The organism is Brevibacterium sp. AGC70, assembly GCF_057334195.1.
The window spans coordinates 420,116-477,786 of the sequence record NZ_JBHFIH010000001.1; the positions used below are offsets into that span (position 1 = coordinate 420,116).

Sequence of the window (57,671 nt, forward strand, 5' to 3'; positions counted from 1 at the left end):
CCCCCCCCCCCCCCCCCCCCCCACATCTCGTTCGGGGCAGGCTCTCGCCTGCGAAGGTCAGGAAGCCTCTTCGGCCATCTCCTGCTCCTTGCGCCAGCGGATTCCGGCTTCGATGAGGCCGTCAAGGTCACCGTCGAAGACGTTCGAGGGGTTGTTGACCTCGTAACCTGTGCGCAGGTCCTTGACCATCTGGTACGGGTGGGTGACGTAGGAGCGCATCTGGTCACCCCAGCTGGCCTTGATGTCACCGGCCAGTTCCTTCTTCTGCGCTGCTTCTTCCTTGCGCTTGAGGTCAAGGAGGCGTGACTGCAGCACGCGCATCGCGGCTTCGCGGTTCTGGATCTGGGACTTCTCATTCTGCATGCTCACGACAACACCGGTGGGCTCGTGCGTGATGCGCACGGCCGAGTCGGTCGTGTTCACGGACTGACCGCCGGGACCCGATGACCGGTAGACATCGATGCGCAGGTCGTTCTCATCGATTTCGACGTGGTCGGTGGATTCGATGAGCGGCACAACCTCGACAGCGGCGAAGGAAGTCTGGCGACGTCCCTGGTTGTCGAAGGGACTGATACGCACAAGACGGTGGGTGCCTGCCTCAACGGACAAGGTTCCATAAGCGTAGGGAGCATTGACCTGGATCGTGGCGGACTTGATGCCCGCGCCCTCAGCGTAGGAGGTGTCGAGCTGCTGCACGTTGTACCCGCGGTTCTCGCCCCAGCGGATGTACATGCGGATGAGCATCTGCGCCCAGTCGGTGGCGTCGTCGCCGCCGGCGCCGGAGCGCACAGTCACAACGGCCGAACGCTCGTCGTATTCGTGGTTGAGCAGCGTCGAGATCTCGAGCTCGGCCAACTGGTCGTGAAGCTTCTTGAGGTCACGCTCGGCTTCGACCTTCGAGTCCTCATCGCCCTCGTCCTCGGACATCTCGATGAGGAGCTCGGCATCGTCGATGCGTTCACCGAACTTCTCGAGCTTCTCCAGGGTTCCCTGCTTGTGCGAGAGCGTGGCCGAGATCTTCTGAGCCGAGTCCGGATCGTCCCAGAAGGACGGCGCCGATGCCTGCTCCGTCATCTCGGCGACCTCGGAGCGAAGGTTGTCCAGATCAGACACATCCAGGATCGCCTTGTAGGTCTGACGGAGGTTGGCGATTTCAGCAGAATAATCAATGGCCATAATGAGTCCAGCCTAGTGCATCGCGGCCCTCAGGCTTGAATCCTCACCCCTGCCCCTCGCCCCTGACCCCCACCGATGACCGGCGCCGAGGAGGTACGTCATGTCGCACCACCTCGGCGCGGGATCCGGTGGGCACCGACGCAATTCAGCACCACCGGCAGGAGATCAATGAGCGTCACCAGCAGGAGATCAAGTCATCCCGCCGGTGACGCGGTCCGTAGTGCGCGAGGCTTGAGCGGAAAGCCACTGCAACAGTGATGAGAATCTATACCGGATTACGGGAATGTGCAATGCGAATGCAGTGGCGAGTCGATTCGAAATCTTCGTGCTGAAACTACAGGTATGACATTTCCATGTCACGAAGAGAGTTATCCACAGATTCGGGGAATCACTGGATTCTTGATTCGACTACATATAGGTTAAAAACAAATCCAGCTGTTAGAAACATGATTCGTATTCTGGACGCCAGGGGTTCAATGTGGAAGCCACCGAGGTCATCAAGAGCGAAGTTCATAAGAGGATCAGAGACCTCGATGTGGACCCTCGCGCCGATATGCAACGCTCGCGAGAGGTCATTCGCACTGTCATCTCTGAGTACGACGAACGCAGCCTGGTCGCGGATCTTCCGCCCTTGGAAGACAAGGAAGCCACGTTTCGTTCGATCGACAACCAGCTTTCGGGCTTCGGTGCGCTGCAGGACTATTTCGATGATCCCCGGGTGGAAGAGATCTGGGTCAACTCCCCCAGTGAAGTCTTCATCGCCATCGACGGACTCCATCAGCTGACGACGACGAAACTGACCGCAGGTGAACTCGATGATCTCATCGAGAGAATGCTGCGCACCTCGGGTCGTAGGGTCGACTTGTCACAACCTTTCGTCGATGCAATGCTTCCCGACGGCTCCCGACTGCATGTCGTCCTGCCCGACATCACCCGTTCCTTTCCTGCGGTCAACATTCGGAAATTCATTCAGCGCCCGCGGAACCTCGCCGGCCTCGTCGCCCAGGGATCCCTGACACCGGCGGCCGCCAGATTCCTTGATGCGGCAGTGGCCAGCGGTGCGAATATCTTAGTCTCCGGAGCAACTCAGGCCGGCAAGACCACCATGCTCAATGCTCTGGCCGGTTCCATTCCCGCCCGAGAGCGCATCATCTCCTGTGAAGAGGTCTTCGAACTCAACCTGCCCAGCCGCGACTGGGTTCCGTTGCAGTGTCGCCAACCGTCTCTTGAGGGTACCGGCGAGGTCACCCTGCGCTCACTGGTCAAGGAAGCTCTGCGCATGCGACCGACCCGCATGATCGTCGGGGAGGTCCGTGAGGCCGAGAGCCTCGACCTGCTCGTGGCCTTGAACTCGGGGCTGCCCGGCATGGGAACGATCCACGCGAATTCTGCCCGCGCCGCGATCACGAAGATCTGCACTCTGCCGCTTCTCGCCGGGGCGAACATCTCCTCGTCTTTCGTCGTCCCCACCGTGGCAGTGAGCATCGACGTGGTCGTCCACCTGCGACGTGATGCGAATGGGACCCGTCTCGTCAGTGAGATCTGCGCCGTCCCCGGTGGCGTCGAAGGCGACGTCGTCGAACTCGACACGATCTTCCATTCGCCACAGGGACAACTGGTCCGCGGACAGGGGTTCGGCCACCTCGGCGAACGATTCTCCGCCATCGGCAAGGATCTCCATTCCATTCTGGAAGCCGCATGAGCTATTCCCAATTCAGCCTTCTCATCGGCGCGTGTTTCGGCGCCGGTCTCTTCCTGCTGTGGATATCGCTGTGGCAGCGACAGTCGAAAAGACGGGTGCAGCGACGATGGGTACGCGAACTCGACGACATGCTCACCGGGGCCGGCTTCCCACGGCTGCACCCGGGCCACCTGATCTTGATCTCGATCGCCGTCTTCATCATCATCAGCGTCGTCGCCACCGTCCTCACCGGTTCCTGGGCGATCGCTCTGTGCTTCGGCCTCTTCGCCTCATGGTTGCCGCACAGACTGCTCCAACATCGTGCTCGGAGCAAACAGGTGATGCGCCGCGAACTGTGGCCCGAGACCCTCGACCATCTCAATTCCGGTGTGCGCGCCGGCCTGTCGCTGCCCGAGGCCCTGAGTTCGCTGGCCCACCGCGGGCCCGAACCGCTGCGACCGCTGTTCGAGGTCTTCGCCGAGGAATATCGAGCCAGCGGTTCATTCGCTATCGCACTCGAACGCTTCCGCCAGGTCAGCGCCGACCCTGTGGCCGACCGGATCGTCGTCGCACTCAGCGTGACCAGGCAGGTCGGCGGAAGTGACCTCGGCACGATGCTGCGAGCACTCGCCCAATTCGTCCGCGACGACGCACGCACCCGCAATGAACTCTCCGCCCGGCAGCAGTGGACGGTCAACGGTGCCCGTCTGGCGGTGGCCGCTCCCTGGGTGGTGCTCGCGTTCCTGTCGACCCGGCCAGAGACAGCGGCTGCCTACAACTCCCAGACCGGTCTGCTTCTCCTCGCCTCCGGATTCGTCGTCTCGCTGCTGGCATATCAGGCGATGAAGCGCATCGGCAGGCTCCCGCAAGAGCCGCGTGTCATTGAAGGATCGTCCCTGTCCTCATCGTCGTTCCGCCGCTCGGCCGAGGGCAGTGAGGTGCTGTGAGCGCGCTGACCGATCCGCTCACAATCCTTGCCCTCGGGGCTTTCAACGGGCTCGCGCTCTGCGTCTTCGTCCTCTCCCTGCCGCCTCTGCGCCGACCAACGCTGTCATCTCGCATCGCACCGTATCTGCGTGATCAGGAATCATTGGTCGATATCTACGCTCCGCCGACTCCCCGCAAGGAGGGGCTGCTGGGACTGCTCAAGTCCGCCACGTTCGGCGCCACCATGTGGGTGACATCCCGGATCACCACCGACGCAACATTGAGCCTGCGGATCAACCGCCTCGGCGGGGGTGCGTCTCTGGAACGCTTCCGAATCAATCAGGTTCTGAGCATTCTGGCCGGAATGATCGCCGCCGGATGCGTGGCCGGACTGCTCTCGGCACACCGCGGCTTCTCCCCCGTTGTCACCCTCGTTCTCATCATCAGCGGTGGCATCGCCGGACACATCGCCAACGACTGGCGCCTGAGCCAAGCCACCGCCCGTCACGAGTCGCGCGTCCTCGCAGAGTTCCCCACCGTCGCCGAACTCCTTGCACTGTCCATCACCGCTGGTGAGGGAATCGTCGAAGCACTCGAACGGGTGTGCCGCACTTGTTCGGGAGACCTGGTCGATGAGCTGCGCACAGCCCTGGCGACGACGAGAACCGGGACACCGCTCGTCGATGCACTCGACTCGATGGCCACCAGGATCGCCATCCCCGAGATCGTTCAGTTCGTCGACGGACTGGCCGTGTCGATGACCCGCGGAACCCCGCTGGCGGAGGTCCTCCGTGCCCAAGCTGCCGATGTGCGGGAACAGTCGCGCCGTCGTCTGCTCGAGCTGTCGGGGAAGAAGGAGATCGGAATGTTAGTGCCTGTGGTCGTCTTCGTGCTCCCGGTGACCGTCATCTTCGCCGTCTTTCCCTCACTCACCGTCCTCGACCTGAGTCCATGATCTGAGCCCATAACCTGAGCCGACGCGCTCTCAGCCCGGTCCTGCCACCGTCTGATCGCCTCACCATCTGATCACCCCGCAAACCGATTGCACCACAGAAGGAGACACCATGTTCCACCACCTGATGAACCGATTCGCTGTGTTCGTCATCGGCCTCTCAACTGAAGACCCGGACCGCCGAGGCGAGCGCCGAGGTGACCGACCGGACCGCGGTGACGTTCCCGGCTGGGTCCTCATCACGTTGATGACAGCAGGTTTGGTCGTCGCCTTGTGGGCGTTGGCCGGCGAAGCCTTCACCTCGATGTTCCAGGACGCCATGAACAAGGTCAGGGGCGCCGGGTGAGTCACCAGGCGCGCGAGGCCCGGGCTGATTCCGGTTCCGCGATCGTCGAGTTCGCCCTCATCGGTTCGCTCCTGGCCCTTGTACTGGCCGGAACCCTGCAGATCGGTCTGGTCATCCACGTCCGCAACACCGTCATCGATTCGGCCATCGCTGGTGCCCGCCAAGCCAGCCTCGCCGATCAGTCAATGGCCGACGGCAAACGCCTGACTTCCGAGCTCATCACCGTGTCTGTCGGCGAGCGCTACGCTCAGTCGATCATCGTCACAACGGTCAAGCGCGGGCAGGTCGACGTCGTCAAGGTCAGGGTGCGAACGCCGTTGCCCGTCCTCGGCCTGTGGGGCCCCGCCGAGGTGTGGGATCTGAGCGGACGGTCCATCGCTGAGGACGTCGACAGTGACTGAGACTCACGCGCAGATGCCGGAGGAGCCCTCCGATGCGGGCACGGCCGTCATCGAATTCATCTTCGCCTCGATCGTGCTACTCATCCCCGTCGTCTATCTCATGCTCGCGATCTCCCAGCTCCAGGCCGCCAGCTATGCCACCACGTCGACAGCGATCTCGGCCTCCCGGATCGCCGCCCGCGATGCCGACCCCTCTGAACGCAGGGCCCACCAGGTTGCCGACATGCATTTCACCGATTTCGGACTCACCGGTGTTCCCATCACCATCGACTACTCATGCTCTGGACCCTGTGGACAGGCAGGTTCCCTCATCACCGCACGAGTCGAGACGAAGGTGTCTCTGCCCGGGTTCCCGCTCCTCTTCGGCACCAAGCATGCCCCGCACATCACTCTTCGTGCCACCCACACGGATGTCGTCGCCACCGCGGGTGAGGCCTGAGATGGCACAAAAGCAGCACCGGGTCCACGCCGATGAAGGGTCGATCACTCCACTGGCGATCGGCTTCGTCGTCATCGCCCTGCTTCTGGCCTTCCTCATCGCAGCGCTGACGGATCTGCACATGACCAGACGGGAACTGCAGAGCGTGGCGGATTCTGCGGCACTGGCCGCCTCCGACTCGTTCGAACCGGCTCCCGGCAGTGAGCCCGGGCTCGTGTTCTCACCCCCTGCGGCGAAACGGGCCGCCAGTCGCTATATCGCCGCCGTGCCGACCCCGCAGGGGCTGCACAATGTGGAGCTCAGCGCCGATGCGGACGGGCAGCATTCGGTCGTGATCCGCCTGCGAGCCGACTACACACCCGCACTGCTGTCACGTTTCGTCCCCGACCTCATCGAGCTGCAGGCCACCGCATACGCTCGTGGTTCGCTGCGCATTTCGTGATGATCCCATCCAACGACTCCGACGTGTTCTCCTGTTGATCTCTCCCCCACTTCTGCTCGAATAGCCTGTGGACACAGCCTCCTTGTCCACAGTCGTGAGAGACGCCCTTGCCCGGTGTGACACGGCTCGTGATCCTGAGAGCATGAACACGTTCGGCCTCATTCATCGCATCGACGCAAACGCGCACATTCGCACCGATGTGATCGAGGCAGATTCTGAGCTGCCCGTCCTTGAGGTATTTCGCACCGTCTTCGGTCCTATCCTGACCTCGGCCGATCTCGTCGCAGGCAACCGACTGCCGGAGGACTCCGGCGCACGAGAGAACCCTGAGACCATGGTGAAATCCATGGCTTGGGGGCGGTGGCAGTCGCTGAACCCTGTCACAGTCCTCGGAGTCTCTGCTCTCTGTCGCGGATCCGGATCTGCTTCCGTCTCGGTGCTCGCGGGACCCGATTCGGGATTCACGATCGGCATCGACCCCCGCTCCCCTCTGCTCAGCCGCATCAGCCATCCCGACTGTCTGACCATCGTCGACCCCTGCATGTCCCGCCAGCCGGCGCGACTGGAGCTCGGACCTGCCAGAGAACAGACGTTCTCATCGTTGGGCACCACGATCTTCTCACCGACCTCCCCTGCCAGAACCCGGCCCAGTGAAGCCCCCTCACGCCTACCACCTCCTCGAGACTCCACCAGCCCCGGGCGAGAGCCCACCCATGTGGCGCCCGCTCCCATCGACGAGCCTCGCCCCGCGAAACCTCCCCAATGGTGGGCCTTCCTCATCCCCATCGCCATCGGTGGAGTGCTCGCGCTCGTCACCGGAATGTGGTGGTTCCTCCTCTTCAGCGTCTCCGCACCGATCTCCGGATACGTCGCCTACGTCTTGGAGAAACGTCGGTACGTCCGCGATTGCGCTCAATGTGTCATCGACCGACGCGCAGCGGTCGATGCAGCACGGCAGAGGTTGGACTCTGCGGTCGCCGAACACAGACTCTGGCTGCAGACCGGTTCGGGTCTGTGCCTCGGCTTCGGATCTGCTCGCAGCCCCATCACGATTGCCGATGAACTTCGCGAGTGCACCAATCATTTCGATGGAGCGGTCATCATCGACGATGTGCCGCTGCGCATCGACCCGCGCACAACCTCGGTGACTGTCACAGGCGATCACGAACAGCTGCGTCGCATGGCCCTGTCCTGGCTGGCCGACTCCACCTACGACTGGCTCCCTTCCTCAGAACTGCTCCGACTGCCCGAGCTGCAGGGAACCTGCTTCGACCACGAGGACCAGAGCGAGTCGACGATCGGCGTGCACATGGCCGATCAGAATCCGACGACGCTGCAGCTGCACGCACCCGCGCCCACCGCATCGATCTCGCTGTCACTGGGCAGTCTGGCCCAGGCACACACCGACGACTCATCGGCAGCAGACGGCCCAGTGCCGGGCAGAACGCTCATCGCCGCACTCATGCCACCCGGCCGATTCCTCACCCTCGACCACCGACAGGCGAGCAGGACCGGAGCCGAGAGGTTGCCGAACCACGGCCTCGGCGACCTCTACGATGACGAGCGACAAGCCATTCGCCACCGCTGGGCACGTACTCCTCCCGGACCGGTGACGATCGGACGCGGACACGACGGGGACGTCACTCTCGACCTCTTCAACGACGGCCCCCACGCCCTCGTCGCGGGGACGACCGGCAGCGGAAAATCCATTCTGCTCCAGACCTGGCTGCTCGCAATGGCTCTGGAACATCCGCCTCGGCGGCTGACGTTCGTTCTCATCGATTTCAAGGGTGGGGCGACATTTGCCCCGTTGGAGCACCTTCCGCACACGGACAGCGTCCTCGACGATTTCGATTCGGCAGCGGCCTTCCGCGCATTGGTCTCCGTCCGTGCCGAGATCACCCGACGCGAGCGGCTCCTGGCCGACCAGGGATGCTCCGATGTCCTCGAACTCGATGATCCCCCGCCGAGGCTGGTCGTCGTCATCGACGAATTCCACGCACTCATGTCGACTCATCCGAAGGCAGCTGATCTGTTGGAGCACCTGACAGCGCTGGGCCGGTCCTTGGGAGTGCATCTGATACTCGCCACGCAGCGCCCGCTCGGCGTCGTCACCGGACAGATGAAAGCCAATATCAACATCAGGGTGTGCCTGCGCGTGCGCGATGACGCCGATTCCTTCGACGTCATCGGAGTCAACGATGCCGCACATCTGCCGCCGGACAGACCGGGAGCGGCGTGCCTCGACTCGGGTTCGTCGGTCGTTGAGTTCCGGGTTGCGATCCCCACCTCCACGTCTGCCAACGCCGAGGTGCGTCATCGGCCTCGTCTCCGACCATGGGAGCCCGGCCGAGGTCTTCCCATCCAACACAGCGTCAACGGAATCCGTGTCGGCAATCTCCAACAGGCCCATCGTGAGACCGGCGACCGATCACAGCTCTCGTCTCATCCACTTCGTGCTGTGGTTCTCCCACCACTGCCCGATCCCGAGAATGTCCCTGAGCTGCTCTCAACATGGTCTGGTGAGGGTGGCTCGGAAGACAACGTTCCGCGGGTGATGGGCACGACGGTGACCGGGATCGTGGACATCCCCAGCCACCAGAAGCAGAGCCCTTGGTCATATTCGCCTGCTGTCGATGGCTCGATCATCATCGTCGGCACCGATCCTGATGCCATCACCTCAGTCATGCGACGAATGGCTTCCAATGCCGCTGCGACTCACCGCATCGTGGCGCTGGGGCGCATCGCAGCCTCTATGGGCTGGGCCGAGGTCACCTGCGGAATGGACACCGGGTGGCGGTTCCACACGATCCTCGACCATCTGCACCGTACTCCTGCGGTAGAAGACCTGCCCACCGGCATAGAACGGCCGGCCACGATCGTTGTGTGCAGCAACTGGAATGAGTTCATCGACTCGATGGACCACCAGATGGCCGTCGAGACGGAACGGCTGCTCAAACACGGATCTGGGTTGGGGTTGACGTTCCTGTTGGCCGGGTGCCGCACGTCTGCGAGCACAAGCGCGGTCTTCACATCTCAGGTGATCTTCCCGCCCGGTGCGGGAGGTGATGGACTCAGCGTCGGACTGTCTCGGCAGCGGTTCGTCGGAACATGGCCCGAATACAGGGCAGTGCTCGTCGGCCCCAGTGCGCAGGAGGCCGGCGGTGACGGCGCCGATGTGCAGTTGGTGCCGCACCGGCAGAATATCGCCCACGGGGTCGACTGCGATGACAGGCACGGAAGCTTCGGACCACGATGGCGCGGACTCACGGCGACCCCGGGGCACGTGGCCGCGCGAATGGATCCGGCGAGCACGGGGATCCCGCTGGGAGTCGACCCCTTCGGGACGCTCGTAGTGTGGAATCCGGTCCGTGACGGAGAGGTTCTCAGCGTCCGTGGATCACCACAGTCTGGCAAGAGTGCGACCGCAGCCATGCTGCAGCAGACGTACTCCGCTGCAGCAACAGCCAGCAGTCGGGCGCTCACGGTCCATGACGATGCGCATCTGGAGACGAAACCGGACGCTTTCGATCTCCTCGACGGTGGCCTGCATGTCGTGACGATGCCGGTGCGCTTCACTCCCGGCTACGGTTCCGCTTTAGCCAAGGCACAAGGCCTGGGGCCGATGCTGATCCTCGGTGCCCATAGTAGGCAGGACCTCAGCAATCTGGGTCTGCTCAGGTTGCCGCCACTCGACGGGGATCCGGGGACAGCATGGTTCGTCACCGAGCAGCGAACCCAGGCAGTGAGGCTCTTCTCAGCAGAGAGAACCGCTGGTCGCAGTCCTAGCCAGGCAAACCTTCTGGACTCTCTCGCGACCTCGAATCAATCGTTCTAACCTCGATTATTCGGGAAGGTCCTACAAGCGCGAACCGGGTCACGGTGGAGTTCGCCTGACCCATCGCGATTCGAGCTGACGATCAGTCAGCACTCTCGTTGTGCGTGCCTGCGGGCAGCACTCTCGTTGTGCCTGCCTGCGGGCAGCGGCTCGGTGTGGTCGATGAGCTGGTAGGGCCGACGACCCCCACCCCGGACGAAGGCGGAGTAACACAGCCACAGGGCCCCGACCCAGAGAAGACCTACCCACAGTGCCGGACGGGAATCGGGCACGATTCCGACCATGACGATGACGAAGAGGATGAATGCCACCGTGGCCCAGGACCCCACGGGCCACAGCGGCATCGGGAACTCACTGCGCAATCGGTTCTCCTGCGCCAGCACCTGTTTCATCCGAAGATGAGCCGCGAGGATGATCAGCCACACCAATACTGTCGCAAACGTCGCCAATGCGCCGAGCAGGAACAGGGCCTGGTCGGGGTAGAGGTAGTTGAGGAGCACGCCGACCAGCAGGGCCACGATCATCGTGAACACTGTCATCACCGGCACTCCGTTGCGAGTGGTGCGGGCGAAGGATCGTGGTGCCTGCCCCTGTTCTGCCAGACCGTGGAGCATCCGACCGGCACCGAAGATATCGGCATTGATAGCCGAGAGAGCCGCTGTGATGAGCACAACCTGGAGGATGGCGGCTGCCGCGTTGAAGCCGACGGAGTCGAAGATCGCGACGAAGGGGCTGATATCCGAGGTGATCTGGTTCCAGGGCAGGATGCACATGATCACACCGAGGGTGAGCACGTAGAAGAGCAGGATGCGCACCGGCACCGAGTTGATGGCGGCCGGCAGCACCTTCTTCGGGTTCTGCGCCTCGCCGGCGGTGACTCCGATGATCTCGATGCCGCCGAAGGCGAACATCACGATCGTGAATGATGAGAGGAGACCCCAGAGTCCGTGCGGGAACACACCCCCGTTGTCGAACAGTGCACGCGGACCCATCTGATTGTGGTCGGCGATGCCGAAGCCGAAGATGATGATGGCCACGCCGGCCGCGATGAGGGCGATGATCGCGACGATTTTGATGAGCGCAAACCAGAACTCCAGCTCGCCGAAGACCTTGACGCCGATCATGTTGATGGCGGCGATGAAGGCCACGACGGCCAGCACCCAGGTCCAGCGCGGAACTCCAGGGAGCCAGAAGCCCATGTACACGCCGATGGCGGTAGCGTCGAAGACGGCGACAAGGATCATCTCGAAGACGAAGGTCCAGCCCACGAGAAAACCGGCGAATGGGTGGAGATAGTGCGACGCGAACTGGCCGAAGGATCCCGAGACGGGGTGGCGGACCAGCATTTCGCCCAGCGCACGCATCACCATGAAGACGGCGGCACCACCGATGATGTAGGCCACCAGCACGGACGGACCTGCAGCCTGGATCGACTCCGAGGACCCCATGAACAGCCCCGTGCCGATGGCCGAACCCAAAGTCATGAAGCGGATGTGCCGAGCGGTCAGTCCCCTGCGCAGACCCGCGTTCTCTGTGTGATTGCCATGGGTGGTCGACTCTCTGCTCCCACTGTCAGCAGAAGACACAGGTGTCCTACTTTCTCTCAGATTCTCCCGTCAGGCACCCCGAATTCCCCCTAAGGATCGGTGTGCCCCGCCTGCAACGTCGGCTCAGCGAGCGTCGGCGGGCGGTCCCGAGAGAGTTTCGTAGCGGTAAAGTTCCGTGGCCTGTCCCGCTTCGACGAGTCGGTCGGCCAACGCGGAGACCACCGGCATGCCGCTCGTGACTTCGAGGACGACGTCGGCATCGACGGAGAGCCGGGCAAGGAGGAGTTCGGCGTCGGCGATCGCTGCTGTGAACAGGTCGCTCATGGTGTCGGCGGCCTCCTCACGGGCTTCGAACATCGACCCGATGATGAGTTCGGTGGGAGGCTCCTCGTCATCGCCTGGTGCCGGCATCGCATCCGTGATCTCGACACCAGCCTGGTCGGCTTCGCGAGCGTAGGAGACGGCGAAGGCGCTGAGTCCGGAGTCTTCGGACGAGCCGGCTTCACCGTTGAGCAGTGCGGCACCATGGGCACCAGCGGCCTCCGACAGGAACGCGTTGTTGACCTGACCGATCGTCAGCGGACCAACCGCGTCGTCCTTGTTCACCGCGGTGTACCAAGCGAGGAAGGCCTTCGTGAGCTTGACTGATCCGGTGGCCACGATCTCGAGGTCTTCGGCACGTCCACCACCGCTGGGCGGCAGTGCACCGGCGGCGACCTTGATCACCCGTGTCGTCGTCAGCGGTGCGAAGCCGAGGGCCTGCGCGAAGCCGGCGCCTGGGCTGCCGGCCTGTACACGCGCGCGCAGATCAAGTCCTTCCAGGGCGGTCCCGACAGTCTCAGCACACACTGCTTCGAAGAGTTCTCGTCCCTGACCGTGGCCTTGTTCCTCGCTCGCGACCTCGACGTGGACCCACGCCCGGTAGGGGTGGAGTGGGGACTGCGCGATCGCGGCAGCACCGACGGGCACCTCGGGCACCACCTCGGCGATGACGGATCGCAGCAGGGGTGAATCCGAGGAGGGACGAAACAGGGACCTGGCCATATGAGCGGCCGGCGTATCGGCGTCGGCGAACACCTCGTTCAACCGCAGGTCGTCACCATCGGTCAGGTCTCTGATCGGCATTGTGTGCGCTCCTTGAACAGGTCGAGAACTTGATAATCTTGGCGTCATGACTGACTTAAGCGATCCTACCGCCGCCGCCCGCGCCGCGGCCACGACCATCAACGCCAAAGCCGGCATCGAGGCCCATGACATTGCTCTCGTTCTCGGTTCGGGATGGGGAGGCGCAGCGGAGCTCCTCGGCGAGACGATCAGCGAGATCTCGGCCGCGGACGTCCCCGGCTTCCACGCGCCCGCAGTTGAAGGCCACGGCGCCACCCTGCGCACGATTCGGATCGAAGCCAGCGGCAAGCACGCTCTCGTCCTCGGTTCCCGCACCCACTACTACGAGGGCAAGGGCGTGCGCGCCGTCGCCCACGGGGTCCGCACTGCCGCTGCCGCCGGATGCGAGAGCTTGGTGCTCACCAACGGCTGCGGAGGGCTCAATCGCAATTGGACCGCCGGCACACCGGTCCTCATCTCCGACCACCTCAACCTCACCGGCACCTCCCCCATCGAAGGTGCGAACTTCGTCGACCTCACCGACCTGTACTCCCCACGCATGCGTGCCATCGCCAAGGAGATCGACCCCAGCCTCGACGAAGGCGTCTACGCACAGTTCAGCGGGCCCCACTACGAAACTCCCGCCGAGGTGCGCATGGCCGGGGTCCTCGGCGCGGACCTCGTTGGAATGTCCACCTCGTTGGAGGCCATCGCCGCACGTCAGGCCGGTCTGGAACTCATGGGCATCTCTCTGGTGACGAACCTGGCAGCCGGCATCCAGGAGACCCCGCTCTCCCATGCCGAGGTCATCGAGGCCGGCGTCGCCGCCGCCCCGCGGATCTCGCGGCTGCTCGCCGACATCGTGTCGAAGCTCTGAGCGACGTCTGCCGCGCTGAGTGAACCGACCAGCACTCCCCCGACCTGACAGCACACCTGTCTCCACCCGCATTCCCCTCACCGACCGCACTGGACTAGGACAGACATGACTGAAGTAGCCGATCGCTTCACCAACGGCTTCGACGCCGACATCGTCGAGGCGTGGATTGCTGATGACCCCGATCAGAAGACAGCGAACACGTTGAAAAGCATCCTTGGTGCGGCGAAGGCCGGTGATGCGGCGGCGATAGCCGACCTCGAGGATCGTTTCGCAGGACCCCTGGCCTTCGGCACCGCAGGCCTGCGTGGAGAGATCGCGGCCGGACCCAACCGGATGAATCGTGCTGTCGTCATCCGGGCCGCAGCAGGTCTCTCCCGTTTCCTTCTGAACGCGGTGGGCGAGGGTTTCACTGTCGTCATCGGCTGCGATGCCCGCTACATGTCCTCAGACTTCGCGACCGACACAGCCGCCGTCGTCACGGCCGCCGGCGGAACGGCCATCCAACTGCCCGATCAGCTGCCGGCACCGCTGCTGGCGTTCGCGTTGTCTCACCTGCAGGCCGACGCCGGAGTCATGGTCACTGCCAGTCACAACCCGCCCGCGGACAACGGCTACAAGGTCTACCTCGGTCAGCGTCCGCTGCTCGCGATCGAGTCCGACGCCGGTGCTGCCGAGGCAGGTGCCGGCGCGCAGATCGTCAGACCCGCCGATGCTCTCATCGCCGAGCAGATCACTGCCGTCGAATCTGTGGCCTCGGTGCCTCGTGCCGAATCCGGGTGGGAACATCTCGATGAGACGATCGTCGAGACCTACCTGGCTCGCATCGGTGCCCTGGGCGTGCATTCGAGCGCCGACCTGACCATCGTGCACACCTCCTTGCACGGTGTCGGAGCCTCCGTCGCTGAGGCGGCCCTGGCCCGCACCGGTTTCACGAACGTGCATCCTGTTCCCTCGCAACAGGCACCCGACCCGGACTTCCCGACGGTCACGTTCCCGAACCCCGAAGAGGCTGGAGCCCTCGATGAATCGTATGCCTTGGCCAGAGAGGTCGGCGCAGAGCTCATCATCGCCAACGACCCCGATGCCGACAGGTTCTCTGCGGCCATCCCGGATACCTCGTTGGCAACCGGTTTCCGGCAACTCTCCGGCGACGAGGTGGGCCTCCTCCTCGGCGAGGACATCGCGACCCGCCTGGCCCTGGGCACTCATCATTCGATGCAGGCGGCGTCCTTGCACTCTGTCACGACCGAGGACGAAGAGGTCGCTGCAGACTCTGCCGGCACCGCGTCTCCGGTGTTCGCCAACTCGATCGTCTCCTCCCGGGGTCTGGCTGCCGCCGCCGAAAGTCATGGATTCACCGCGACCAACACCCTCACGGGTTTCAAGTGGATCTCTCGTGTCCCCGATCTGGTCTTCGGCTACGAGGAGGCCTTGGGCTACTGCGTCGACCCGGGTGCGGTCAGGGATAAGGATGGAATCTCTGCTGCCGTGACCTTTGCGGCCCTGGTCTCACGCCTCAAAGAGGCGGGTTCGAGCATCGATGCCGAACTCGATCGGATCCGCAGCCGCGACGGATACTTCGCAACGGCTCCGCTGAGCTTCCGCCTCGACGACGTCACCCTCATCGCAGCAGCCATGTCGAAGCTGCGGGATAACCCGCCGGCGACGTTGGCCGGCTCCCCAGTCACCGAGGTTCATGATCTGTCGCAGGGTTATGACGGTCTGCCTCCCACCGATGGCATTCTGCTGCTCTCCGCGGCGAACTCACGCGTGATCGTCCGTCCTTCGGGTACCGAACCGAAGCTCAAATGCTATCTCGAGGTCGTCGCGGATCCTGAAGGACTTGCAGCCGCTGCCGCCGCCGATCACCGCGCGGTCGCTGCTGCAGGGCTGAGGGTCACGACCGCCTCGGCGAGTGCGGCACTCCAGCCTGCGCTCAAGGAGCGGCTGACAAGCATCAGCACCGAACTCAAGACCTTCTTCGGGCTCTGATCGATGACTGGCCACGATTTTCCGGCCGATCCGGAGATCGACAGTATCCTGGCAGAGCTGCTCGGCGGCCTGGGTGCGAAGTCAACGGTCTTCGGTGCGGGAGGCTACGGTGCCAAGTGGTCCGCCAAGCGGCTGAAGACGGAGACTGCCCAGGAGGTGATCGAGGTTGCGCCGGCTGAACAGCGTCGTATTCTCGCTGAATTGGCAGCTGGCACCTCCAGCGCAGCGTGGTCCTTCGACCGACTCGATTCGCGCGACGATGCGGTGGTGACGCTTCGCGGCGTCGTCGGCTCAGGAGTCGGATCATTGAACCCGGCCTATGTGATCATCATCGTCGACGTCCTGACTTCGACGATCGGCATCGCCGCTCACGCCAAAGAAGGTCTGATCAAACAGCGAACAGCGCAGAAGGCCGTGGCCAAGGTACGCTCGTCGCTGGGGTTGCAACGAGATCAGCGCTGACGTCGATCAGCGCCAAGCTCAAGGACTTCTTTGAGCTCTGAGGATCTCGATGAACCGATCGGGTATCTCACCGTGCACATTGTGGCCCGACTCGACCCGGATCAGTTCGATGTTCTCATTCAGTGAGGTGATCTGCTGAGCGTCGACATCGTCGATGGCACCCTGCAGAATCCCGTCCGAACCGTACTCCCAGTCCGCATGGATCAGAGTGGTTGGTGCCGTGATACTGCGCAGCGTGTCCTCATGATCGAAGCCTTCATCCCAACTTCCGGTGAAGAAGGCGTCACCGAAACGCGGGTCGTATGTCAGCAATGATCGCTGCATGTCGTTCCAGCCGGAGGGCATGAAGAACATGGTGATCGGATGGTTCGGATGCTTCGCGTGCTGCCTCAGTCCCGAGCGGATGATTCGCTTTCTGCCCTCGCCGAAGAAGGTCCAGAGCCGTTGGTGGGCAAAACTGTAGGCAGCCCAGTCTGTCTCTTCGGACTCAAGGAAGTCATGGCAGGTCATCGCCAGGTCGACCCAGTTCCACGTCTGCTTCGCTCGTGGCAGCAGAGTGGTGAAGAGAGGCGGATCCTCCAACACCACGGCGCTGATGAGGTCGGGGCGATGACCCGCCAGCCAGGCCGCAAGCTGGCCTCCCGAGGAATGTCCAGAGACCACGACGGGTTGGCCGATCACCGACTCAATGAAGGTGGCGAGGTCATGTCCGATGGCCGCTGCAGAATACTTCTCCGGGGCTCGCGCGGAATCTCCATGCCCATGGACATCAACAGCGAAGACACTGAAATCGTGGACGAGAGCCGGCAGAACGGGGGCGTAGCTGCGCCAGTCGACTCCCTGACCGTGGATCAACAACAGCGGCGGCCCGGAACTCTTCGGCCCCGAGGCGTAGTTCAGTCCCGTCCCGTTGACGTCAACAGAGTTCTCGCGGAATCCTGCCGCCCGAGTTCGCCGTTGAGCCAGGACATGGGCTTTCAGGTTTCTGATCGCCCACATGCCGACGGTGGCTCCGGCGACCGCGAACACCCCGGCGACAGCAGCCGCCCCATATCCTATTCTGCGTTTGACGACGCTGCTTGTCGGCATCAACTCACCACTTCGGTCTGATGTGCTGTTGGAATCGTGGAGCCAGTGCTGCTGGGGCGTTCCCCTGCAAGTCTCAGTCGGTGAGCCCGTCGAGAATGACTTTCGATCCCGACAGTCCGAGACGCGAGGCTCCTGCAGCGATCATCTCTTCTGCAGCGTCGACGGTGCGGATTCCGCCTGAGGCTTTGACGCCGAGGCGATCGCCCACGGTTTCGCGCATCAGTGAGACCGCGTGCGCACTGGCTCCGCCTGCGGGATGGAAGCCTGTGGAGGTCTTGACGAAGCCTGCCCCTGCAGCCTCGGCGCGGCGACTGGCTTCGACGATCTGGTCGTCGCTGAGCGCTGCGGATTCGATGATGACCTTGACCAGGGCGCTGCCGCTGGCGTCGACGACTCCGCGGATATCGGCCTCCAGCGCGTCGAAGTCACCAGCAACGGCCTGACCGATGTTGATGACCATATCGACTTCGTCGGCACCATCGGAGACGGCCTGGGCAGCCTCGGCGGCCTTGATCTCGGGCTTGACCTGACCGCTGGGGAAACCGACGACCGTGGCGACTACCAGCTCGCCGGGATCGGTGACGGGAAGCATCGACGGGGACACGCAGATCGCGAGCACACCCAGTTCCTTCGCCTCGGTTACGAGTGCCTCCACATCGGCAGGGGTGGCTTCGGGCTTGAGTAGTGTGTGGTCGATGATCGCTGCGACTTCGGCTCTGCTGGTCATGGTTGTCCTCCAAGGTCGATGGTGCTGTGTGAGTTTGGGCTGCGTGAGTTGGTACTGCGGTGATGCAATGCGCGTGACGGCGACTCAGGTGATCTTCTCGAGCACGATCGTCTCGGAGACCGCGCTGAGGTCGCCTCCGATCTCGACAGCACCCTCGAGGGATTCGATCGAGCGGGCGAAGCGTTCGGGTGTGGCCGTGTGCAGGGTCATCAGCGGCTGGCCTTCGGCAACGGTGTCGCCGGGCTTGGCATGGAGTTTGATGCCGGCCACGTCCTGGACCGGGTCCTCCTTACGCGCCCGTCCGGCACCGAGGCGCCAGGAGGCGACTCCCACGGACAACGCGTCGAGTCGACTGAGGATGCCGGAGGCGGGAGCAGTGATGACTTCGGTGTTCTCGGCGACGGGCAGCGCGGCTTCGGGGTCACCGTTCTGGGACCGGATCATCTTCTTCCACACGTCCATGGCCCGACCGTCACCCAGGGCCGCACGCACATCGATGTCGGTCTTGCCTGCCAGACGCAGCATCTCCTCGGCCAGCGCCACGGTCAGGTCAACGACGTCCGAGGGACCGCCGCCGGCGAGGACCTCGACGGACTCGCGGACCTCGAGTGCGTTGCCGACTGTGAGCCCCAGCGGGGTGGACATGTCGGTCAGCAGCGCCGAGGTCTTGACCCCGGCCGACTGGCCCAGGTCGACCATGGTCCGCGCCAGCTTCTGCGCCGTGGGCAGGTCCTTCATGAAGGCCCCGGACCCCACCTTGACGTCGAGGACGAGACCCTGGGTGCCCTCCGCGATCTTCTTCGACATGATCGATGAGGCGATGAGCGGAATGCAGTCGACCGTCGAGGTGGTGTCGCGCAGTGCGTAGAGCTTCTTGTCCGCAGGAGCTAAGCCGGAGCCTGCGGCGCAGATGACCGCACCGAGGTCCTCGAGCTGGTCGAGGATGGCCTCATTGCTCAGACCCGCCTGCCAGCCGGGAATGGACTCGAGCTTGTCCAGTGTTCCCCCGGTATGGCCGAGGCCGCGACCCGAGAGCTGTGGGACGGCGACGTCGAAGACGGCGACGAGTGGGGCCAGAGGCAGGGTGATCTTGTCCCCGACTCCGCCTGTCGAATGCTTGTCCGAGGTCGGGCGTGACAGGGCTGAGAAGTCCATCCGCTCGCCCGAGGCGATCATCGCCTGCGTCCAGTCCGCGATCTCGCGAGGTTCCATGTCGTTGATGAAGATCGCCATGGCCAGTGCGGCCATCTGCTCATCGGCGACGACACCGCGAGTGTAGGCATCGATCACCCATTCGATCTGTTCTCTGCTCAGGGTGCGGCCATCGCGTTTGGCGGCGATGACGTCGACGGCATCGAATGCCTCTACGCTCACAGTGTCAGTCCTTCACTCTCGGGGTGGTCCGGTTCGCAGCATGCAGTCGTGCTCGGGAAGTGACCGCTGTGGCGGTCACCGGTGGTCACCATTGATCGCCGAGGTGGCGCTGGGATCGCGGGGCCACCTCGGCGATATCGGGGTCAGTGCTTGGCTGAGCCTGCGCCCGGTGCAGCGGCACTCAGATGATCTGGTCCGAAGGCATCGGGCAGCACCACTGACATGGGAGCCCTGCCGCTGGGCATGTTGAGCATCATCTCGGTGCCGCCGTGTTCGAACAGGAGCTGCCGGCAGCGTCCGCACGGGGCCAGGGTCGCTCCCGCACCATCGACGCAGTCGAATGCCACGATCCGGCCTCCGCCGGACATGAACAGATCGGAGACGAGTGAGCATTCTGCACACAGTGTCACCCCGAACGAGGCATTCTCAATATTGGCGCCGCTGACGATTCGACCATCATCGACGAGCGCGGCCGCGCCCACGGGATAGGACGAATACGGGACGTATGCGTAGCGCATCGCTCTCATCGCCTCATCTCGCAGCAGCGACCAGGTGTCCTCGCTCAGGTCGTCGACCGAAACGAGGGTGGGTTCCACGCTCCACACATGTTCAGAGGCTTCGACATCTGCAGAAGTCATAGGGGATACCTCTCTCTTCAGGGTTGGATTATTTCACGTACGGCACGCCTTCGGCCGCCGGTGGGCGAACCCGGCCGACGAAACCGGCGACGGCGAGGACCGTGACGATATAGGGAAGCATGAGTAGCAGCTCGTTGGCCACCGGAGTTCCGATGGACTGCAGAGTGTTGCCCAAGCTCTTGGAGAAGCCGAACAATAGGGCAGCAAGCAGGGCACCCTTCGGGTTCCATTTGCCCAGGATCATCGCCGCAAGGGCGATGTATCCCTGTCCGGCCGACATCTCTTTGCCGAATGCCAGACCCGATCCGACGGTGAAGAAGGCACCGCCGAGGCCTGCGATGGCACCGGCCATGAGGGTGTTGCGCACGCGGGTGAAGTTGACCTTGATGCCCACGGTGTCGGCTGCCTTCGGGTGTTCGCCCACGGCCCGCATCCGCAGCCCCCACTTCGAACGGAACACGAAGATCTGGAGGGCGATCACGACGACGTACATGATGTAGACGAGGATATTCTGGTCGAAGAGCACCCGTCCCAGGATGGGGATGTCAGACAGCAGCGGAACCGGCAGGTTGGGCAGCTGCTGTCGGGAGTTCCAGAGGCCAGGGTTCTGTGTGAGGACAGTCGAGTAGAGGAAGCTGGTGACACCGACGACGAGAACGTTGAGCACAACACCGATGATGATCTGGTTGACCCAGTACTTCACCGCGAAGAATGTGAGGACCACAGCCACCAGCGCGCCGGCGATCGGGGCCGCCAGCAGACCCGCGTACGGGTTCTTGGCCACCGAGGCGACGACTGCGGCAAGGAAGGCACCGGCCAGCAGCTGGCCTTCGATGGCGATGTTGATGATGCCCGAGCGTTCGCCGACGAGCCCGCACATGGCGCCGAAGATCAGCGGCACGGACAGTGCCAGGGCACCGGCCAGCAGTGTGGTCAGCGGGATCACGCCGCCGCTGCCGCCGCCAGCCCAGGCCAGGAAGGACACGACGAAGAGGATGCCGAAGACCATCGGGAACCATCCGGCCAGGGTGATCCGCTTCAGGGCGAGGTAGATCGAGGCCGCGGCCATGATCACGAGGATGAGCGAGAGGACCAGCCCGGCCACCGTCGAGGACACGACGACATCGGGAATGGCGAAGAGATCTCCGCCGGTTGCGATCCGGAACGTCGTCTCACCGTCACGGCCGATGAGCCCGAAGCAGATGAGCGAGACGAGGGCCAGGATCGAGTAGGTGATCGGGAACTTCCACGCGATCGGGGTCAGTGCCTTGGACTGTGCCGAGGACTTCGCTGCCGGTGTCGCAGCGGCGGTGTTCTGAGCGCTCATGTCAGGCCTCCTTCCGCTTGAGCACCGGTGTGGGCAACCGGAAGATCGACCTCACGAGTGGTGGGGCCGCGATGAGCAGGACGATGACGGACTGGACGACTAGGACGATGTCGATGGGCGTCCCGGTCTGGGACTGCATGAGGTAGCCGCCGGCTTTGAATGCGCCGAACAGGAGACCCGCGAAGAACGTCCCCAAGGGTTTGGACCGCCCCAGCAGGGCCACGGTGATGGCATCGAAGCCGATCGAACCGCTGATTCCGCCGGTGAGTTTGTATTCGGTGCCGAGCACCTGAGCCGCGCCGCCGAGTCCGGCGAGGGCACCGGCGACGATCATCACGAGGATCGTCACCTTCGACACGGAGATCCCTGCCGTGCGGGCCGCGTGCGGGTTGGCGCCGACGGCCTTGAACTCGAAGCCGATGGTTGACCGTTCGAGCAGCCACCACACGAAGATCGTGGCCAGGATGGCGATGATGAAGCCGAAGTGCAGACGGAAAGGTGAGGGCAGCAGCAGGAACATCTGTGCAGAGTCATCGAGTGTCCGTGACTGCGGGTTCGCCGAGTCGGTATGTGTGAACCAGCTCTGCTTGAGCAGGTAGCCCAACAGGTAGCCGGCGATGGAATTGAGCATGATCGTCACGATCACCTCGTTGGCGCCGGTGCGAGCCTTGAGTACACCGGCGATACCGGCCCAGATCGCGCCGCCGATGATGCCGCCGACGGCTGCGATGAGCATGTGCACGACGGGCGGAAGGTGGAGGGCGTACCCGAGGAAGCCCGCGATCGTGGCGCCGAGGATGACCTGGCCCTGACCGCCGATGTTGAACAGACCCGAACGGAAGGCAAGGGCGATGCCCAGGCCGGTGAGGATGAGCGGGGTGCCGCTGACCAGGGATTCGGTCAGGGGCCGGATGGCGCGCTCGGTGGTGCGGGCGTCCCAGTCGAAGATCGCACCGCGAAACAGCGCCGAATATGCTTCCCCGACGGTGGAGAACAGAGTCGAGAAGAAGACCCCGGGTGCCGCGAAGATGTTCATCGCCGCTTCGACGACTTCGGCGTTGGACACGGCGATGAGGACACCGCCGAGGAGAAGGGCGACGACGATGGCCAGCACCGAAACCAACCAGGAACCGGACAGGATGTCCTGCAGCAGATTCGGTTCTCTGTCCGACTCCGCTTCGGCGCTCGGAGGCGGCGTCGCCGACGGTGCCGCCGGGGAGATATCGGTTGTCATTTCGTCTCCTCCGCCGAGGTGGTGGCGCAGTTGTCATCGGGTGCCGCGGTGGCGGCGTCGCTCTTCTCGGGTGCCGCGGTGGCGGCGAGGGCTTCATCGGCAGGGACTCCGGCCATCATCAGGCCCAGGGCTTCACGTGAGGTGTCGGCACCGACGATGCCGACGATGCGGCCCGAGTACATGACCGCGATCCGGTCGGCGAGTCCGTAGACCTCGTCGAGTTCCGTCGAGACGATCAGGCAAGGTGTGCCGGCATCGCGTTCGGCGATGACACGTTTGTGGACGAATTCGATCGAGCCGACGTCGAGGCCGCGGGTGGGCTGGCTGGCGATGAAGAGGCGCAGGTCGCGTCCGAGCTCACGGGAGAGGACGACCTTCTGCTGGTTGCCTCCGGAGAGCGTCGCGATCGGGTCGACGACGCTGCCGAGGCGAATATCGAACTCCTCGACCTTCTTCTTCGCCTCGTCGTTGATGACCGCGGACTTGAGGTTGAGGCCCTTGGCATAGGGAGGACGGTCGTAGACGTCGAGGATCATGTTCTCGCGGATCGTGAACTCGGCGATGATGCCGTCGTTGGACCGATCCTCAGGAACGAAACCGATGCCAGAACCCAGACGGTCCTTGACGGACTTGCCGACGAGGTTCTTCCCATCGAGGGTGATCGAACCCAACCTGGGATCGGTCAACCCGATGATCGCTTCGGCCAACTCCGTCTGACCATTGCCCTGGACGCCGGCGACGGCGAGGATCTCACCACGGCGGACGTCGAAGCTGACATCGTCGACGACGACGTTCTCGGCCTTGTCGACGACGGTCAGACTGCGGACCTGGAAGGTGGCATCACCGGGATCGGCGTCATCCTTCTCTGTCGTCAGGGATACATGACGACCGACCATCTGGCTGGCCAGTTCCGCCTCGGTGGAATCAGGAGAGGCAACGCCTGTGATCTTGCCGCGGCGGATGACGGTGATGGAGTCCGCGATCGCTCTGACCTCACGCAGTTTGTGGGTGATGAACACGATCGAGGTGCCCTGTTCCTTGAGCTGGCGCATGATCGAGATGAGCTCGTCGGTCTCCTGCGGGGTGAGCACCGCGGTCGGCTCATCGAGGATGAGGATCTTCGCGTTGCGCGACAGGGCCTTGATGATCTCCACGCGCTGCTGGGCTCCGACCGGGAGGTCCTCGATGAGGGCGTCGGGGTCGATGTTGAAGTTGAAGCGGGCAGAGATCTCCCTGACCTTCTTCCGTGCCTCGGCGAGGTCGATGAGTCCCATGGACCTCGTCGGCTCATATCCCAACGCCACCGACTCGGCGACGGTGAACACGGGCACAAGCATGAAGTGCTGATGGACCATGCCGATCCCGGCAGCCACAGCATCACCCGGACCGGCGAAGGTCACAGGCTTGTCGTCGAGGAGGATCTCTCCCCCGTCGGCGTCGTAGAGTCCATAGAGGACGTTCATCATGGTGGATTTTCCGGCGCCGTTCTCACCCAACAGAGCGTGGATCTCGCCCGGTTCGATGGTGAGATCGATGTGGTCGTTGGCCACGAACGATCCGAACACCTTAGTCATCCCGCGAAGCTCGAGTTTCACTGCTTCCGGTACTCCTCACAAATTCGAAAACTGCAGGGCCGAAACCACTCGGCCCTGCAGTTTAACCTATTCGCTTATTTGGGCGTGCTCTCGGATTCCACGGTCAGCGATCCGTCGATGATCTGCTTCTTGAGCTCTTCGACCTTCTTCTTCACGTCCTCAGGAACCTTGTCATCGAAGTCGTGGTACGGAGCAAGTCCGACGCCTTCGTTCTCGAGAGTGCCGACGTAGGGCTCGGAGCTGAAACTGTCCTTCTGGGCTTCGGCGACGGTGTCCTCGACCGCGTTGGCGATCTGCTTGACCACCGAGGTGAGGATGATGTCACCGTATTCTGTGGACTCGTACCCGTCGGAGTCGACCCAGACGAGCTTGACGTCCTTGGCTTCCTTCGCGGCCGCGGCTGCACCCAGTCCGACAGGACCGGCGACGGGCATGACGACGTCGGCACCCTGAGAGATGAGCTGCTTGGTCAGCGCCTGGCCCTGACCCTGGTTCTCGAAGTCACCGGAGAACGATCCGTCCTGCTTCTCCTTGTTCCAGCCGAGGAGCTTGACGTCCTTCTTGTTCTCTTCGTTGAACTTCTTCACGCCGTCAGCGAACCCGTCCATGAAGATGGTCACCGAGGGGATCTGGATGCCGCCGAAGGTACCGACCTTGCCGGACTCGGAGGTAGCCGCAGCCACATAACCGGCGAGATAGGCGGCCTCGGCCGTGTTGAAGACGAGAGGTTTGGCGTTGTCCAGCGTCACCGGTTTGCCGTCAGCATCGGAGAAGGTGGAGTCGATGAGAGCGAAGTTGAGGTCCGTGTTGGCCTCAGCAGCCTCCTGGATCGCGTCCTCGAGCAGGAAGCCGACGCCGAAGGTGAGGTTGCATCCCTGCTGAATCATGTTGTCGACGTTGGGCTTGAAGTCCGCGTCACCCTGCGACTCGGCCAGCGACTCCTCTATACCGAGGTTCTTCTTCGCGTTCGTCAGGCCCTCACGGCCTGACTGGTTGAACGACTGGTCATCCCAGCCACCGGAGTCCGACACCATGCAGCCGAGGAAGTCTTCAGCTTTGGAGTCCCCGCTGTCTCCGGATCCGCAGGCGGAGAGAACGAGGGCAGATGCGGCGACAATCGACACCGCAGATACGAGCTTCTTCACGTTTACTCTTTTCTCAAGTTGCTCACGTCCAGCACTGGCGTCGATCGGGGCACAGAGTCCTCCGCCGAGGTTGTGAAACCACTGGATGATCACTCATATTTCAATGAATTTTCCGTCAGTCTAATTCACCTCATGCCCGTAACAGGGGCCTCTAGCATCTGAATCGTCGACACCGATATGAAAACGCAACATAACTTCATCTTCGCTCCAGCCCACCCCGACACTCGACCGCCCCGGGCATCGGCTCCCGCTCCTGTCCCCTGGCTGCCTGCCAGCTACCCGCGCATGCTGGTCCCAGACCTCTTGTGCACTAAACTGGAAGGCGATATGGCACATCTTCTCGGGGCTGAAGCCCTGCACCTCGAATACCCCACCCGCATCGTCTTCGACTCCGTCACGCTCGGCGTCGACGCCGGAGACATGATCGGCATCGTCGGCCGCAACGGCGACGGCAAGTCCAGCCTGCTGGGCATGCTCGCCGGCACCATCGAACCCGATTCCGGCCGCGTGACCTATCGCGGCGGAATGCGCCTGGGCATGCTCAGCCAACGCGACACCATGGACTCCGACGCGACCGTCGGCTATTCCGTCGTCGGCGACATGGACGACCACGAATGGGCCCGCGACGCCAAAGCCCGCGACATCATCGCCGGTCTCATCGCCGACCTGGACTGGAACGCCACAGTCGGCAGCCTCTCCGGAGGCCAGCGCCGCCGTGTGGCTCTGGCGGCTCTGCTCATCGAAGACTGGGACCTGCTCATCCTCGATGAGCCCACCAACCACCTCGATGTCGACGGCATCTCGTGGCTGGCCAAGCACATCAGGAACCGCTGGTCGAAGAACTCCGGGGCGCTGCTGCTGGTGACTCACGACCGGTGGTTCCTCGACGAGGTCTGCAACAAGACGTGGGAGGTCCACGACCAGATCGTCGAACCCTTCGAAGGCGGATACGCTGCCTATGTCCTCCAGCGCGTCGAACGCGACCGGATCGCTGCCGCAACCGAGCAGAAGCGCCAGAACCTCATGCGCAAGGAACTGGCATGGCTGCGCCGAGGTGCGCCCGCCCGAACGTCGAAGCCGAAGTTCCGGATCGAAGCGGCGAACCAGCTCATCGCCGATGTTCCGGAGGTGCGCAATCCGATCGAACTGAAGAAGATGGCGACGGCCCGACTCGGCAAGGACGTCGTCGACCTCCTCGATGTGTCACTGAGCTTCGGTGACCAACAGATCCTCGACAACGTCACCTGGCGCATCGGCCCCGGCGAGCGCACCGGAATCCTCGGCCCCAACGGTGCCGGCAAGTCGACCCTGCTCAGCCTCATCTCCGGTGAGCTCGAACCGGATGAAGGCAGAGTCAAGCGCGGGAAGACCGTGAAGGTCGGAGTCCTCGACCAGCAATTCAAGGAACTCGACGCCATCGCCGGACAGAAGGTCCGCGAGGTGCTGTCGGAGTCGAAGACGAGCTTCAACATCGAAGGCAAGGACTACACTCCGGCACAGCTGCTGGAGCGCCTCGGCTTTGCCAAAGAGCACCTCTCGGCCCGAGTCAAGGAACTCTCCGGAGGGCAGAAGCGCCGCCTGCAGCTGTTGCTGCTGCTCATGTCCGAGCCCAATGTCATCATTCTCGATGAGCCGACCAACGACGTCGACTCCGATATGTTGGCGGCGATGGAGGACCTCCTCGACTCCTGGCCGGCTACCCTGATCGTCGTCTCCCACGACAGGTACCTGCTCGAACGCGTCACCGATCAGCAGTACGCGATCCTCGATCACGGTCTGCGGCACGTGCCCGGCGGCGTCGACGAATATCTGAAGCTGCGTGCCGAGGACGCAAAATCCGGAGGTTCGAAGGGAACTGTCACCGGTCACGGTGCAGGGAACTCCGGCTCGGGCAATGCGAGTTCGTCTGCTGATTCGGGCGCAGACGCACTCTCCGGAGCCGAGGCCCGAGCGGCCAAGAAGGAGGTCTCCTCGATCGAGCGTCGCATGGACAAGCTGAGCAAGCGCATCGCCCGTGCCCACGATGAGATGGCCGACCACGACCAGACCGACTTCGAGGGACTCCAGAGACTCACCTCATCCCTGCAGGAGCTCAAGGACGAAATGACCGAGTTGGAGGAGCGCTGGCTCGAAGCCAACGAGGCTCTGGACGCCTGATGATGAACGGCGAGGATGGCTGATGGCCGATTCGGATCGGGTGCGGGAGCTCCTGCATGCAGAAGATGCCGCGACCAGGAGGCTCATCGCCACACTGTCCTCGGACATCAAGGATCTGTCGGCCGCCCGCGAGGGCGACAACAGCGACGACGAGCACGACCCCGAGGGATCGACTCTCGCCTTCGAACGATCACAGGCTGACACCTTGCTGCGTCAGTCCGAGGAGCGCCTGATCGCCATCGCCGAGGCGGAGCAGAGACTTGAGCGCGGCACCTTCGGAATCTGCACGCACTGTGGAAGCCCCATCCCTGAGGTGCGGTTGGAGATACGGCCCTACGCGCCGACCTGCGTCGCCTGCGCAAGCTGAAGATGCATGTGCTTCTGAGTTGAAGAGTCGAGAACTTTCAAGCTGAACACCCCCTGGATTCCGCCTTAGGGCGCGATGAGTTCTTTCTGCTTCGAGGCGCTGACGCGCTATCGTGGCGTGGTGCCCATACGAGATCACCGACTGGACCGCGCCAAAGGCATCCTCATCTTCACTGTCGTCCTCGGCCACCTGCTGGCCAGGACATCACCGTGGGAAGACGATGTCCTTCGTGCGCCGATGTACCTCATCTATTCGTTCCACATGCCGGCCTTCGTCTTCCTGGCCGGGATCACAGCGAAGTCGACGAGGCTGCCCGAACGTGTCCTGACCTTCCTAGTCCTGCTGTTCACTGTGCTGCCACTGATGTGGGGGTGGATGTGGGTCTTCGACCTCAATCCCGACTACAGTTTCCTCACCCCGTTCTGGTACACATGGTTCCTGCTGTCGATGGCGTGCTGGATCATCACCGTGCCGTTCATCGAACGATTCCCACGAACAATCCTCGTCGCCTCGGTGGTGGTGGGGCTCTTCGGTGGAATTCTGCCGATCCTCGACACGGAGCTCTCGGCGTCACGGTCCATGATCTTCTGGCCCTTCTTCGTCATCGGCAAGCTCTACGGCAAGCAGATTCTCAACTGGGCCGGGAGCCTGCGCATCTGGCAGAAGCTGTTCTTCACCGCGACTGCTTTGGGCGCGATCGGCTACTTCTACCTCGATGAGATCTACTACAAGTGGTTCTACGGCAGCCTCAACTTCGCCCACTTCGATGTCAGCATCCCCGAAGGCGTCGGCATCCGCCTCATCGTCGACATCGGCGCACTGCTCATGACATTGGCGCTGCTCATGTGGGTCAGCGACAAAGACACCATCATCGCGAAGATCGGCCGGAACAGCCTGGCTGTCTATGTCCTCCACGGGTTCGTCGTCCGCGGACTTCAGCCTCTGCTCGATGACGTCGAGGACATACTCAGCTCTCCACTGATCCTCGTCGTCTGTTTCCTCGTCGCTCTCCTCGCCACCTACGTGCTTTCGTGGGAACCATTCGAGAGAGCCCTGCGCTGGTATTCCTCCACCATGACCGGTCTGCTGCTCAAACCGTTTGCACCCTTGCGTCCGAAGCCCGGCAGACACTCGGATAGATCCTCCGGCAGAGGCTAGGAGAAGGCAGCTTCCCACGCTCTTCCCCTGACGGAACGAATCCTCTAGTCTGACGAGAACCTCGGAGTCGCTGAAAATGACTCCGACCGTCATATGACCGAATTGTGTCGATGTGACGTCGGCAACTCGTCCAAAGATGGTTATATGCGCAGAGTTCGGGCCTTCAGCCTGAGCGAGCTCAATCGCCTGTCCTCTACCTTCCGTACGGAGAGCACTCATGACTCAGTCCAACCCGTTGACCCAACGCCTCGATGCCGGACCAGTGATCTGCGCTGAGGGATTCCTGTTCGAACTCGAGAAGCGCGGCTACCTGTCGGCCGGAGAATTCGTGCCCGAGGTCGCGCTCGAATTCCCTGACGCCCTGCGCGCCCTGCACGTGGATTTCCAGCGCGCAGGCTCGGACATAGTGGAAGCCTTCACCTACAACGGCCACCGCGAGAAGATGCGGGTCATCGGCAAAGAGGATCTGCTGGAACCTCTCAACCGCTCGGCACTGCAGATCGCTCGCAGCGTTGCCGATGCCAAACCCGGCAACTTCATGGCCGGAAACATCTCGAACTCGAACATCTGGGATCCCGAGAATGCCGATCGCCAAGCCGAAGTCCGATCCATGTTCACCGAGATGGTGGGCTGGGCCGTGGACGAAGGCGCCGATCTCATCATCGGCGAGACCTTCTACTTCGCCGGCGAAGCCATTGCTGCAGCCGAAATCGCCAAGGCCAGCGGGCTTCCCGTCGTCCTCACCCTCGCTCCCATGGCCTTCCAGGAGATGGCCGATGGTGTCGGCATCGTCGAGACCGCGCAGAAGCTCGAACAGCTGGGCGTCGACGTCGTCGGCCTCAACTGCTTCCGCGGACCCGCGACGATGCTGCCGTGGCTGAAGGAGATCCGCGCGGCAGTGTCCTGTCACGTCGGCGCCCTGCCCATCCCCTATCGCACGACCCAGGATGAGCCCACCTTCTTCAACCTCTCCGACCCCCGCGCCGAGGTGGCTTCCCCGCACGGTCGCACCTTCCCCACAGCTCTCGACCCGCTGCAGACGAATCGCTACGAGATCGGCGCCTTCGCGAGGGAAGCCTACGACCTGGGCGTCAACTACATCGGCGTGTGCTGCGGTGCGACTCCGATGCACATCCGTGAGGTCGCCGAGGCGGTCGGACTGACCACCGATGCCAGCCGGTTCTCAGAGAACATGAAGAACCACTTCATGTACGGCGACAACGAACGCCTCGCCGAGAACGTCGTCGCGCTCGGCTCCACCGCCTGAGGCAAGCAATCAGCAGTACCGCCTGCACGAAGGCGTCTGCGTCTCAACGCACCACAAGTGCCATAACCACTCGCCGCAACGGGAGGTTATGGCACTGAGTGTATCCAGCGCAGCTACCGGTGCCGGCAGCGACCAGCGGGCGGTGTCAGCAACGGCCGGCGGGCGGCGTCAGCAGCGACCAGTGCCAGCAGCAGCCGGCGGGCGGCGTCAGCAACGTCCGGCCATCGCCTAACTGGACTGTGTCTCGAGATCTTCGAGGGAAACCGTGCCCTTGCGCACGGCGCGAAGCACACGATATGTCCGAACCACTCTGGGCAGAGTGATGAGCAGCAGCCCGCCGAGCATGTTGAACGGGATGACGATTCCAAACCATTTCAGCAGATCCAGCATCGTGATATCCGCCCCGGCCAACATGGCCGCGAAGATGACGATCGCGTTGAGGGCACCGTGGAGCATGCCGAGGCCGATGAGCAGCAGACCCGATGCCAGGCTGACGATGGAAAGAACGACGTCGTTCGAGGTGCCCTGTGACATCCGGGTGGACAATGTGACAGTAGCACCGGCCAAGAGCGACAGCGCGATCATCACCACCAAGGAGGGTTGGTCGAGATACTTCATAGCCGTGTCGATCATCGTCGAGTGGTAGTCAGGAAGCGACAGAACCATCAGCCCGGCAAAGGCGAGACCCCCGACGAGGTTGGTCACCAGAGTCACCGCCCACAGGCGGACTATCTGAAGAACATTGGCCTGACCCGCGATCACGGCATTGATAGGCAGCAGAAACTCTTCGGTGAACAGCTCTGAGTGGGCAAGCTTCAACGCCAGCAGACCAATGCCGAAGGCAAGACCGGCCAGCACGTCGGACCCCGTCGCCTGTTTGACCAGAATCATCGCCAGGATTCCCAGGCCCACGTCGACACCGCCGAAGAACCCGGTGACAACGAGCTCAGGCCACTTCCGGTTCAGGCGCTTTGCCCCTGTGATCACGGTCGCTGTTGCCTCATCGACCAACTCGTCTTCGAGGTCGAAGTCATTCGCCCCTAGTCGCTGACGCTGCTCTCTCTGAGTCATTGCCACAGTGTATTTGTGAGACCTGTGTGTTTGTGGGCCCGGTGCAACTGCGGGAGCCGTGTATCTACGGGACTCGCAGTTGCCAGAGATACCAACTTAGAGACACCGACTGATCCGCGATCGATTCAGTCCCGCTGCACAGCTGGAGCGATTCGCCCCTCACTGCACACCAGAAGCGCCAAAACACCCCGTTGCCACGAGATGTTTCAGCGCTCTTTGTGCGTGGTGCAGCCAAGTGGCCGCCTCAGAAAGACCACCAACGAGGCGAAACGCTATTTAGGTGTCTGCTTTGTGCAGCAGACTCCGCTCGTCCGCAGGGACTGTCTGAACTTGCTCAGCCTTTTTGAAGTCGTCCTGCCGCAGGACCAAAAGAGCTATCAGCGAAATTAGACCGGTCGCAACGAAGAAGTACCAAGGTGCGGTGATATCACCAGTGGTGGAGATGAACCATGCAGCAATCAGGGGAGCACTTCCGCCGAAGATGGCCACCGGCAAATTGTACGCAACAGCAATCCCTGTCGACCGGATCCTCGTTGGCAGCAACTCCGTCATTGTTGCGTAGGTGGACGACGCATAGAACCCGAATGAAAGAGCGCAGGCCATGAGCGGGAGGAAGAAGCTCACTGGCGTGGCTCCAGGAGCCGCCAAGAAGAACCACAACATCGACCCAGTAGCGGCGACTCCCGAAGTCAACAGGATCGGCTTCCGGCCCCACCGATCTGACATCATTCCGCCGATCGGCATGACGGCAGCAGACAGCAAACATGCACCGATCACGAACCAGAAGCGCACGGAATCCGAGAACTGCAGAATCTCGCTGATGAAGGTCGACGCATATGTGAGCACGAGGTAGAAGATCGACGCATGGACTGTGATGATGCAGAACACCAGCATGATTGCGCGCATCCAGGACAGCGTTTCGCGCAAAGGCGCCTTTGAGCTCTCCCCTGCGGCTACTATCGCTTGGAACTCTGGGCTATCTTCGAGTTTCAGCCGAATGTAGATCGCGACCAGTCCCAGCACACCTGCAAACAGGAACGGAAGCCTCCATCCCCACACGAGCATCGACTCCGTACCGATGATGGCTGATAGCCCATTCGCGACGAGGCTTCCCAGAAGGAGTCCCAGGACGGCTGTTGTCATGAGCCAACTTGTCGAATGCCCTCGTTTGCCCGGCCCGGCGTATTCGGCGATGAAGCTGGTCACAGTCCCGATCTCGCCTCCTGCGGAAAAACCTTGGATGCAACGGAGGAGAATCAGAAGGATCGGTGCTGCGACTCCGATAGTGCTGTAGGCCGGTAGGAGTCCGATACAACAGGTGGATCCGGCCATAAGTATCAGGACGATCAGCAGAGTCTGTTTCCGGCCAATCTTGTCCGCCATGGGCCCGAAGAATAACCCCCCAAGGGGTCGGATAAAGAAACTCAGTGCAAACACGGCAAAGCTGCTCAGCAGGGACACCGTCGGGTTCTCGGAGGCAAAGAATAACTGCCCCATGTACACGGCCAAGAACCCGTATATTCCGTAGTCGTACCACTCGATGACGTGCCCGGTCACGGCGCCTGCGAACGCTCTCTTTCGGCGTTGGCCGCTGACTTCCTGTATCTCGATTTCGCGCATAGTTCTACCTTTCTCAGACGCGTCGCTGCGTCGACGAGGTACGTCATGACATTGGGCCATAACGCGGAATTGCTGCAATCATCCGCTGGGGCGAGTCGAAGCCGAGTTCGGCTCGACAAACCAGTGAACCTCAGGACTCGGAGACGCCGATCTTGAACCGGCGGATCTTCCCCACGCTTGTGCGCGGGAGTTCATCAATAATGTGCCATTTCCGAGGACGAGCCGAAGGCGCTAGATTCTTCTCAGCCCAGGACGACAAGCTGTCGATGTCGAGTTCGTTCGCACCACTCCGCGCGACAACGTAAGCGTGCGGAACGATATCTCGTATGGGATCCGGAGCGGCGATGACAGCGGCCTCCAAGACCCCTGGCGCCTGAGCAATCACAGCTTCCACTTCGGTCAGGCTCACGTTCTCCCCCGAAACTTTGACGACGTCGTCGACCCTGCCGACGAATGACAGATCCCCGATCTCGTCCGATTTCGCCAGATCACCCGTCAACAGCCATTCGACGCCTGAGTCGTCAGTCAGAAAGCTCCGAGAGGTCGTGACCGTATCGTCAAGGTATTCGAGAAACAGGTCCTTGCCGCGGGTACCTGCCACAGCAATCATCCCGGGCACGTCCCCTGTGACCTCGTCTCGAGTTACAGGGTCGAGCAACTTCACAGCTCGACCTGGCAGAGGACGACCGATCCGGTCTGGCCGGGGAGGCTGCGAACGATCGTATGAGACTATCGCGATCGTCTCTGTCATGCCATATAGCTGTCTGGGCAGCACCCCCGCCAGCTGACTGAATTCCTGATGATGAGCAGGCGCAAGATTCTGCGCGTACCAGACGTGTTCGAGCTTGAGAGGCTCTGTGGCGCCTGGCGTGCGTGCCAGAATCATCCGAATCGGAGCAGCAAACAGACTGGCATGAGTGACACCAAGCTCTCTGGCCTGCTCAACCCAACGACTTGCCGAAAAGCTCGCCGTCATGGCGACCGATGCCCCCACTCTGATCGCCGAGGCGAAACAGTAGTACTGCGCATTCGCATGGAAGAGCGGCAGGGTCACGAACCACCGGTGATACGGGTCCAACGCAGCAGCCTCGGCCATTTCCGTCGCGACCTTGAGATAGTTTCCTTGGGTCAGCACCACACCTTTGGGCTGTGAAGTCGTGCCTGAGGTGAACATGACTGCCAAGCGGTCTGTGGGATCGTGTGTCAGTTCTAGCGCCGAGGCCGAGGTGTTGCCCATCAGTGCTCCCCCTGCGGAAACATCTGCCGAGGACTCTCCAAGTTCGACAATTGGCATCGTAATAACCTGCGATTGCGCGCCGGCTCGATAGTCTGCGCCTCTTTCACTGCCGCAAATGCCAAGGGCTGGCGTGACGCGACCGATCTGCGATGCGATGTCTCGAGACGATGCAGCTGGGTCGGACGGAACCATCCACGCACCGATCTTTGCGATAGCCAACCAGAGTGCGACGAACGCTGGACAGTTCTTCAGACACAGATGCACCGAATCTCCAGCATGAACGCCGTGTTCATCGAGTCTGCCTGCGACCTTGTCGACGATGCTGGAGAATTCGCCATAAGTCCATTCGGAAATAGCTCCGTCGTCGTCACGGAACCTGAGGAACAGCCGTGCACTGTGCTGCGCCACGGTGTTGTCCCAGAGCAGTGAGAAGGTGTCTGCGGAAAGGGACGGGCGCTTCGAAATCACGGTCATGCTGTGGCTCCACTGTCATCGTTGACGTCTTGCGAACTTGTTGATCGTCACAATCATTGCAGGTTCGCAATTGAGCTGATAGGTCGAAGTCTCCGAATTTTCACGGTCACAGTTAGAGAAATCTCTATAAATCATTCATTTGGAGTCCGGGTTCTTAGCGAATCCACTGTCGTATGCCTCCAACGCCCACCGCAATCCGAAGAGCTCATCGATTCCGTGCTCGAAGCCTCCAGTCAGATCGCTGAACTTCTGCAGACGGTATCGGACAGTGTTCTCATGCACGTTCAGTTCTTTCGAAGTCTGCCTCACAGAGAACGATGCTCTCAGCCATGTACGAAGTGTTTCCAGAATGTCGCGGCCAGCGGCAGTGGCCGGACTGAGAGGACTTATGTACCGGTGGATCAGATACTCATTGATGTCCGTGGAATCCGGCACAGCCAGCTTCCAGGCATACGATTCCATACTGTGAACCCCTGACTGTTCTTTGCGTGCCAGCTTCCAGACCTGCTCACAGACTCGCGCCGACCTGACAAGGTGCATCAGTGGTGCGAATGGGCCGATCGCTAAGGGCACTTCCGATACTGTGACGGTCGGGGTTCGAGCAACGATGGCGACAACTCGAAGGTCGATCTGCGCAACCAGAGCCTGCGCTCGAGCTGTCGAGCCCGACGACTTCACATCACGGATGATCTTCTCGACGTCATTGCCAGAGGCCGGGATGGCCGCAACAGCATAGACTCCATCAATGTCCATACCGTGCTTCTTCGCCCGCTGCCTAGTGTCCTCGTCAATGACGGAATCTGTCGTCAACTTGCGCACCAATGAACCGATTTCGAATGACTGCTTCATCGCTTCAGTGCCCGCTCGGTAGCGGTACTCTGCCGCAGCTCCAGCGGTGAACCAATCACCAAGACGCCACAGCAGTGTGGCCCCGTCCAGCGTGTTCTGGGGATCAAGACCGGCAACTGTAGCCTTTGAGATAAACGACTCGTGCGTGGCGCTCAAGCTGATTCGGTAGGCCCGTATTATGTCCTCAATGGGCACGTTCTCGTCAATCCGAGCACGGGTAGTCGCCCTGTGCTCGGCGTTCTCTGAAACCGCGGGAATCTGCCGAGAGATCAAGACGTCCACAGCGCGCCGGGCATTTGTCCTCACTGAAGCAAGCAGTTCATCTCGGGGTACCCCCACGTAGGTTGCCAGCTCCCCATAAATCCGAGAGGCTGCAAGTTCAGCAATGCTGTCTTCATCCTCTCGGATCCTGAGGGCGACTTCCGGCAGCGCCGAGCTCACGTCAGCTCTTTAGATTTCACCACGACAGTCCTGCGCGGTCGGTGTTCCATCACGACTGCGACGTCACGCCGATCGAGTCGAGTGCGGTTTCAAGGCGGGAGATCGAGCCGTCGATGTCGCCGAGCTTGTCGAGGCCGAACAGGCCGATTCGGAAGGTGGAGAAGTCTTCGGGCTCGTCGCAATGCAGGGGCACGCCGGCAGCGATCTGAACGCCGGCTTCCTTGAACTGAGCACCGGTGGCCAGCTGCGGGTTGTCCGTGTGGACGACGACCACGCTGGGCGAAGCGAATTCCGGTGCCGCAACCGAAGGCAGTCCGCGATCGGAAAAGACCTTGCGGACCCGGTCGCCGAGTTCGAACTGTGCAGCGGCAAGCTTGTCGAAGCCGCGTTCCTTCGTCTCGAGCATGATGGCGGCATTGTGCGCGAGCGAGTCAGTGGGCATGGTCGCGTGGTACGGCGCCCGGCCTGCTTCGTATTCGTCGGCGATGAACAGCCACTTCTTCAGGTCCATGGCGAAGCTCGTCGAGGTGGACTCATCGACGGCGGCGCGGCCGGCTTCGCTGAGCATGACGTAGCCGGCGCAGGGCGAACCGCTCCAGCCTTTCTGCGGCGCGCTGATGAGGACGTCGACGCCCAGCTTCTCCTGTGAGGCCCAGACTGCACCCGAGGCGATGCAGTCGAGGACGAAGACACCACCCACGCTGTGGACCGCGTCGCTGACCTGGCGCACGTAGTCGTCTGGCAGAAGCATGCCTGAGGCGGTTTCGATGTGAGGAGCGAACACGACGGCCGGGCGCTCGCGCTCGATGGCGGCGACCACCTCGGCGATGGGGGCAGGAGCCCAGGCCGACTGGTGCTCATCACTGAGAGGCGACGCCTTGAGCACGGTCGTCTCGCTGGCGATGGATCCTGCGTCGAGGATCTGTGACCAGCGGAAGGAGAACAGGCCGTTGCGAACCACAAGGCACTTCTTGCCCGTCGCGATCTGCCTGGCCACCGATTCCATGGCATAGCTGCCACCACCGGGGACGATGGCGACGCTGTGCGCGTCGTAGGCCTCGCGCAGGATGCGATTGATGTCCTGCATGACGGACACGAACCGACCCGACATGTGGTTGAGTGATCGGTCGGTGAAGACCACCGAGTATTCGAGCAGGCCGTCTGGATCGATATCTTCATGTGGCAGAGTCATGTCACCAACATTGCCACGTTCGGCGATTTTGGGCCACTGCCGCTCAGCTGCAGAGACATCGCCGCGGACGAGACGTTCCAGGCGCGGCGACCTCGGTGATCACAGCTGCACCTCGCTGCGATCACCCGACCACAGTGTATGGAAGGTTCCGGCGCGATCTGTGCGCCCGTAGGTGTGGGACCCGAAGAAGTCCCGCTGGCCCTGCACCAGCGCCGCCGAGGCTCTGGAAGTGCGGATGCCGTCGAAATACGACAGCGCCGAGGCCAGGGCTGGAATCGGCACGCCAGAGGAGGCGGCATCGGCGACCGTATCCCGGAGAGCCTGTTGTCCGGAGTTGAGCGAATCCCGGAAATACGCGGCGCCAAGCAGCGAGCTCAGATTCGGATCGGCCTCGAAGGCTTCCGTGATCCGGTCGAGGAATCTGGCCCGGATGATGCAGCCCGCCCTCCAGATCCTGGCAACCTCACCGAGCTGCGTCTTCCAGCCGTGCTCCTGCGCTCCCGCGGCGATCTCGTGGAAGCCCTGCACGTAGGCGAGGATCTTTCCCGTGAACAGCGCTTGCCGCACGGTCTCAATGACCGTGTCACGGTCGACCACCGCCGAGATTGAGGCATCGTCGAGCGCTGAATCGCGGGCTTCCTCGAGCGCCGAGGTGACCGTCGAAGGACCGTCCAACGCCGTCCCGGAGGAACGCAGCACGGAGGCCGCGGACAGCGATCTGGCCGAGACCGCCTCGGCGATGGTGGCGACAGGCACGCCGAGGTCGAGGCCGGTCTTCACCGTCCAGCCGCCGGTCCCCTTGGCTCCGGCAGAATCAGCGATGATGTCGACGAACGGCTCACCTGTGGCTGCATCGGTGTGGTCGAGGACCTCGGCGGTGATTTCAATGAGGTATGACTCGAGGTCTCCTCGGTTCCATTCTCTGAAGACCTCTGCGATCTCAGGAGGGGTGAGTCCGAGCCTGCTCCTCAGCAGTGCGAAGGCTTCGGCGATGAGCTGCATATCTGCGTACTCGATCCCATTGTGGATCATCTTGACGAAGTGGCCGGCCCCATCGGTGCCCACATGAGCGATGCACGATTCCGGGTCCGCCTGTGCGCTTCGCCCGTCGCCGGGTTCGGCACGAGCCGAGGTGGATTCGGCACAAGCCGCGTTGGATTCGGCACGCGCGGCGATGGGTTCGAGAATGGGCCGCAGTCTTGACCACGCAAATTCGGTGCCGCCGACCATCATCGATGGCCCCTCAAGCGCACCGACCTCTCCCCCGGAGATGCCGACCCCGACGAATTCGATGCCGGTCTTGGCCGCGGTCTCACCGCGGGCGATCGTGTCCGTAAACAGCGAGTTTCCGCCGTCGACGATGATGTCTCCGGGTTCGAACACCTGCAGCAGGTCGCTGATCGCCGAGTCCGTGGCCGGGCCGGCGTTGACCATGAGGATCGCCACGCGCGGACCCGACAGCTTGCTGGCCAGATCCGCCGGCGATGAGGCGACGAGGAAGTCCGCTTCGTGATGCTCGGCCGCCAGTGCTCGAGCTCGGTCGACGTCGCGGTCGTAGATGGCGACTCGCGCTCCGGTCCGGCCGGTCAGATTCCGTGCGAGGTTTCGTGCGAGGTTCGAGCCCATCACTCCGGTGCCGATCACGCCCACTTCCGCGGTCATACCCAATCCTCTTCCTCGTGGCTGATGGTCATGGCTGCCAGTTACGGCGAAATGTCCAGTGACGGGTTCTCGCAGCGGTTGACAGTTTCACCAGTCTCATTTAGATTTCTATAAATCTGATTTAATGAGTGCAGTTTAGCAATGTCATCATATTTTTACGAGAGGCCAACTGAGATGGATCTTCCCCCGCTTGTCATCATGGGGGTGTCCGGCACGGGGAAGACACTGATCGGCCGCCGCTTGGCTGCGGAGCTCGGAGCCGCGTTCGTCGACGCCGACGATCTCCACAGCCAAGACAACAAGTCCAAGATGCGTGCTGGAGTCCCCCTCGACGATGAGGACCGGTGGCCGTGGCTGAAGTCCGTGGCCAGTGAACTGACCTCGACTCCACCTCCCATCGTCGCCTGTTCCGCGTTGCGACGCAGCTATCGGGATTACCTGAGGGCACAGGCGCCAGCAACCTTCTTCGTCCATCTCACCGGGAACCGCGAGATCATCGTCGAGCATCTCGCGCGGCGTTCACACGAATTCATGTCACCGACCCTTGTCGACTCGCAGCTGGAGACGCTGGAACCGCTCACTGTCGAGGAAGCACATTTCCTCGCGCCCATCGATCTGTCTCCCGCCGAGGTGAGTCGATACATCATCGAGCGTCTGCCCCACACCACCTGACCACTGTCCATCACCACCTGACCACTGACGAACCTCAAGGAAGAGGCAATTGTGACCGAGATCGAACTCAACTGGACGCTGTCGGCCCCGGCCCTGCTCGGCATCGCCGCAGCAGCCATCGCGGTGCTGCTCATCCTCATCATCCGCTTCAGGCTTCACGCCTTCATCGCGCTCGTCGTGGTCAGTGTGGTCACCGCCCTGGCCGCGGGAATCGCTCCCGGCGATCTGGTGCCCGTCATGTACGAGGGCTTCGGGTCCACCCTTGCCAGCGTCGCACTCCTCGTGGGGCTCGGGGCCATGCTCGGGAGGATGCTTGAACTCTCGGGTGGAGCTCAGGTGCTCACGGATGCGCTCATCAAGGCTTTCGGAGAGAAGCGCGCGCCCCTGGCCTTGGGCCTGACCTCGCTGCTGTTCGGCTTCCCGATCTTCTTCGATGCCGGTCTCGTCGTCATGCTGCCGATCATCTTCACGGTGGCCAAACGCCTCGGCGGATCTCTGCTTCTCTACGCCATGCCATCGGCGATCGCGTTCTCGGCCATGCACATCTTCGTCCCTCCACATCCCGGGCCCGTGGCCGCATCCGGACTTCTGGGCGCGAACGTCGGACTCGTCCTCATCTGCGGCCTGATCATCGCCGTGCCGGCCTGGTATCTGTGCGGGTATCTGTTCGGGCTCTTCATCGGCAAGCGAATCGAAGTCTCGGTTCCCTCGCTCCTGGCCCACGATCCGGCCGAGGAGTTCGCCGACTTCAGGTCCTCACCCAAACTCTCAACGGTTCTCGTCCTGCTTGCCCTTCCGCTTGTGCTCATCTTCCTCAACACCGGCCTCGACTTCGCCGGTGAGGCCGGCTGGGTCGACGCCGAGTCCACTCTGGTCACTTCGCTGCGGATGCTCGGTGAGACCCCGATCGCCCTGCTCATCACGGTATTGGCGGCCATGTGGCTGCTGGGGTGGCGGAAGAAGAAGGGCAGAAGCATGGTCGAGAACATCGTCGACTCGGCTCTGGGCCCAGTCTGCTCGATCATCCTCATCACCGGAGCCGGCGGCATGTTCGGCGGTGTGCTGCGAACCAGCGGGATCGGTGATTCCATCGCCGATTCCCTGGCGACCCTGGGTCTGCCGGTCATCGTGGCCGGATTCGTCATCGCCGCGATCGTGCGCGTCGCGCAAGGTTCAGCCACGGTCGCGCTCACAACTGCGGCGGCACTCATGCAGCCGGTCGTCGTCGGCAATCCGGACTTCTCGAGCCTGCAGGTCGTGGCCATCGTGCTGTCCTTGGCCGCTGGCTCCGTGGTCGCCAGCCACGTCAACGATTCGGGATTCTGGCTGGTCTCCCGGTTCTTCGGCATGGACACGAAGACCACTCTGAAGACCTGGACCGTGGCTCAGACCATCCTCGGTCTGGTCGGCTTCGCCCTCAGCCTCGCCCTCTACGGTGTCGTCAGCGCGTTCTGACCAGCCTGCCTGAGGGTCGTCAGCCTGCCTGAGGGGCGTCAGCCTGTCCGGCGGGTCGTCGGCCCAGCCTGTCTGAGGGTCGTCGGTCCAGCCTGTCCGGAGGGTCGTCAGTCCGCTCTGAGGCGCGGCTGGCCCGCCCAGGCATCTTCCATCTCGGCGAAGGCTCGATCCATTATCTTCGTCATCGCAGCATGAGCTCGATCGGGGTCCCCGTTGCCGATGGCATCGGCGACGTCGAAGTGCCATTGCAGCGCCTCTGGATGGGGAAACTTCGGCATCAGCCCGGCGTGCGTTCGACCGCGCAGGATCTCGGCGACGACCGAGTCGAAGGAAGCGAAGAGTTCGTTGCCGCCGGCTCTCAGGACTGCCCGATGATAGGCGATATCGACCTCCAGCACCGCCTCAACATCGCCCTTGCGTCCGCTGGTGCGCATTCTGGCGGCCAATCCCATGATCTCCTCGGCCGCATCGGCTGAGGCATGGACGGCGGCCAAGTGTGCTGCCTGAGGTTCGATGGCGACTCTCAGCTCGGTCAGGGAACGCAGTTGGAGTGCCGGGGTTGCGGCCATTCTCCACCGCACCACCAGAGGGTCGAGTATGGTCCATTCCCGCATGGACAGAATCACCAGCCCCAAGCGACGGATCGGCTTGACCATCCCCAGGGACTCCAGAACACGCACCACTTCGCGCACCACCGAGAGCGAGACTTCGTACCTCACACGCAGCTCCTCGGCCCGGACGACCGTTCCCGCTTCCAGGTGACCGGTGACGATGTCAGTGCCGATCGAATTGAGAAGACTTTCGTGGAGGTTGCCGCCCGATGTCCGACTGCTCGTTCGTTCGTCAGCTGCAGAGCCCGGACCAGGATCCTTCGCCTCGGCCATCAGTGCTCGATGATGTGGGCGCCGGGGGCAGGTCCCGTGGTCCGCAGCGCTTCCTTGACTCCGCGCGTGGCCTGGAGCAGGACAGCGAGGTCAAGAGCGTGATGGGCGTCGCGGGCGAGGAAGCCGATCGTGGGGCCCGAGCCGCTGAGCAGGGGCAGGAGGGCACCGGCTGCACGTCCGGCCTCCATCACCTCGGCGAGTTCGGGCATGGCCGATATCGCGGCATCGGTGAGGTCGTTGGCGGCCGCGCTGGCAAGGGTGTCCGGGTCGCCGGCGGCGAGCGCCGTGAGCACCTCGGCGGGCACGACCGCTGGTTCGGGGTTCGGGGTGAGTTCGTCGAATCGTGAGTACATCGCCGGTGTCGACAGTTGCCTCGCCGAGGTGGCCATGACCCAGTGGAATGATCCGCGGGTGAGGACGGGGGTGAGTTTCTCCCCGCGTCCGTGGCCGATGGCCGTTCCTCCGTGGAGGAGGAAGGCGACGTCGGCCCCGACTCCGACCGCGCAGTCGTGGAGGATCGACTCATCGACTCCCCCGACGAGGTGGGCGGCACCGCACAGTGCTGCGGCCGCATCGGCCGATCCCCCGCCCATGCCGCCGGCGACGGGGACCTGTTTGTCGATGACGATGTCGAGCTCACGCAGGACGTCGACGTCGCGTTCGTCTTCGAGGGCTGCGATGAGGAGGTTGATGGCCTTGCGGGCGAAGTTGGACTCGTCCTGGGGCACCTCGTCGTCTCCGTAGCGACCGCCGACGACGATCGAGGAGCTCCCGCCGGGGACGAGGGTCACGGTCTCGTTGAGGTTGAGGGCCTGGAACACCGTCGCGAGTTCGTGGTATCCGTCATCGCCGGCCCCACCGACGCCGAGGTGGACGTTGATCTTGCCCGGCGCCTGCACCTTCACCGGCGTCAGGGTCTTCGGGCACGAGTGCAGCTGTGCGCTCATGATCGTGCGCTTCCCGTCGTGGAAGTGCCACCCTGTGCGGCGCCGGCTGCGGCGAGTCGCTCGAAGTCTGCGACGCCGAGGGCTTCGCCGCGCGTCTTGGGGTCGATGTCTGCAGCACGCAGCAGCTCTTCTGCTCGCTGTGCGCTGCCGGCCCACGTCGCCAGGGCAGCGCGCAGGGTCTTACGACGTTGGGCGAAAGCCGCGTCGACGACGCCGAACAGGCGACGCCGCTGCTCCGGATCACGGTGGGTGCGGGTGACATCGATGTGGACGAGTCCGGAGTCGATGTTCGGGGCCGGCCAGAACACGTTCTTGCCGATGCGTCCGGCCAGCGTCACGTCGCCGTACCACTGGGCCTTGACACTGGGCACACCGTAGGTGCGTGATCCGGGGCCGGCAGCGAGTCGTTCTGCGACTTCGAGCTGGACCATGACGAGCACGGACTCCAGGCTCGGGAAGATCTCGAGGAAGTGCAGCAGCACCGGGACCGCAACGTTATAGGGCAGGTTCGCGACCAGCGCGTCGGGGGCCGTGGGCAATTCGGTGACTCTGAGCGCATCAGCATTGACGAGTTCGAAGTTCGCGGCTTCGTCGGCAGCGGCCGTGCTCTGCCCGTGCTCCTCTGCTCTCTTCCCGTACTTCTCAACCGTCGCAGGCAGGCGGGCGGCCAGGACCTCGTCGATCTCAACGGCGGTGACATGGTGCCCGGCTTCCAGCAGACCCAGCGTCAGCGATCCCAGGCCGGGACCGATCTCGACGACGCTGCTGTAGTCCTGAAGCTTCGCGGACGTCACGATCGAGCGCACGGTATTGGGGTCGATGACGAAGTTCTGCCCCTTCTGCTTAGTCGGGCGCAGACCGATGTCGGCGGCGATTTCGCGAATGTCGCGTGCGGTCAATAACGTCACAGCCAACAACTTACAGCACTCATTCCCAGGCACAATCACCGAGCACTCCTGACGCCATTTCCTTATGCTCCTGCAACATCGCAGTCAGACGGCCGACGCCAGGACGATAGGGTGAACGGTATGGATCCGCAGACACTCACCGAACTCCTCGACGTCTCCGTCCTCGACCGGCTCGACCGGATCGAGGACCTGCCTGCCGATGAGCTCGCCCGATCATCGGCGCTGCGCAAGGAAGGCTATTCCGCCGAGGTAACCGCAGGCCTGCTCACACAGGCCCAGCTGCGCAAGGACGCCGTGAAGAAGCTCGGCCCGTTCGCCGAGGACATGCTGTTCACTCGTGACGGTCTGGCCCAAGCCACACGACTGCCGGTGGCCGCCCATCACGCCCGCCGCCTCCTCGGCGAGGGCAAGGACACCGGTGGCGACGAGGGTACCGAGGGCAGTGCTGGTGCGGCAGATTCCACACCCACGATCGCAGATCTGGGCTGTGGGATCGGCGCCGACTCCTTCGCCTTCGCTGGGATGGGCGCCCAGGTCACCGCCGTCGACGCAGACGAGGTCACGGCCGCCATCGCCAGCTTCAACCTCCGCCACCTGGCAAATGCCAGCGTCGAGCACGCCCGCGCCGAAGACATCGACACCTCCGCCTTCGACGCCCTGTGGTTCGACCCGGCCCGCCGCACAGTCGGGAAGGGGACCAAGAGCGGCTCCACCGCACGCATCTTCGATCCCGAAGACTTCTCCCCTTCCCTGTCCTGGGTCATCGACAAGGCGCTCGCGGCGAAGGCCGCAGGTGTCAAACTCGGGCCGGCACTCGACCACAGCCTCATTCCCGATGAGGCCGAGGCACAATGGGTCTCCCACCTCGGCGAAGTCGTCGAGGTCTGCCTCTATTTCGGTGAGGCCAGGCAGCGTCCCGGGCGCAGCGCCCTCGTCATGGGCGAGCGCACACTCCTCGTCCACGAAGATGATCTTCCCGCCGACGATGAGGACGGCGTCGGCGAGCTCGGTCAGTACCTCCTCGAACCCGACGGCGCGATCGTGCGCGCCGGACTCGTCACCGCCCTGTGCGGACCCTTGCAGGCTCGCCGCGTCCACTCGAAGATCGCCTATCTGACCACAGACGTCGAACCGACCGGACCTGCCTCGGCCGGGGTCACCACCTATGAGGTCACCGATGTGCTGCCGGCGAAGATCCCGAGCCTGCGCAAGGCCCTCATCAGCCGCGGCATCGGCTCGGTCGTGATCAAGAAGCGCGGAGCTGATATTGTTCCTGACCAGGTCAGGCGTCAACTCAAGTTGCCGGCCGGAGACAAGGCCACACTGGTCTTCACCCGCCTGGGCGATCGTCATGTCGTCCTCCTGACTCAACCCTGCTGAACCGTCCCAACCCTGCCGAACCGTCCCAACCCTGCCGAACCGTCCCAACTCTGCTGAAATCCCTTCGCCCCACCTCACTAGGAGAATCCCCCATGAACCGCTCCGACGTTCTCATCACCGCCGACGAGCTCCTCGCTCGCCTCTCCGACGACGGATCCACGCCGAGGCTGCTCGACGTCCGCTGGACACTGCAGAAGCCTGATGGCCGCGAAGACTTCACCGCCGGGCACATTCCCGGAGCCATCTACGTCGACTTGGACACCGAACTCGCCGCGCACTCCGAGACTGACCCCACAGCCGGACGACACCCGCTGCCGTCTGCAGAGGCATTCCAGGACCAGGTCCGGGCCTGGGGCATCGATCAGCTCACCGACGTCGTCGTCTATGACGACAATTCGGGCCAGGGCGCCGCGCGCGCCTGGTGGCTGCTGAAGTGGGCGGGAATGAAGGCACGTGTCCTCGACGGCGGCCTGAGGGCTTTCGTTGCCGCCGGAGGCGAATTGGCCGCCGGAGCCGGTGACCCCGTACAGCCGAGCACCGTGACGATCTCCCCCGATTCGATGCCCGTCATCGACGCCGACGCGGCAGCAGCATGGACAGGGGTCCTCCTCGATGCTCGCGCCGGCGAACGTTTCCGCGGAGAGACCGAGCCGCTCGACTCACAGGCCGGCCACATTCCCGGTGCCACGAGCGCGCCCGCCAGCGACAACACCGCAGATGGACGGTTCCTCGACGAGGAGTCTCTGCGGTCGCGCTTCTCGGCCCTCGGCGCTCTCGACCAGCCCGTCGGCGTCTACTGCGGTTCAGGCGTCAGCGCCTGCCACAACGCCTTGGCGCTGGCGACCCTCGGTGTTGAGACGAGCCTCTATCCAGCCAGCTGGTCGGGATGGTCATCCGACGCTGCCCGCCCGGTCGCAACTGGAGCCTGAGGACCCACCGGGCTCACCCGCTTCACGTGCCTCACCTACCTCACGTGCTTCACACGCCGAGCGCCTAGCGTTTAGCACGTGCCGACTCCACCTGCGAACGCCGGCTCCAACACCAACGGGCCGGCTCCAATACCAACGGTTGGTAAGTTCATTTCGATCTCCGCAACAATTTCGAAGTGAACTTACCAACCGTTCGACATTCGAAGCGCGACACGGTCAGCGCGACACAGCACGGCCTAGTCACCGCAGCGCACCAACCAGACACAGTCACCACAGTCAGTCGCCAGCATGGCCGTGACGAGCGGACTCCGCCGATATCGTCGAGTTCGAGTCGGCATTCTTCGTCGCAGAAATGTCATTTTCGGGCTGTTACATAGGCCGATTTGTTACATACAGGCAGGGAAGATGACGAGAGATAGGTCATATCACCACCCGACAGCACCAGGCAAACGGGCAACTGTTACAGAAACTTCAGCGCGGAATAAGCTTCTGACCTGCACTGTTACACACGTCCGCGAAGACTTCTCACCCAATGTAACGAAAACGTGACATTAGGTCACTGATTGGTTACAGTTGTGAAGGTCGGTCTCGAGAGTGCCGACTTCACAGCGAGAACCGCACGCCACGCTCGATGTGAAATCACTAAGGACCGAAAGTGGCGGTTGGGATTCTTTCCAATAGGTGACGAGAGGAAAACGTGGCAAATAAGCAGCATGGCCGCCGAGCCGCAGAAGCCAAGGTCAAGACTCCCTTGACCGAACTGACCGATATCCTGAACGCCAACTCCGCCGTCTTCGGACGCCGTGCAGCCGTTGTCGCTGCCAGCGGTGGCCTGCTCACCGCAGCAGTCCTTCCGGCAGCAGGACAAGGGGCCGATGACAAGGCCGCAGTATCTGCGGAGTCAGAAGCTCAGACGCAGGTCGAGTTCAAGAACCAGTCGGCGACCGTCGCTGCGGACGAAGGCTCGTCTTCTCAGAGCAAGGACAAGAAGCACAGCGCCTCCATCGGTGTCGATGTCGAGAACATCACTGCTGAGGCCGCTCCCAAGCCAAAGCCGAAGCCGAAGCCAGAACCCGTCGAGACCACCGAAGACGAACCAGCCGACGAGCCCGCTCCGGCTCCGGAACCCGCAGAGGACGACTCGGACGACTCCGCCAACACCGGTTCTTCGGACTCCGGCGATGAGGACAAGGGCGAGAGCAAGGACTCCGGTTCCGATGCAGGCTCAATGGACGGCTCGAAGGCGGAGCAGGTCATGAGCTGGGCAGAGAAGGGAACCGGCACGCCTTACGTCTACGGCGGAACCTCCCAGAGCGGTTGGGACTGCTCCGGTTACACCAAGTGGGTCTACGGCAAGGTCGGTGTCGATCTGCCTCGCAACTCGGGGGCACAGAAGGCCGCTGGCCAGGTCGTCTCTCAGTCGGAAGCCAAGCCTGGTGACCTCATCTGGCACCCAGGTCACATCGGCATCTACGCCGGTGACGGACAGATGTATGATGCCGGCTCACCAGGGTCTGGCACCTCGAAGCGCAGCTACAGCTGGATGGGTGACGTCACCTTCATCCGCGTTCTCTGATCCAGTACTACGAAGAAACCCCTCGTCCGCCTTGATGGTCCCAGCCGGACGAGGGGTTTTTCGTGCCCTGCCGCGATGCTGCGGTCTGGGGCGCTGCCTCAGCTGCAGTCTGGGGCCTTGTCGCTTCCGTCGTAGTCGACGGGCAGCTTGCCCGAGGCTCTGAGATCGCCCTTGAGCCATTTCGCCACGGCCTTCAGCGCATTGGGATTGCTGTCATAGGCCGTCACAGCCGACTGTGCCGAGGTATTGCGCATCGTCCACGGTGCAGCGGTGCCGACCGCCACCTCGGCGGAGGCGTCCGGGCTCAGGCTCACGCTCGTCCCACCGGAGTCGACTGTGAGGCCCGCGGCCTTGGCCGCCTGGTTCAATTCGCTCTTCTCCTTCTCGCTGCCGCCGACGATGGAGATCGAGTCGGTGCCCTCGAATGCGCACTCCCCCTTGAGGACCGTCAGGGATTTCTCGGCCACATCGGTGAGGACCTTCTGCGGATCCTCGGATCTGGCTGGCCCGGAGCTGCCCTCTGACTCGGAGTCGTCCCCACCGGAATCGTCGGTCATCGCCTTCTGAGTCTCGGCAGTGGCCAGCTGCATCGCCACCACGCGCTCTGCCTTCTTCTGCAGATCGGACTTCTTCAGGTCTCCGTCCTTCATGGCCTTGGCCACCGCCTTCTGTGCGGCGGCAGAATCCGGTGGCATCAGTGCGAGATCCGCGCCGGCGGACAGCGCCTTGACGGTCTCTTTGCCGCTCTGGCTCTGGTCCACGGCCTTCATGTTGAGGGCGTCGGTGATGATGACTCCGTCGAAGTCAAGCATGTCTCGCAGTGACTGATAGGCCTTCTCATTCAGCGTCGCCGGCGTCGTCTTCGCATCCGGCAGGCCGATGTGTCCCATCATCACCATCGGGATGCCGGCCTTCACGGCGGACTTGAACGGCAGCAGGTCCGTGTCCTCGAGTTCCTTGATGCTCTTCTTCGACACCGGCAGGCTCTCGTGCGAGTCGACGTGAAGTCGACCGTGGCCGGGGAAGTGCTTCGCGGAACTGGCGACACCGCCGAGGTGGTATCCAGTCGTGGCTTGCGCGACCACCTCGGCGGCTGCCTTGTGATCGTCACCGGCCGAACGCACGTTGATGGCTACGTCCTTCTCACCGGTTGTGACATCGGCGTCAGGGGCGAAATCGATGGTGAAGCCCAGGTCGGTGAGGTTCTGGCCCTGCACCTTGGTCGCGGTCTGCGTCAGGTCGGGATCCTGGGTGGCAGAGAGCGCCATCAGCGGTGGGAACGGCAGCGCGCCGGTTCCCAGCCGCGAGACCGGACCGCCCTCCTGATCGACGCCGATCGACACGGGCTGTCCCTTCGAACGCGACGCGTTGACTGCTTCGGTGACACTCTTGACCTGGTCAGGAGTCGGATTCTCGGGCAGATTGTCGGCCATGACGATGACCCCGCCGAGGTTGTTGTTCTTCAGCAGATTGACCCCGGTCTGGGTGTCAGTGCCCGACCAGGTGCCGATGATGAGGGACCCTGCCAGCTCATCGTCGGAGAACGATTCGACGATCTCCTTCGCCTCGTCGGCGAAGTCATCGGGGTCGATGTCTGCGGGTTCGGCGGCCTTTTCAGGTTCGGCCTTCTGTGCCGATTGCGGGGCTCCGGCTTCCCCGGTCTTCTCCGATTGCGGGCCGGGCGTTCCGCCGGAGCAACCGGTCAGGGCGAGCACGGCGGTTGCGGCGATGATGCCAAGTCTGGGGCGCATAGCACCATGCTAATCGTCGAAGATGAACCAACGGTCGAACGCGGACCAGGCGTGCCACCGCTGCTTCGGACGTCGGCGCTGCCTCAGAGCCCCTCTCCGGCGGCGAGTCGTCGGACGGTCTCCTTAGCACCTCGTTCGTGCAGGGAATGCAGAGCCGCCAGGTAGTGCTCGGTGAAGCGGGACTCGTCAGCCAAAGCACCGAAGAACTGCTCCTGCCGGACGAAGGCGAGGATGTCCTCGGCCTGTGACGACGCGACCTGCTGCAGCTCATCGGCATAGCGATCGACGATGGTGAACGCCGCCCCCTGCTCATCGCTGCCTTCGGCGTAGCGAGCCCACGATGCGCAGATCGCGGCCGAGACTTCGACCGGTGCACCTGAGGCAAGATTGTCACAGATGACGGGGACCAGCCATTTGGGAATGCGGTCGGAGGACTCGGCACCGAGGCGAGCCAAGGTGTCGCGTATCTCGGGATTGCTGAAGCGTTCGATGAGAGAGTCCTTGTACCCGTCGAGGTCGATGCCCGGCAGCGGTTCAAGGCTCGGAGTGCCCTCCTCGTCCATGTATCTGCGCAGGTAGACCGCGATATCCGGGTTCTCCATCGCCTCGTGGGCATAGGTGTAGCCGGCGAGGAGACCGAAGTAGGCCAGCCCCTGATGCCCGGAGTTGAGCAGACGCAGCTTCATATGCTCGTAGGGTCTGACATCGTCGACGACCTGGACACCGGCCAGTTCGTACGGGGGCCGGCCGGAGGTGAACCTCTCCTCGAGCACCCACTGGAAGAAGGGTTCGGCGACCACAGGCCAGGCGTCCTCGATCCCGACTTCATCACGCAGATCGGCCCGGTCGTCATCGGTGGTGGCCGGGGTGATGCGATCGACCATCGCGTTCGGGAAGGCCACATGGACGTCGATCCAGTCGGCGAGCTCGGGGTCGACGAGCCGGGCGAAGGCACCGAACATCTTCTTCGCCACATGGCCGTTCTCCGAGATGTTGTCACACGACTGCACGGTGAATGGGGGCACACCAGCATCCCGGCGGCGGCGCAGAGCCTCGATCACATATCCGAAGACCGTGCCCGGCAGCGCCCCCGCGGCCAATGCGGCCACATCGGCGACGATCATCGGCTCCTCGGAGATGAACTCCCCGGTCACCGGGTTGACGTTGTACCCGCCCTCGGTGACGGTGAGCGAAACGATGCGGATCCTCGGGTCGCCGAGGAGGTCGATGAGTCCCTGCGGATCGTCGGGGCCGTAGCGGTAGTCGATGATCGATCCGATCACACGTCGTTCGCGGGTGCCGTCTGGGTGTTTGAGTGTCAGCGAGTAGAGGTGATCCTGTCCGGCCAGTGCGTCTCGCATGCGCACATCGTGAGGCAGGACGCCGGCACCCACGATTCCCCAGTCCGCGGCTCGTCCCGCGCTCATGAGGTCATCGACGACCATGGCCATATGGGCCCGGTGGAAGCCGCCGACGCCGAAGTGCACGATGCCCGGAGTCACTGCGCTCCGGTCGTAGTCGGGGACCGTGACTCCGCGGGCCGCAATCCTGTCAAGGTTCGATCCGTGCAGAGGCAGCACGTCCGCGGCTAAGCGGGCACGGTCAGCGTGTGCAGAATCCGGGGAATTCGACATCACTTCACTGCACCCATCGACAGGCCCTGGACGAGTTTGTCCTGGGCGGCGATGCCGGCGACGAGCACAGGCACCGAAATGATCAGCGAGGCCGCGCACACCTGGGACAGGAACAGTCCCTGCGAGGTGACGAAGCTGGTGAGGAACACGGGCGCCGTCGATGCCGCCGTCGAGGTCAGGACATTGGCGAAGAGCAGTTCGTTCCACGAGAAGATGAAGCAGATGAGGGCCGTGGCTGCCAGGCCCGGAGCGGTCAGGGGCAGCAGAATCTGCATGAAGACACGGGGAAGCCGGGCACCGTCGAGCTCAGCGGCCTCGAGCACCTCAATCGGCACCTCGGTGAGGAATGACCGCATCATCCACACTGCGATGGGCATGTTCATCGCCGAGTAGATGATGATGAGCAGGAGCCAGGTGTCGAGGATGCCGAATGCCTGCGCGACCAGATAGACGGGCAGCAGTCCCGCGACCATCGGCAGCATCTTGGTCGAGAGCAGGAAGAAGAGCACGTCCGACCAGCGTTGGATCCGACGAATGGCCAGCGAGTACGCGGCCATGGTCGACAGAACCAAGACGATGAGGGTGGACACGATTGCCGCGACCGCCGAATTGATGAGAGCAGGCCAGGGGCTGACGCCGCTGCCGCCGCCGAAGAAGTTGGAATAGGACTCCAGCGTCAGCGGCGCGAAGAAGCTGGGCGGGTTCGTCGAGGCATCGGTCTCGGCATGCAGGCTGGTCAGCAGCATCCACAGCAGCGGGGACACGAAGAGGAGGCCGACCAACCAGGCCAAGAGACCGAGCAGGACCTTGCCGATTCGGCGCTGACCCGGGCGTCGCTGCGCGCTCGCCTTCTTCCGGGAACGATTGGCTCCTGGCGAGGCCGTGATGTCTGGGATGCTCATGAGTTCTCCTCCTTGAGCAGAGTGGACGCGGTTCGCAGCGCGAAGGTCGCGATGACAAGTGAGGCGATGACGACGATGACGCCGACGGCGGAGGCGACTCCATAGTCTTGGGCCACGAAGAATTCCTGGTAGATGACATAGGGCAGATTCGCGGTTCCGAGTCCGCCCGAGGTCATCGTGAAGACGGTGTCGAAGTTCTGCACGATGTAGATGGTGCCGAGCAGCGCCGCGAGTTCGATATAGCGTCGCAGGTGCGGCAATGTGATGAATCGGAAGGTCTGACCCGGTCCGGCGCCGTCGACCAGTGCCGCCTCGTAGACATCCATGGGGCGCGACTGCAGACCCGCCAGCATGATCAGCATCATGAATGGGGTCCACTGCCAGACGAGGACGATGCCGATTCCCAACAGCGGATAGGTGCTCATCAGATCCGGCTGCGGGGCGTTCTCACCGAAGACGCTGGTCAGCAGTCCGTTGACCAATCCGTAGGACGGGTTGAAGATCGCATGCTTGAACAGCAGCGCCGCTGCCACGGGCACGATCAGGAACGGGGTGATCATCAGCGTGCGCACGAACCCGCGGCCGATGAACTTCCGGTCAAGGAGAAGCGCGATGGCCAGACCCAGCACCGCCGAGACCAGCACGACCGAGACGGTGAGCCCGATGGTGACGAACACCGCGCGCAGCAGATCCGCATTCGTGAAGACGGTGATGTAGTTCTGCAGGGTGCCGAAGCTGATGTCATCGGGATAGGCGGCGTTCCACTTCATGAACGAGATGACGATCGTGATCGCGAAGGGAATCTGCGTGACGAGGATGACGAAGATCAGCGCCGGCAGCATGGGGACTCGCCGCGACCACCGCTCTCGAGTGCTCGAGGATGCGGGTCTGGGCGATGTGGGCGCGGGCGCCGCCTGAATGCGGCGATCTTGCGCAGGAGCTGACATGGACAACCTCCGGTGATGAGTGGCAGTGGGACCGGGTGCCTGGGCGGAGACGCGAACGCCTCCGCCCAGTGCGTCTTCTACTTCTTGTACTTGTCTCCGACCTTCTCTGCTTGCTTCTGCCCCTTCTCAAGCGCCTTGTCCACCGTGGTGCGTCCGGCTATCGCCGAACTGACGTCCTCGGAGATGCCCGTGGCCAGGTCGGCGAATTCGGGAATGGTCACGAACTGCACTCCGAGAGTCGGGCGCGGCTGCACACCGGGGTTCTTCGGATCTGCCGAGTTGATGGCGTCCTCGGTCTGCTTGTAGAACGGCTCCGCGGCTTTCTGGTAGTCCGGGTTCTCATAGGTCGAGGTGCGTTTGCCCGCGGGCACATGCTGCCAACCCAGTTCTTCGGCGACGGTCTCTTCATAGTCCTGTGACGAGGCCCACGCCACGAACTGCTTGGCGGCATCCTGGTTCTTGCCTTCCTTCTGGATTCCCCAGGCCCACGTGTAGAGCCACGAACTCGACTTCGTCTCCTTCACCGGGGCTGCGACATAGCCGATCTTGCCCTTGACTGGTGAGTCATCGGCTTCGAGGGTTCCCGTTGCCGCCGTCGAGTCGTACCACATCGCGACATGGCCCTGCTGGAGGTTGGTCAGGCACTCGGTGTAACCGGCCTGCGGTGCTCCCGATTCGCCGTGGTCCTTGATGAGATCGACGTAGAAGTTCGTCGCCTCCTTGAACTCCTTGGAATCGACCTGTGCCTCCCAATTCTCATCGAACCAGGTTCCGCCGAAGGTATTGACCACGGATGTCAGGGGCGCGAACATCTCTCCCCATCCGGGAAGGCCGCGCAGGCAGATGCCCTTGGTGCCCTTCTCGGCACCGTCGACCTTGGCTGCCAGATCGGCGACCTCCTCCCAGGTGGGATTCTCCGGCATCGTCGCCCCCGCCTTCTCGAAGATGTCCTTCCGGTACATCAGGAAGGATCCCTCTCCGTAGAACGGCTCTCCGTAGATCTCGTCCTCATAGGTCATCGATTCGGCCATCGGGGCGAGGATGTCGTCCTGATTGAATCCCTCGGCATCGACGACGCCTTCATCCATCGAAGTCAGCCACCCGTTCTTGGCGTAGGTCGGCACTTCGTAGTTCGACATCGAGGCCACGTCGTAGTTGCCGGCCTGCGCAGAGAACTCCTGCCCGATCTTGGCGCGGACTTCGTTCTCCGGCAGCACCGTGTAGTTGACCTTGATGCCGGTGTCACTGGTGAAATGCTCCGCGGTGAGCTTCTGCAGGTCCTGCATCTGCGGATTGTTGACCATGAGAACGTTGACTTCTTCGTTGCCCCCGCCGCTCGAACTTCCCCCGGCGCCACCACATCCTGCGAGTGTGAGCGCTCCGACCACTCCGATGGCCGCCGCTGTGACAGCCCGGCCCGTGACCTTCTGCTTCATCGTAATTGCCTTCCCTCGTCATTGCGGGATTGCTGCCCGCCATCGGGTGTGCTTGACGAAATACATATGAGCATCCGTGCTCACATGTGCAATACTGTGTCATAATCTGAACAGATGTGCAATAGATCACATATGAGCGGCAGGCTGGTCGCTGTGAGTGTGATCTCCGTGAGTTGGGAAGGGAGAGCCGTGAGCACAACACCCACCGCCAGACACCGTCGGTTCCTGGCTCAGCTGGCCAAAGAGCACTATCTCCAGGGCAGCTCGAAGGTGGAGCTGGCCAAGGCGCACGGACTCAGCCGGTTCCAGATAGCCCGACTGCTGCAAGAGGCCGTTGACTGCGGAGTCGTCACGATCTCAATCGAAGCCGATGCCGCCCACGAAGACGGCAGGGCCGAACGGCTCGCGACGACGCTTGGGCTGAGGTCAGCCATCATCGTCGAGTTCGAACACGAGACCCACGCCGCACAGCGAATGGGGCGTGCCGCGCTTTCCTACGTCGATCGTCATGCCCGCCCGGGGATGCGCATCGGACTCGCCTGGTCACGCACACTCGACGCAGCCGCAGAATTCGCCCCCGCACTCCCCCGCTGCACAATCGTCCAGCTCGCCGGTGCGCTTCAACTCGGTTCGCATCGGCCCAGCGCCGGGATCTTCGCCCGGTTGGGACAGGATGCCGCCGTGACCATGGTTCGACTTCCAGCTCCACTCCTGGTCACCGAGGCCGACACCGCTGCCGATCTCAGTGCCCTGCCTGAGATCTCCAGTGCCCTCGCTGCCGCTGACGATCTCGATCTCGCGGTCATCTCGGTCGCCGCATGGGCGCAGGAACAGTCCTCGGTCTGGGAGAAATGCAGCCCAGAGCAGCGAGCGGCAGGGCTGGCCGACGGTGCGGTGGCCGAAGCCTCCGGGCGCCTGTTCGACGCTGCCGGGGCCGAGGTCGACACGATCGACGATCGAGTCATCGCCGTCACCCTTGACCAGCTGCGCAACGCAGCGACAACCGTCGGTGTGGCTCGCGGAGCACAGCGCGCCGAGGCTGTCCGTGCCGCCTGCGCCGCCGGAATCCTCGATGTCGCCATCGTCGACGAGGCGCTGGCCCGAGAGATCCTCGACAGTCCGACGCCCGGGGCACAGGCCGCCCCGCAGGCCGTTTCGAAGAACACCGTGCAGGCCGCCTCGAAGGCACAGATGCAGGCTGCATCGCGGACCGAGGAGCCGTGATGGCTGCCGACCTCGAACCGCGCGAACTGGTCGCCGGCGTTGATTCCTCGACGCAGAGCTGCAAGGTCGTCATCGTCGATCCCGCCACAGGTGAGATCCTGCGCAGCGGATCGGCCCCGCACCCGGTCGGGACGGAGGTCGATCCCGAAGCCTGGTGGTCGGCCCTGCAGGATGCGATCTCTGACGCAGGTGGGTTCGCTGATGTCGCCGCCGTCAGCATCAGCGGACAGCAGCACGGCCTCATCACTCTCGACAGTCACGGGCAGGTCATCCGCGACGCTCTGCTGTGGAACGATCTGCGCAGCGACGCGGCAGCGCGGGCACTCATCGCCGAGATCGGGGCAGACGAGTTCGTCGACCGGGCCGGCATCGTTCCTGTCGCGTCCTTCACCGGGGCCAAGCTGCGGTGGCTGCGCGATCATGAACCCGACAATGCCTCCCGCGTGGCAGCCGTGGCTCTGCCGCATGACTGGCTGACCTGGCGGCTGTTGGGCTACGGGTCAAGCGGCTCGTCCGCCCCACGGGGCCCTGACCTCGAGGCGCTCGTCACCGATGCCTCCGATGCCAGCGGAACCGCGTACTTCTCCGCGGTCACCGGCCAATATGACCTTGAACTCTTCCACACAGCATTCGGTGCCTCAGCACGGGAGGCTGCCGGACCCGATGCTCCCTGGGACCCCGACAGCGCACCCCACACCGCTCCCGTCGTCCTGCCTCGTGTCCTCGGGCCCCACGAGAGCGCCGGTCACACACCCGACGGCATCCTCGTCGGCCCCGGTGCCGGGGACAATGCGGCGGCTGCGCTCGGACTCGGAGCCGGCCCGGGCGACGTCGTCATCTCGATCGGCACCTCGGGGACGGTCTTCAGTCCGACTCGTCTGAAGATCAACGATCCTTCGGGGATGGTCGCCGGATTCGCCTCGGCCGACGGTGGGCGCCTTCCGCTCGTCGCCACGCTCAACGCCGCCCGCGTCCTCGATTCCGCGGCAGTGCTGCTGCGCGCCAGTCATACCGACGTGGCTGCGCTGGCACTGGCCTCGACACCTGGGGCTAACGGCCTCACCCTCGTCCCATATTTCGAGGGCGAGCGTACTCCCAATCTTCCGGATGCGACAGCCCGTCTGGAGGGGATGACCTTGACGAATTCGTCCCCGGAGAACGTCGCTCGGGCATTCGTCGAGGGCATGCTGTGCGGACTGGCCGACGGACTCGAGGCGGTGCTGCGACAGGGTCTGAGCGTCGAACGGCTGCTCCTCATCGGCGGGGCAGCCCGCAACCCAGCAGTGCGAGAGGTGGCCAGAGACATCTTCACCGTCCCCATCGACGTCCCCGAACAGGCCGAGTACGTGGCCATCGGGGCCGCCCGTCAAGCGGCCTGGACACTGACCGGAACCTCGCCGAGGTGGCAGGTCGAGCTCGTCGCGACTCTGCACCCGAGACCATCACGTGTACGCGAGCAGTACCGCTCTTACGCCCACACCAGCGTCACTGCCGATGCCGGCGAAGCTGCCGATGCCGGCGTCAACGGCGACACTGCTGGCAACACAAACACCGGCGGCACCACGCCCGCCGCCGAGAACTCAGACAATGATCACCGCGGATCGTCGGGTGCCCACGCACCCGTGGAAGGTTGAGATTCACCATGGCAACAGTCACGTTCGATAAGGCAATGCGCCAGTACCCAGAGGCGCTCACTCCATCGGTCAACGAGATCAGCCTCGACATCGCCGATGGCGAGTTCCTCGTCCTCGTCGGTCCCTCAGGCTGCGGAAAATCCACGACTCTGCGCATGCTCGCAGGCCTCGAACCTGTCGACGGCGGGCACATCAGAATCGGTGAGGACGATGTCACCGGGGTCTCTCCCCGCGAACGCGACATCGCGATGGTGTTCCAGAACTATGCGCTCTACCCACATATGAGCGTCGGAGAGAACATGGCCTTCGCTCTCAAGATCGCCGGTGTGGGCAAGGCTGAACGCAATGAGCGCGTCCGTGAGGCCGCCCAGCTGCTCGACCTCGAGCCCTACCTCGATCGGAAGCCGAAGGCTCTCTCCGGCGGGCAGCGGCAGCGCGTGGCCATGGGACGTGCCATCGTGCGCTCTCCGCAGGTGTTCCTCATGGACGAACCTCTGTCCAACCTCGATGCCAAACTGCGGGTCCAGACACGTGCACAGATCGCCTCGCTCACCCGCCGCCTCGGCGTCACCACGGTCTACGTC

48 protein-coding genes (1 of these 48 cut by a window edge) are annotated in these 57,671 nt (G+C 63.1%); 23 read left to right on the plus strand and 25 right to left on the minus strand.

The genetic code is table 11. The features are described from left to right. Positions 1–57 precede the first annotated feature (57 nt). Positions 58–1,176: a peptide chain release factor 2 gene (gene prfB / locus ACE03M_RS01895; RefSeq protein WP_143923462.1), complete on the minus strand. Its 1,119-nt coding sequence runs from the start codon at positions 1,174–1,176 to the stop codon at positions 58–60. Positions 1,177–1,654: 478 nt separating this feature from the next. On the opposite strand from prfB, the gene ACE03M_RS01900 reads away from it, so the two are divergent. The 8 genes from ACE03M_RS01900 (at position 1,655) to ACE03M_RS01935 (ending at position 10,202) form a co-directional block, all read left to right on the plus strand. Next, complete coding sequence (locus ACE03M_RS01900) at positions 1,655–2,878, plus strand: TadA family conjugal transfer-associated ATPase (RefSeq protein ID WP_485932458.1); 1,224 nt, start codon at positions 1,655–1,657, stop codon at positions 2,876–2,878. Beyond that, positions 2,875–3,804 carry a type II secretion system F family protein gene (locus tag ACE03M_RS01905; RefSeq protein ID WP_485932460.1) on the plus strand — a complete coding sequence of 310 codons (930 nt, stop codon included), beginning with the start codon at positions 2,875–2,877 and terminating at the stop codon, positions 3,802–3,804. Before ACE03M_RS01900 ends, ACE03M_RS01905 begins: the two co-directional genes overlap by 4 nt. Beyond that, complete coding sequence (locus ACE03M_RS01910; RefSeq protein WP_485932462.1) at positions 3,801–4,739, plus strand: type II secretion system F family protein; 939 nt, start codon at positions 3,801–3,803, stop codon at positions 4,737–4,739. Before ACE03M_RS01905 ends, ACE03M_RS01910 begins: the two co-directional genes overlap by 4 nt. A 109-nt stretch (positions 4,740–4,848) precedes the next feature. Then, complete coding sequence (locus ACE03M_RS01915) at positions 4,849–5,082, plus strand: hypothetical protein (protein WP_485932464.1); 234 nt, start codon at positions 4,849–4,851, stop codon at positions 5,080–5,082. Next, positions 5,079–5,483 carry a TadE/TadG family type IV pilus assembly protein gene (locus ACE03M_RS01920; protein WP_485932466.1) on the plus strand — a complete coding sequence of 135 codons (405 nt, stop codon included), beginning with the start codon at positions 5,079–5,081 and terminating at the stop codon, positions 5,481–5,483. The genes ACE03M_RS01915 and ACE03M_RS01920 overlap by 4 nt, the downstream gene beginning before the upstream one ends. Then, positions 5,476–5,922: a hypothetical protein gene (locus ACE03M_RS01925; protein WP_260848185.1), complete on the plus strand. Its 447-nt coding sequence runs from the start codon at positions 5,476–5,478 to the stop codon at positions 5,920–5,922. The genes ACE03M_RS01920 and ACE03M_RS01925 overlap by 8 nt, the downstream gene beginning before the upstream one ends. Position 5,923: 1 nt before the next feature. Further along, positions 5,924–6,364 (plus strand): pilus assembly protein TadG-related protein, encoded by a 441-nt coding sequence (locus tag ACE03M_RS01930; protein ID WP_485932468.1) that lies wholly within the window; start codon positions 5,924–5,926, stop codon positions 6,362–6,364. Between the two features lie 142 nt (positions 6,365–6,506). After that, positions 6,507–10,202 carry an FtsK/SpoIIIE domain-containing protein gene (locus ACE03M_RS01935; protein WP_485932470.1) on the plus strand — a complete coding sequence of 1,232 codons (3,696 nt, stop codon included), beginning with the start codon at positions 6,507–6,509 and terminating at the stop codon, positions 10,200–10,202. Between the two features lie 86 nt (positions 10,203–10,288). Here ACE03M_RS01935 and ACE03M_RS01940 read toward each other — a convergent pair whose 3' ends face one another. Both ACE03M_RS01940 and ACE03M_RS01945 read right to left on the minus strand, forming a co-directional pair. Then, a complete protein-coding gene (locus ACE03M_RS01940) occupies positions 10,289–11,788 on the minus strand; it encodes an amino acid permease (protein ID WP_485932472.1) in 1,500 nt (499 codons plus the stop codon). An 84-nt stretch (positions 11,789–11,872) separates the two neighbouring features. Further along, positions 11,873–12,874 (minus strand): GNAT family N-acetyltransferase, encoded by a 1,002-nt coding sequence (locus ACE03M_RS01945; RefSeq protein ID WP_485932474.1) that lies wholly within the window; start codon positions 12,872–12,874, stop codon positions 11,873–11,875. A gap of 46 nt (positions 12,875–12,920) precedes the next feature. Here ACE03M_RS01945 and ACE03M_RS01950 point away from each other — a divergent pair, with 46 nt between their 5' ends. The 3 genes from ACE03M_RS01950 to ACE03M_RS01960 all read left to right on the plus strand — a co-directional run bounded on the left by ACE03M_RS01950 (position 12,921) and on the right by ACE03M_RS01960 (position 16,184). Continuing rightward, positions 12,921–13,730 (plus strand): purine-nucleoside phosphorylase, encoded by an 810-nt coding sequence (locus ACE03M_RS01950; protein ID WP_485932476.1) that lies wholly within the window; start codon positions 12,921–12,923, stop codon positions 13,728–13,730. A gap of 105 nt (positions 13,731–13,835) precedes the next feature. Further along, a complete protein-coding gene (locus ACE03M_RS01955) occupies positions 13,836–15,722 on the plus strand; it encodes a phospho-sugar mutase (protein WP_485932478.1) in 1,887 nt (628 codons plus the stop codon). Between the two features lie 3 nt (positions 15,723–15,725). Next, positions 15,726–16,184 (plus strand): hypothetical protein, encoded by a 459-nt coding sequence (locus tag ACE03M_RS01960; RefSeq protein ID WP_485932480.1) that lies wholly within the window; start codon positions 15,726–15,728, stop codon positions 16,182–16,184. Between the two features lie 18 nt (positions 16,185–16,202). On the opposite strand, the gene ACE03M_RS01965 is transcribed toward ACE03M_RS01960, so the two are convergent. The 8 genes from ACE03M_RS01965 to ACE03M_RS02000 form a co-directional block, all read right to left on the minus strand. Continuing rightward, complete coding sequence (locus tag ACE03M_RS01965) at positions 16,203–17,273, minus strand: alpha/beta fold hydrolase (RefSeq protein ID WP_485932482.1); 1,071 nt, start codon at positions 17,271–17,273, stop codon at positions 16,203–16,205. A gap of 73 nt (positions 17,274–17,346) precedes the next feature. Next, complete coding sequence (gene deoC, locus ACE03M_RS01970; RefSeq protein WP_485932484.1) at positions 17,347–18,000, minus strand: deoxyribose-phosphate aldolase; 654 nt, start codon at positions 17,998–18,000, stop codon at positions 17,347–17,349. An 84-nt stretch (positions 18,001–18,084) separates the two neighbouring features. After that, the gene (locus ACE03M_RS01975) at positions 18,085–19,374 is read right to left on the minus strand and encodes a thymidine phosphorylase (protein WP_485932485.1); all 1,290 of its coding nucleotides are present in this window, start codon (positions 19,372–19,374) and stop codon (positions 18,085–18,087) included. A gap of 143 nt (positions 19,375–19,517) precedes the next feature. Next, positions 19,518–20,012, minus strand: a complete 495-nt coding sequence (locus ACE03M_RS01980) for a cytidine deaminase (RefSeq protein ID WP_083248792.1) — start codon at positions 20,010–20,012, stop codon at positions 19,518–19,520. Positions 20,013–20,040: 28 nt separating this feature from the next. After that, positions 20,041–21,339 carry an ABC transporter permease gene (locus tag ACE03M_RS01985; protein ID WP_485932487.1) on the minus strand — a complete coding sequence of 433 codons (1,299 nt, stop codon included), beginning with the start codon at positions 21,337–21,339 and terminating at the stop codon, positions 20,041–20,043. A gap of 1 nt (position 21,340) precedes the next feature. Further along, positions 21,341–22,573, minus strand: a complete 1,233-nt coding sequence (locus ACE03M_RS01990; RefSeq protein ID WP_143923478.1) for an ABC transporter permease — start codon at positions 22,571–22,573, stop codon at positions 21,341–21,343. After that, positions 22,570–24,168, minus strand: coding sequence for an ABC transporter ATP-binding protein (locus ACE03M_RS01995; protein WP_485932490.1), 1,599 nt, complete (start codon positions 24,166–24,168; stop codon positions 22,570–22,572). The genes ACE03M_RS01990 and ACE03M_RS01995 overlap by 4 nt, the downstream gene beginning before the upstream one ends. Positions 24,169–24,242: 74 nt before the next feature. Then, on the minus strand, positions 24,243–25,313 hold the full coding sequence (locus tag ACE03M_RS02000; protein ID WP_485932492.1) for a BMP family lipoprotein: 1,071 nt from the start codon (positions 25,311–25,313) through the stop codon (positions 24,243–24,245). A gap of 327 nt (positions 25,314–25,640) precedes the next feature. Here ACE03M_RS02000 and ACE03M_RS02005 point away from each other — a divergent pair, with 327 nt between their 5' ends. The 4 genes from ACE03M_RS02005 (at position 25,641) to ACE03M_RS02020 (ending at position 30,262) form a co-directional block, all read left to right on the plus strand. Next, positions 25,641–27,470 carry an ABC-F family ATP-binding cassette domain-containing protein gene (locus ACE03M_RS02005; protein WP_143923480.1) on the plus strand — a complete coding sequence of 610 codons (1,830 nt, stop codon included), beginning with the start codon at positions 25,641–25,643 and terminating at the stop codon, positions 27,468–27,470. A gap of 22 nt (positions 27,471–27,492) precedes the next feature. After that, positions 27,493–27,837, plus strand: a complete 345-nt coding sequence (locus tag ACE03M_RS02010) for a TraR/DksA family transcriptional regulator (protein WP_485932494.1) — start codon at positions 27,493–27,495, stop codon at positions 27,835–27,837. A gap of 120 nt (positions 27,838–27,957) precedes the next feature. Continuing rightward, positions 27,958–28,995, plus strand: coding sequence for an acyltransferase family protein (locus ACE03M_RS02015; protein WP_485932496.1), 1,038 nt, complete (start codon positions 27,958–27,960; stop codon positions 28,993–28,995). 217 nt (positions 28,996–29,212) lie between these two features. Further along, positions 29,213–30,262, plus strand: a complete 1,050-nt coding sequence (locus tag ACE03M_RS02020; RefSeq protein WP_143923483.1) for a homocysteine S-methyltransferase family protein — start codon at positions 29,213–29,215, stop codon at positions 30,260–30,262. 228 nt (positions 30,263–30,490) lie between these two features. Here ACE03M_RS02020 and ACE03M_RS02025 read toward each other — a convergent pair whose 3' ends face one another. From ACE03M_RS02025 to gndA, 6 genes are all read right to left on the minus strand, one after another. Continuing rightward, entirely contained in the window at positions 30,491–31,333 is an 843-nt protein-coding gene (locus ACE03M_RS02025; protein ID WP_485932498.1) for a formate/nitrite transporter family protein, read from the minus strand. A 276-nt stretch (positions 31,334–31,609) separates the two neighbouring features. Then, positions 31,610–33,013, minus strand: a complete 1,404-nt coding sequence (locus ACE03M_RS02030; RefSeq protein WP_353843855.1) for an MFS transporter — start codon at positions 33,011–33,013, stop codon at positions 31,610–31,612. Positions 33,014–33,083: 70 nt separating this feature from the next. Next, positions 33,084–34,664, minus strand: a complete 1,581-nt coding sequence (locus tag ACE03M_RS02035; RefSeq protein ID WP_485932501.1) for a class I adenylate-forming enzyme family protein — start codon at positions 34,662–34,664, stop codon at positions 33,084–33,086. Between the two features lie 135 nt (positions 34,665–34,799). Beyond that, entirely contained in the window at positions 34,800–35,954 is a 1,155-nt protein-coding gene (locus tag ACE03M_RS02040) for a PucR family transcriptional regulator (protein ID WP_485932503.1), read from the minus strand. A gap of 49 nt (positions 35,955–36,003) precedes the next feature. Beyond that, positions 36,004–37,146: a pyridoxal-phosphate-dependent aminotransferase family protein gene (locus tag ACE03M_RS02045; protein WP_485932505.1), complete on the minus strand. Its 1,143-nt coding sequence runs from the start codon at positions 37,144–37,146 to the stop codon at positions 36,004–36,006. Positions 37,147–37,245: 99 nt separating this feature from the next. Next, complete coding sequence (gndA, locus tag ACE03M_RS02050) at positions 37,246–38,808, minus strand: NADP-dependent phosphogluconate dehydrogenase (protein WP_485932507.1); 1,563 nt, start codon at positions 38,806–38,808, stop codon at positions 37,246–37,248. 174 nt (positions 38,809–38,982) lie between these two features. On the opposite strand from gndA, the gene ACE03M_RS02055 reads away from it, so the two are divergent. Then, complete coding sequence (locus tag ACE03M_RS02055) at positions 38,983–39,480, plus strand: gluconokinase (protein WP_143923549.1); 498 nt, start codon at positions 38,983–38,985, stop codon at positions 39,478–39,480. A 51-nt stretch (positions 39,481–39,531) separates the two neighbouring features. Further along, the gene (locus ACE03M_RS02060; RefSeq protein ID WP_485932509.1) at positions 39,532–40,935 is read left to right on the plus strand and encodes a GntP family permease; all 1,404 of its coding nucleotides are present in this window, start codon (positions 39,532–39,534) and stop codon (positions 40,933–40,935) included. A 107-nt stretch (positions 40,936–41,042) separates the two neighbouring features. Here ACE03M_RS02060 and ACE03M_RS02065 read toward each other — a convergent pair whose 3' ends face one another. The 3 genes from ACE03M_RS02065 to rsmA are packed head-to-tail and all read right to left on the minus strand — an operon-like array spanning position 41,043 to position 43,674. Continuing rightward, positions 41,043–41,819: a FadR/GntR family transcriptional regulator gene (locus tag ACE03M_RS02065; protein WP_485932511.1), complete on the minus strand. Its 777-nt coding sequence runs from the start codon at positions 41,817–41,819 to the stop codon at positions 41,043–41,045. Continuing rightward, positions 41,819–42,766, minus strand: coding sequence for a 4-(cytidine 5'-diphospho)-2-C-methyl-D-erythritol kinase (locus tag ACE03M_RS02070; RefSeq protein WP_485932513.1), 948 nt, complete (start codon positions 42,764–42,766; stop codon positions 41,819–41,821). Before ACE03M_RS02070 ends, ACE03M_RS02065 begins: the two co-directional genes overlap by 1 nt. After that, entirely contained in the window at positions 42,763–43,674 is a 912-nt protein-coding gene (gene rsmA, locus ACE03M_RS02075; RefSeq protein ID WP_485932515.1) for a 16S rRNA (adenine(1518)-N(6)/adenine(1519)-N(6))-dimethyltransferase RsmA, read from the minus strand. The genes ACE03M_RS02070 and rsmA overlap by 4 nt, the downstream gene beginning before the upstream one ends. 120 nt (positions 43,675–43,794) lie before the next feature. On the opposite strand from rsmA, the gene ACE03M_RS02080 reads away from it, so the two are divergent. The 3 genes from ACE03M_RS02080 (at position 43,795) to ACE03M_RS02090 (ending at position 47,559) form a co-directional block, all read left to right on the plus strand. Further along, positions 43,795–45,054 carry a class I SAM-dependent methyltransferase gene (locus ACE03M_RS02080; protein WP_485932516.1) on the plus strand — a complete coding sequence of 420 codons (1,260 nt, stop codon included), beginning with the start codon at positions 43,795–43,797 and terminating at the stop codon, positions 45,052–45,054. A gap of 92 nt (positions 45,055–45,146) precedes the next feature. Continuing rightward, positions 45,147–45,983, plus strand: coding sequence for a sulfurtransferase (locus tag ACE03M_RS02085; protein WP_485932518.1), 837 nt, complete (start codon positions 45,147–45,149; stop codon positions 45,981–45,983). A gap of 697 nt (positions 45,984–46,680) precedes the next feature. After that, complete coding sequence (locus tag ACE03M_RS02090; protein WP_485932519.1) at positions 46,681–47,559, plus strand: C40 family peptidase; 879 nt, start codon at positions 46,681–46,683, stop codon at positions 47,557–47,559. A 98-nt stretch (positions 47,560–47,657) separates the two neighbouring features. Here the strand turns inward: ACE03M_RS02090 and ACE03M_RS02095 are convergent, their stop codons facing one another. From ACE03M_RS02095 to ACE03M_RS02115, 5 genes are all read right to left on the minus strand, one after another. Further along, positions 47,658–49,310, minus strand: coding sequence for a glycoside hydrolase family 3 N-terminal domain-containing protein (locus ACE03M_RS02095; RefSeq protein WP_485932521.1), 1,653 nt, complete (start codon positions 49,308–49,310; stop codon positions 47,658–47,660). An 83-nt stretch (positions 49,311–49,393) separates the two neighbouring features. Beyond that, the gene (locus ACE03M_RS02100; RefSeq protein WP_485932522.1) at positions 49,394–50,944 is read right to left on the minus strand and encodes a mannitol dehydrogenase family protein; all 1,551 of its coding nucleotides are present in this window, start codon (positions 50,942–50,944) and stop codon (positions 49,394–49,396) included. Beyond that, positions 50,944–51,846 carry a carbohydrate ABC transporter permease gene (locus tag ACE03M_RS02105; protein WP_485932524.1) on the minus strand — a complete coding sequence of 301 codons (903 nt, stop codon included), beginning with the start codon at positions 51,844–51,846 and terminating at the stop codon, positions 50,944–50,946. The genes ACE03M_RS02100 and ACE03M_RS02105 overlap by 1 nt, the downstream gene beginning before the upstream one ends. Beyond that, entirely contained in the window at positions 51,843–52,688 is an 846-nt protein-coding gene (locus ACE03M_RS02110) for a carbohydrate ABC transporter permease (RefSeq protein WP_198397101.1), read from the minus strand. The genes ACE03M_RS02105 and ACE03M_RS02110 overlap by 4 nt, the downstream gene beginning before the upstream one ends. A 182-nt stretch (positions 52,689–52,870) precedes the next feature. Further along, the gene (locus ACE03M_RS02115; protein WP_485932526.1) at positions 52,871–54,229 is read right to left on the minus strand and encodes an ABC transporter substrate-binding protein; all 1,359 of its coding nucleotides are present in this window, start codon (positions 54,227–54,229) and stop codon (positions 52,871–52,873) included. Positions 54,230–54,418: 189 nt separating this feature from the next. Between ACE03M_RS02115 and ACE03M_RS02120 the strand changes: the two genes are divergently transcribed. The 3 genes in view from ACE03M_RS02120 to ACE03M_RS02130 are tightly spaced (at most 8 nt apart) and all read left to right on the plus strand, a layout consistent with a single transcriptional unit that may run on beyond the window. After that, entirely contained in the window at positions 54,419–55,453 is a 1,035-nt protein-coding gene (locus ACE03M_RS02120; protein ID WP_485932528.1) for a sugar-binding transcriptional regulator, read from the plus strand. Next, positions 55,453–57,087, plus strand: a complete 1,635-nt coding sequence (locus tag ACE03M_RS02125; protein WP_485932530.1) for a xylulokinase — start codon at positions 55,453–55,455, stop codon at positions 57,085–57,087. The genes ACE03M_RS02120 and ACE03M_RS02125 overlap by 1 nt, the downstream gene beginning before the upstream one ends. An 8-nt stretch (positions 57,088–57,095) precedes the next feature. Continuing rightward, positions 57,096–57,671: the 5' portion of an ABC transporter ATP-binding protein gene (locus tag ACE03M_RS02130; RefSeq protein WP_485932531.1), read on the plus strand. It continues 522 nt past the right edge of the window; the window shows 576 of its 1,098 coding nt (coding positions 1–576); the start codon lies at positions 57,096–57,098; its stop codon lies off the right edge, out of view.

Bases quoted from the DNA above. Each gene is read 5' to 3' on its own strand.
- ACE03M_RS02035 (WP_485932501.1), bottom strand. From the start codon at position 34,664: ATGACCGTGATTTCGAAGCGCCCGTCCCTTTCCGCAGACACCTTCTCA.
- ACE03M_RS02100 (WP_485932522.1), bottom strand. From the start codon at position 50,944: ATGTCGAATTCCCCGGATTCTGCACACGCTGACCGTGCCCGCTTAGCC.
- ACE03M_RS02010 (WP_485932494.1), top strand. From the start codon at position 27,493: ATGGCCGATTCGGATCGGGTGCGGGAGCTCCTGCATGCAGAAGATGCC.
- ACE03M_RS02070 (WP_485932513.1), bottom strand. From the start codon at position 42,766: ATGAGCGCACAGCTGCACTCGTGCCCGAAGACCCTGACGCCGGTGAAG.
- ACE03M_RS02020 (WP_143923483.1), top strand. From the start codon at position 29,213: ATGACTCAGTCCAACCCGTTGACCCAACGCCTCGATGCCGGACCAGTG.
- ACE03M_RS01960 (WP_485932480.1), top strand. From the start codon at position 15,726: ATGACTGGCCACGATTTTCCGGCCGATCCGGAGATCGACAGTATCCTG.
- ACE03M_RS02105 (WP_485932524.1), bottom strand. From the start codon at position 51,846: ATGAGCATCCCAGACATCACGGCCTCGCCAGGAGCCAATCGTTCCCGG.
- ACE03M_RS02095 (WP_485932521.1), bottom strand. From the start codon at position 49,310: ATGCGCCCCAGACTTGGCATCATCGCCGCAACCGCCGTGCTCGCCCTG.
- ACE03M_RS02125 (WP_485932530.1), top strand. From the start codon at position 55,453: ATGGCTGCCGACCTCGAACCGCGCGAACTGGTCGCCGGCGTTGATTCC.
- ACE03M_RS01930 (WP_485932468.1), top strand. From the start codon at position 5,924: ATGGCACAAAAGCAGCACCGGGTCCACGCCGATGAAGGGTCGATCACT.
- ACE03M_RS02110 (WP_198397101.1), bottom strand. From the start codon at position 52,688: ATGCTGCCGGCGCTGATCTTCGTCATCCTCGTCACGCAGATTCCCTTC.
- ACE03M_RS01990 (WP_143923478.1), bottom strand. From the start codon at position 22,573: ATGACAACCGATATCTCCCCGGCGGCACCGTCGGCGACGCCGCCTCCG.
- ACE03M_RS01935 (WP_485932470.1), top strand. From the start codon at position 6,507: ATGAACACGTTCGGCCTCATTCATCGCATCGACGCAAACGCGCACATT.
- deoC (WP_485932484.1), bottom strand. From the start codon at position 18,000: ATGACCAGCAGAGCCGAAGTCGCAGCGATCATCGACCACACACTACTC.
- ACE03M_RS01965 (WP_485932482.1), bottom strand. From the start codon at position 17,273: ATGCCGACAAGCAGCGTCGTCAAACGCAGAATAGGATATGGGGCGGCT.
- prfB (WP_143923462.1), bottom strand. From the start codon at position 1,176: ATGGCCATTGATTATTCTGCTGAAATCGCCAACCTCCGTCAGACCTAC.
- gndA (WP_485932507.1), bottom strand. From the start codon at position 38,808: ATGACCGCGGAAGTGGGCGTGATCGGCACCGGAGTGATGGGCTCGAAC.
- ACE03M_RS02080 (WP_485932516.1), top strand. From the start codon at position 43,795: ATGGATCCGCAGACACTCACCGAACTCCTCGACGTCTCCGTCCTCGAC.
- ACE03M_RS02065 (WP_485932511.1), bottom strand. From the start codon at position 41,819: ATGGCCGAGGCGAAGGATCCTGGTCCGGGCTCTGCAGCTGACGAACGA.
- ACE03M_RS02115 (WP_485932526.1), bottom strand. From the start codon at position 54,229: ATGAAGCAGAAGGTCACGGGCCGGGCTGTCACAGCGGCGGCCATCGGA.
- ACE03M_RS01915 (WP_485932464.1), top strand. From the start codon at position 4,849: ATGTTCCACCACCTGATGAACCGATTCGCTGTGTTCGTCATCGGCCTC.
- ACE03M_RS01945 (WP_485932474.1), bottom strand. From the start codon at position 12,874: ATGCCGATCAGAGACCTGACCGATGGTGACGACCTGCGGTTGAACGAG.
- ACE03M_RS02045 (WP_485932505.1), bottom strand. From the start codon at position 37,146: ATGACTCTGCCACATGAAGATATCGATCCAGACGGCCTGCTCGAATAC.
- ACE03M_RS01985 (WP_485932487.1), bottom strand. From the start codon at position 21,339: ATGAGCGCTCAGAACACCGCCGCTGCGACACCGGCAGCGAAGTCCTCG.
- ACE03M_RS02085 (WP_485932518.1), top strand. From the start codon at position 45,147: ATGAACCGCTCCGACGTTCTCATCACCGCCGACGAGCTCCTCGCTCGC.
- ACE03M_RS02005 (WP_143923480.1), top strand. From the start codon at position 25,641: ATGGCACATCTTCTCGGGGCTGAAGCCCTGCACCTCGAATACCCCACC.
- ACE03M_RS01980 (WP_083248792.1), bottom strand. From the start codon at position 20,012: ATGACTTCTGCAGATGTCGAAGCCTCTGAACATGTGTGGAGCGTGGAA.
- ACE03M_RS01905 (WP_485932460.1), top strand. From the start codon at position 2,875: ATGAGCTATTCCCAATTCAGCCTTCTCATCGGCGCGTGTTTCGGCGCC.
- ACE03M_RS02025 (WP_485932498.1), bottom strand. From the start codon at position 31,333: ATGACTCAGAGAGAGCAGCGTCAGCGACTAGGGGCGAATGACTTCGAC.
- ACE03M_RS01955 (WP_485932478.1), top strand. From the start codon at position 13,836: ATGACTGAAGTAGCCGATCGCTTCACCAACGGCTTCGACGCCGACATC.
- ACE03M_RS02030 (WP_353843855.1), bottom strand. From the start codon at position 33,013: ATGGCCCAATGTCATGACGTACCTCGTCGACGCAGCGACGCGTCTGAG.
- ACE03M_RS01950 (WP_485932476.1), top strand. From the start codon at position 12,921: ATGACTGACTTAAGCGATCCTACCGCCGCCGCCCGCGCCGCGGCCACG.
- ACE03M_RS02055 (WP_143923549.1), top strand. From the start codon at position 38,983: ATGGATCTTCCCCCGCTTGTCATCATGGGGGTGTCCGGCACGGGGAAG.